The sequence below is a fragment of the Limnohabitans sp. WS1 genome (assembly GCF_003063265.1).
GTDB lineage: Bacteria > Pseudomonadota > Gammaproteobacteria > Burkholderiales > Burkholderiaceae_C > Limnohabitans_A.
Genome location: NZ_NERU01000013.1, coordinates 57234 through 114904 on the forward strand (window position 1 = coordinate 57234; position 57671 = coordinate 114904).

At 56.7% G+C, this 57671-nt stretch carries 53 protein-coding genes and 3 pseudogenes (2 of these 56 cut by a window edge); 21 read left to right on the forward strand and 35 right to left on the reverse strand.

Translation table 11 applies throughout. The features are described 5' to 3' along the window. Nucleotides 1-490 carry the beginning of a hypothetical protein gene (locus B9Z48_RS21435; protein WP_146186308.1) on the reverse strand. The gene continues 884 nt to the left of window position 1, outside the view, so the window shows 490 of its 1374 coding nt (coding positions 1-490); the start codon lies at nt 488-490; its stop codon lies off the left edge, out of view. Nucleotides 491-576: 86 nt separating this feature from the next. Between B9Z48_RS21435 and B9Z48_RS15140 the strand changes: the two genes are divergently transcribed. Next, nucleotides 577-876, forward strand: coding sequence for a helix-turn-helix domain-containing protein (locus tag B9Z48_RS15140; RefSeq protein ID WP_233261144.1), 300 nt, complete (start codon nt 577-579; stop codon nt 874-876). Nucleotides 877-1202: 326 nt separating this feature from the next. Here the strand turns inward: B9Z48_RS15140 and B9Z48_RS15145 are convergent, their stop codons facing one another. Further along, nucleotides 1203-2366 (reverse strand): hypothetical protein, encoded by a 1164-nt coding sequence (locus B9Z48_RS15145; RefSeq protein WP_146186309.1) that lies wholly within the window; start codon nt 2364-2366, stop codon nt 1203-1205. A 643-nt stretch (nt 2367-3009) separates the two neighbouring features. On the opposite strand from B9Z48_RS15145, the gene B9Z48_RS15150 reads away from it, so the two are divergent. Beyond that, nucleotides 3010-3657, forward strand: coding sequence for a nuclease-related domain-containing protein (locus tag B9Z48_RS15150; RefSeq protein ID WP_158273287.1), 648 nt, complete (start codon nt 3010-3012; stop codon nt 3655-3657). 114 nt (nt 3658-3771) lie between these two features. Further along, complete coding sequence (locus B9Z48_RS15155) at nt 3772-3993, forward strand: TIGR02450 family Trp-rich protein (RefSeq protein ID WP_368665924.1); 222 nt, start codon at nt 3772-3774, stop codon at nt 3991-3993. Nucleotides 3994-4105: 112 nt separating this feature from the next. On the opposite strand, the gene B9Z48_RS21885 is transcribed toward B9Z48_RS15155, so the two are convergent. From B9Z48_RS21885 to B9Z48_RS15165, 5 genes and pseudogenes are all read right to left on the reverse strand, one after another. Further along, on the reverse strand, nt 4106-4315 hold the full coding sequence (locus tag B9Z48_RS21885; protein WP_255350439.1) for a DUF2135 domain-containing protein: 210 nt from the start codon (nt 4313-4315) through the stop codon (nt 4106-4108). Next, nucleotides 4316-4474 (reverse strand): annotated as a pseudogene (locus tag B9Z48_RS22120) (YfaP family protein); the annotation flags it as partial. It lies immediately after the preceding gene. Nucleotides 4475-6616: 2142 nt separating this feature from the next. After that, nucleotides 6617-7111, reverse strand: a pseudogene (locus B9Z48_RS21890) (VIT domain-containing protein); the annotation flags it as partial. Between the two features lie 452 nt (nt 7112-7563). Further along, nucleotides 7564-7755, reverse strand: a pseudogene (locus B9Z48_RS21895) (hypothetical protein); the annotation flags it as partial. Nucleotides 7756-7789: 34 nt separating this feature from the next. Continuing rightward, complete coding sequence (locus B9Z48_RS15165; protein ID WP_108379475.1) at nt 7790-8068, reverse strand: hypothetical protein; 279 nt, start codon at nt 8066-8068, stop codon at nt 7790-7792. Nucleotides 8069-8273: 205 nt separating this feature from the next. On the opposite strand from B9Z48_RS15165, the gene B9Z48_RS15170 reads away from it, so the two are divergent. Further along, complete coding sequence (locus tag B9Z48_RS15170) at nt 8274-8990, forward strand: response regulator transcription factor (protein WP_089956513.1); 717 nt, start codon at nt 8274-8276, stop codon at nt 8988-8990. Nucleotides 8991-8995: 5 nt separating this feature from the next. Then, on the forward strand, nt 8996-10882 hold the full coding sequence (locus B9Z48_RS15175; protein WP_146186310.1) for a hypothetical protein: 1887 nt from the start codon (nt 8996-8998) through the stop codon (nt 10880-10882). A gap of 392 nt (nt 10883-11274) precedes the next feature. Here the strand turns inward: B9Z48_RS15175 and B9Z48_RS21570 are convergent, their stop codons facing one another. Beyond that, nucleotides 11275-11439, reverse strand: a complete 165-nt coding sequence (locus B9Z48_RS21570) for a hypothetical protein (RefSeq protein ID WP_158273288.1) — start codon at nt 11437-11439, stop codon at nt 11275-11277. A gap of 58 nt (nt 11440-11497) precedes the next feature. On the opposite strand from B9Z48_RS21570, the gene B9Z48_RS15185 reads away from it, so the two are divergent. The 3 genes from B9Z48_RS15185 to B9Z48_RS15195 all read left to right on the forward strand — a co-directional run bounded on the left by B9Z48_RS15185 (nt 11498) and on the right by B9Z48_RS15195 (nt 13175). Continuing rightward, on the forward strand, nt 11498-11689 hold the full coding sequence (locus tag B9Z48_RS15185) for a TIGR02450 family Trp-rich protein (protein ID WP_255419494.1): 192 nt from the start codon (nt 11498-11500) through the stop codon (nt 11687-11689). Between the two features lie 110 nt (nt 11690-11799). Further along, nucleotides 11800-12267, forward strand: coding sequence for a glycine zipper 2TM domain-containing protein (locus tag B9Z48_RS15190; protein WP_108379575.1), 468 nt, complete (start codon nt 11800-11802; stop codon nt 12265-12267). Nucleotides 12268-12632: 365 nt separating this feature from the next. Next, nucleotides 12633-13175, forward strand: a complete 543-nt coding sequence (locus B9Z48_RS15195; protein WP_089956507.1) for a hypothetical protein — start codon at nt 12633-12635, stop codon at nt 13173-13175. A 54-nt stretch (nt 13176-13229) separates the two neighbouring features. Here B9Z48_RS15195 and B9Z48_RS15200 read toward each other — a convergent pair whose 3' ends face one another. After that, nucleotides 13230-13610, reverse strand: coding sequence for a hypothetical protein (locus B9Z48_RS15200; RefSeq protein WP_108379483.1), 381 nt, complete (start codon nt 13608-13610; stop codon nt 13230-13232). A gap of 149 nt (nt 13611-13759) precedes the next feature. Beyond that, nucleotides 13760-14365 carry a TetR/AcrR family transcriptional regulator gene (locus tag B9Z48_RS15205; protein WP_158273289.1) on the reverse strand — a complete coding sequence of 202 codons (606 nt, stop codon included), beginning with the start codon at nt 14363-14365 and terminating at the stop codon, nt 13760-13762. 306 nt (nt 14366-14671) lie between these two features. On the opposite strand from B9Z48_RS15205, the gene B9Z48_RS15210 reads away from it, so the two are divergent. Further along, nucleotides 14672-16993: a hypothetical protein gene (locus B9Z48_RS15210; RefSeq protein WP_146186311.1), complete on the forward strand. Its 2322-nt coding sequence runs from the start codon at nt 14672-14674 to the stop codon at nt 16991-16993. 55 nt (nt 16994-17048) lie between these two features. Further along, nucleotides 17049-17270: a TIGR02450 family Trp-rich protein gene (locus B9Z48_RS15215; protein ID WP_089956499.1), complete on the forward strand. Its 222-nt coding sequence runs from the start codon at nt 17049-17051 to the stop codon at nt 17268-17270. A gap of 126 nt (nt 17271-17396) precedes the next feature. On the opposite strand, the gene B9Z48_RS15220 is transcribed toward B9Z48_RS15215, so the two are convergent. Continuing rightward, nucleotides 17397-18377 carry a tripartite tricarboxylate transporter substrate-binding protein gene (locus tag B9Z48_RS15220; RefSeq protein ID WP_108379489.1) on the reverse strand — a complete coding sequence of 327 codons (981 nt, stop codon included), beginning with the start codon at nt 18375-18377 and terminating at the stop codon, nt 17397-17399. A 583-nt stretch (nt 18378-18960) separates the two neighbouring features. Further along, nucleotides 18961-19572, reverse strand: a complete 612-nt coding sequence (locus B9Z48_RS15225; protein WP_108379491.1) for a TetR/AcrR family transcriptional regulator — start codon at nt 19570-19572, stop codon at nt 18961-18963. A 417-nt stretch (nt 19573-19989) separates the two neighbouring features. On the opposite strand from B9Z48_RS15225, the gene B9Z48_RS15230 reads away from it, so the two are divergent. Both B9Z48_RS15230 and B9Z48_RS15235 read left to right on the forward strand, forming a co-directional pair. Continuing rightward, nucleotides 19990-20556 carry a hypothetical protein gene (locus B9Z48_RS15230; protein ID WP_108379493.1) on the forward strand — a complete coding sequence of 189 codons (567 nt, stop codon included), beginning with the start codon at nt 19990-19992 and terminating at the stop codon, nt 20554-20556. Between the two features lie 65 nt (nt 20557-20621). Beyond that, nucleotides 20622-20951: a MarR family transcriptional regulator gene (locus B9Z48_RS15235; RefSeq protein WP_108379495.1), complete on the forward strand. Its 330-nt coding sequence runs from the start codon at nt 20622-20624 to the stop codon at nt 20949-20951. A gap of 5 nt (nt 20952-20956) precedes the next feature. Here B9Z48_RS15235 and B9Z48_RS15240 read toward each other — a convergent pair whose 3' ends face one another. Continuing rightward, a complete protein-coding gene (locus B9Z48_RS15240; protein WP_089956491.1) occupies nt 20957-21319 on the reverse strand; it encodes a hypothetical protein in 363 nt (120 codons plus the stop codon). Between the two features lie 167 nt (nt 21320-21486). Between B9Z48_RS15240 and B9Z48_RS15245 the strand changes: the two genes are divergently transcribed. Beyond that, on the forward strand, nt 21487-22125 hold the full coding sequence (locus B9Z48_RS15245) for a helix-turn-helix domain-containing protein (RefSeq protein WP_108379497.1): 639 nt from the start codon (nt 21487-21489) through the stop codon (nt 22123-22125). A 14-nt stretch (nt 22126-22139) separates the two neighbouring features. Here B9Z48_RS15245 and B9Z48_RS21900 read toward each other — a convergent pair whose 3' ends face one another. After that, nucleotides 22140-22331 (reverse strand): hypothetical protein, encoded by a 192-nt coding sequence (locus B9Z48_RS21900; protein WP_146186312.1) that lies wholly within the window; start codon nt 22329-22331, stop codon nt 22140-22142. Nucleotides 22332-22634: 303 nt separating this feature from the next. After that, complete coding sequence (locus B9Z48_RS15255; RefSeq protein ID WP_108379501.1) at nt 22635-23546, reverse strand: SDR family NAD(P)-dependent oxidoreductase; 912 nt, start codon at nt 23544-23546, stop codon at nt 22635-22637. A 167-nt stretch (nt 23547-23713) separates the two neighbouring features. Here B9Z48_RS15255 and B9Z48_RS15260 point away from each other — a divergent pair, with 167 nt between their 5' ends. Together B9Z48_RS15260 and B9Z48_RS15265 are read left to right on the forward strand one after the other, a co-directional pair. Further along, nucleotides 23714-24592 (forward strand): NUDIX hydrolase, encoded by an 879-nt coding sequence (locus B9Z48_RS15260; RefSeq protein WP_089956485.1) that lies wholly within the window; start codon nt 23714-23716, stop codon nt 24590-24592. A 62-nt stretch (nt 24593-24654) separates the two neighbouring features. After that, nucleotides 24655-25020, forward strand: a complete 366-nt coding sequence (locus B9Z48_RS15265; RefSeq protein WP_228769180.1) for an Hpt domain-containing protein — start codon at nt 24655-24657, stop codon at nt 25018-25020. Here the strand turns inward: B9Z48_RS15265 and B9Z48_RS15270 are convergent. Both B9Z48_RS15270 and B9Z48_RS15275 read right to left on the reverse strand, forming a co-directional pair. After that, on the reverse strand, nt 25005-26021 hold the full coding sequence (locus tag B9Z48_RS15270; RefSeq protein ID WP_108379503.1) for a tRNA-dihydrouridine synthase: 1017 nt from the start codon (nt 26019-26021) through the stop codon (nt 25005-25007). The two genes, B9Z48_RS15265 and B9Z48_RS15270, sit on opposite strands and share 16 nt — an antisense overlap. 10 nt (nt 26022-26031) lie before the next feature. Then, nucleotides 26032-26550, reverse strand: coding sequence for a GNAT family N-acetyltransferase (locus tag B9Z48_RS15275; RefSeq protein WP_089956483.1), 519 nt, complete (start codon nt 26548-26550; stop codon nt 26032-26034). A gap of 283 nt (nt 26551-26833) precedes the next feature. Between B9Z48_RS15275 and B9Z48_RS15280 the strand changes: the two genes are divergently transcribed. Together B9Z48_RS15280 and B9Z48_RS15285 are read left to right on the forward strand one after the other, a co-directional pair. Then, nucleotides 26834-27535 (forward strand): c-type cytochrome, encoded by a 702-nt coding sequence (locus B9Z48_RS15280; RefSeq protein WP_108379577.1) that lies wholly within the window; start codon nt 26834-26836, stop codon nt 27533-27535. Continuing rightward, entirely contained in the window at nt 27532-28875 is a 1344-nt protein-coding gene (locus B9Z48_RS15285; protein WP_233261146.1) for a cytochrome c, read from the forward strand. The genes B9Z48_RS15280 and B9Z48_RS15285 overlap by 4 nt, the downstream gene beginning before the upstream one ends. A 7-nt stretch (nt 28876-28882) precedes the next feature. Here B9Z48_RS15285 and B9Z48_RS15290 read toward each other — a convergent pair whose 3' ends face one another. Beyond that, on the reverse strand, nt 28883-30148 hold the full coding sequence (locus tag B9Z48_RS15290) for a tetratricopeptide repeat protein (protein WP_108379505.1): 1266 nt from the start codon (nt 30146-30148) through the stop codon (nt 28883-28885). A 273-nt stretch (nt 30149-30421) separates the two neighbouring features. On the opposite strand from B9Z48_RS15290, the gene B9Z48_RS15295 reads away from it, so the two are divergent. Further along, nucleotides 30422-31177, forward strand: coding sequence for an SDR family NAD(P)-dependent oxidoreductase (locus B9Z48_RS15295; RefSeq protein WP_199233532.1), 756 nt, complete (start codon nt 30422-30424; stop codon nt 31175-31177). An 842-nt stretch (nt 31178-32019) separates the two neighbouring features. Continuing rightward, the gene (gene bktB / locus B9Z48_RS15300; RefSeq protein WP_089956478.1) at nt 32020-33204 is read left to right on the forward strand and encodes a beta-ketothiolase BktB; all 1185 of its coding nucleotides are present in this window, start codon (nt 32020-32022) and stop codon (nt 33202-33204) included. Between the two features lie 501 nt (nt 33205-33705). Here bktB and B9Z48_RS15305 read toward each other — a convergent pair. After that, on the reverse strand, nt 33706-35886 hold the full coding sequence (locus B9Z48_RS15305) for a TRAP transporter permease (protein ID WP_108379509.1): 2181 nt from the start codon (nt 35884-35886) through the stop codon (nt 33706-33708). 219 nt (nt 35887-36105) lie between these two features. Continuing rightward, nucleotides 36106-37059 carry a TAXI family TRAP transporter solute-binding subunit gene (locus B9Z48_RS15310; protein WP_108379511.1) on the reverse strand — a complete coding sequence of 318 codons (954 nt, stop codon included), beginning with the start codon at nt 37057-37059 and terminating at the stop codon, nt 36106-36108. 170 nt (nt 37060-37229) lie between these two features. Here B9Z48_RS15310 and B9Z48_RS15315 point away from each other — a divergent pair, with 170 nt between their 5' ends. Further along, on the forward strand, nt 37230-38447 hold the full coding sequence (locus B9Z48_RS15315; protein WP_108379513.1) for a D-amino acid dehydrogenase: 1218 nt from the start codon (nt 37230-37232) through the stop codon (nt 38445-38447). Between the two features lie 246 nt (nt 38448-38693). Continuing rightward, a complete protein-coding gene (locus tag B9Z48_RS15320; protein ID WP_108379515.1) occupies nt 38694-39206 on the forward strand; it encodes a cupin domain-containing protein in 513 nt (170 codons plus the stop codon). Between the two features lie 14 nt (nt 39207-39220). On the opposite strand, the gene B9Z48_RS15325 is transcribed toward B9Z48_RS15320, so the two are convergent. From B9Z48_RS15325 to B9Z48_RS15395, 15 genes are all read right to left on the reverse strand, one after another. After that, nucleotides 39221-40435 (reverse strand): hypothetical protein, encoded by a 1215-nt coding sequence (locus tag B9Z48_RS15325; protein WP_108379517.1) that lies wholly within the window; start codon nt 40433-40435, stop codon nt 39221-39223. A gap of 10 nt (nt 40436-40445) precedes the next feature. Continuing rightward, nucleotides 40446-40790, reverse strand: coding sequence for a hypothetical protein (locus B9Z48_RS15330; protein WP_108379519.1), 345 nt, complete (start codon nt 40788-40790; stop codon nt 40446-40448). Then, nucleotides 40787-42184, reverse strand: a complete 1398-nt coding sequence (locus tag B9Z48_RS15335) for a cytochrome P450 (protein WP_108379521.1) — start codon at nt 42182-42184, stop codon at nt 40787-40789. The genes B9Z48_RS15330 and B9Z48_RS15335 overlap by 4 nt, the downstream gene beginning before the upstream one ends. Further along, nucleotides 42181-43344 carry a hypothetical protein gene (locus B9Z48_RS15340; protein ID WP_108379523.1) on the reverse strand — a complete coding sequence of 388 codons (1164 nt, stop codon included), beginning with the start codon at nt 43342-43344 and terminating at the stop codon, nt 42181-42183. The genes B9Z48_RS15335 and B9Z48_RS15340 overlap by 4 nt, the downstream gene beginning before the upstream one ends. Continuing rightward, nucleotides 43341-44591: a glycosyltransferase gene (locus tag B9Z48_RS15345; protein ID WP_108379525.1), complete on the reverse strand. Its 1251-nt coding sequence runs from the start codon at nt 44589-44591 to the stop codon at nt 43341-43343. Before B9Z48_RS15345 ends, B9Z48_RS15340 begins: the two co-directional genes overlap by 4 nt. A gap of 22 nt (nt 44592-44613) precedes the next feature. Continuing rightward, the gene (locus tag B9Z48_RS15350; protein ID WP_233261147.1) at nt 44614-45660 is read right to left on the reverse strand and encodes a beta-3-deoxy-D-manno-oct-2-ulosonic acid transferase; all 1047 of its coding nucleotides are present in this window, start codon (nt 45658-45660) and stop codon (nt 44614-44616) included. A 281-nt stretch (nt 45661-45941) separates the two neighbouring features. Next, nucleotides 45942-46826 carry a nucleotidyltransferase domain-containing protein gene (locus B9Z48_RS15355; protein WP_108379529.1) on the reverse strand — a complete coding sequence of 295 codons (885 nt, stop codon included), beginning with the start codon at nt 46824-46826 and terminating at the stop codon, nt 45942-45944. Between the two features lie 853 nt (nt 46827-47679). After that, nucleotides 47680-48843: a glycosyltransferase family 1 protein gene (locus B9Z48_RS15360; RefSeq protein ID WP_108379531.1), complete on the reverse strand. Its 1164-nt coding sequence runs from the start codon at nt 48841-48843 to the stop codon at nt 47680-47682. A 29-nt stretch (nt 48844-48872) separates the two neighbouring features. Further along, nucleotides 48873-49163, reverse strand: a complete 291-nt coding sequence (locus B9Z48_RS15365; protein WP_108379533.1) for a type II toxin-antitoxin system RelE/ParE family toxin — start codon at nt 49161-49163, stop codon at nt 48873-48875. Further along, nucleotides 49151-49441: a CopG family ribbon-helix-helix protein gene (locus tag B9Z48_RS15370; protein WP_108379581.1), complete on the reverse strand. Its 291-nt coding sequence runs from the start codon at nt 49439-49441 to the stop codon at nt 49151-49153. Before B9Z48_RS15370 ends, B9Z48_RS15365 begins: the two co-directional genes overlap by 13 nt. Before the next feature lie 436 nt (nt 49442-49877). After that, a complete protein-coding gene (locus B9Z48_RS15375; RefSeq protein ID WP_233261152.1) occupies nt 49878-51032 on the reverse strand; it encodes a polysaccharide biosynthesis/export family protein in 1155 nt (384 codons plus the stop codon). A gap of 79 nt (nt 51033-51111) precedes the next feature. Beyond that, nucleotides 51112-52686 carry a class I SAM-dependent methyltransferase gene (locus B9Z48_RS15380; protein WP_158273290.1) on the reverse strand — a complete coding sequence of 525 codons (1575 nt, stop codon included), beginning with the start codon at nt 52684-52686 and terminating at the stop codon, nt 51112-51114. A 3-nt stretch (nt 52687-52689) separates the two neighbouring features. Next, nucleotides 52690-54255, reverse strand: coding sequence for a glycosyltransferase family 1 protein (locus B9Z48_RS15385; RefSeq protein WP_108379539.1), 1566 nt, complete (start codon nt 54253-54255; stop codon nt 52690-52692). Then, nucleotides 54252-56135, reverse strand: coding sequence for a glycosyltransferase (locus B9Z48_RS15390; RefSeq protein WP_108379541.1), 1884 nt, complete (start codon nt 56133-56135; stop codon nt 54252-54254). The genes B9Z48_RS15385 and B9Z48_RS15390 overlap by 4 nt, the downstream gene beginning before the upstream one ends. A gap of 478 nt (nt 56136-56613) precedes the next feature. After that, nucleotides 56614-57671, reverse strand: the 3' end of a protein-coding gene (locus tag B9Z48_RS15395; RefSeq protein WP_108379543.1) for a glycoside hydrolase family 99-like domain-containing protein. 2653 nt of this gene lie beyond the right edge of the window; the window shows 1058 of its 3711 coding nt (coding positions 2654-3711); the start codon falls outside the window, past its right edge — the gene reads right to left on this strand; it ends in the stop codon at nt 56614-56616.

Consider the following 57671-nt stretch of genomic DNA (forward strand, 5'->3'; position numbering starts at 1 on the left):
TAGCTACTCTGGCCGAATCCAAAATAGATAATTCATACTTATTAAAATCAAGAAATTCAGCTAATGCTTGTTTAGTAGCATCTGGAACCAGCCTTATCGCTGAAACATCCATATAAGCTGCAGAATTTTCCGCACCATCCAATGACAAAAGAATCTGAACAATTGATCCATAATTTGGCAATGTTGGCACAAATACTTGGCTACCAGTAACTGGTTTAAAAGTCGCTAAACTTAATCCACTTGAACCACCAAGATAAAGGCTAACACTATCGCCTTCTTTGTAGCTTATCGTGCCAGCTGTATCAGTAGTTCCTGTTAAACCACTTGGAGTTGATATGTAAGTTAATCCTTTGACTGGGGCATCAATAAATGCTGTCGAGAGTGTATTTCCTCCGCCATTACTTCCAGTTGTTGTGCCACCACCACCGCCGCAAGCAACCAGCAAAGTTGTGCTGAGCGCCAAAGCACTAAATTTAAGCAAATTCTTCATAAGTGTCTTTTCCGTGTTTTTGATATCTTTTTGATAATAATCTCAAAAATACAATTTTTCAAGGGCTCAATTGTTGCTTTTAAGCCGTGGCCTGTCAAGCCGTGGCTCTTAAAGCATCTTTTGGCAACACTCGTCAGCTTTTACGGCTGGCTATGAAAAACAAGACGATTGATCAAGTCAGGGCTGATTTAGCCCGTAACCTCAAGAGCATCCGCTTGAGTAAAGGCTTGGCACAAGAGCGTCTGGCACTGGAAGCTGATGTTGATCGCACCGTAGTCAGCAAAATAGAACGGGCTGTGACGAACCCCTCACTTGATGTGCTGCTGCGTCTTGCCAACATGCTGGATGTGCAGTTGATCGATCTACTGGCTTCCAACGCCGACTGAAAAATTGCCTGTAGCTTGTAGGGCTTACTTTCCTTAAGAAAGGATCAGCGGAGCTCAAAGCGTCAATAAAATTTACGCTTGAGGTCACGCTGTTCAGGGCACAGGACTGTGGCACTCAAATCAGCCCTACAGCGCGAGATCGCACCACTCAGCTGGCACAGGGTGCTGGCGGACCTGAAGGCAGCTTGTAGGGCTTGCTGCAAACTCTCATTTTGAGATTTGCTACCCCTCCCGTCCTTTCTTAAAGCAAGGACCTCAAGCGTCAAGAAAATCGACACATGACTTGACGTTTTAAACGTCAATCACAAGCTGCACTCCCCAATCCTTCAAGAGCGCTTGCCCTGCAGCAAGTCAATGTTCATCTCTGCCGTCAAGTTGCTGGCGTAGAACCGTTCAATCATCTCCACTGAAGTGCGTGCATTGCGTGCCAGTGTCAGCAGATCAATCTTCCCACCATACAAGAGCCTGAATGTCATGGCCGTGTGCCGCAGGCTGTAGATGGTTCGCGTTTGTCCGTTGGCCGCATTGGCCTCAATGCCAGCCAGACTCTGCAGATACATGAACTGCCAGCCGTAAGCCACCAACAACCATTTCCTGTCCTGCAAGTCGGGCAAGAACACATAGTCATCGGGCCTGCCATAGCCATCTGCCTTTTGTTTGGCCAGCAGCCGCTCATAAACAAACACAGCGGGTTGCAGGGTCACGATGGGTTTATCGTGCTTCTTGGTTTCGGGCAGGTTCAGTCTCAAGTAGATGTGCTTGCCCCTAACGATGGTGACATGCTTGTGTTTGAGGAACTTGATGTCACCGGGACGCATGAAGCCATTGACCATGAAACGGATGAGCCAATGTAAGTCCGCGTTGATCACGCCATGCCGTTCAAGAATCTCACTGCTGCTGCGATATTTTTTGGAGAACGCTTGGGGCACGGGTTGGCCAATGCGCTGCCGAGCCAAACGCACAAGGTCACGGTATTCGGTCACTGTAAAACTGCCACGCGGTTTGTCTGCGACTTTGATGACCGGGAACTTGGGAAGGTTCTGGATGATGTTGTTGCCATGTGCGTGCGCAAACACCTTGCGAATGGCCACCATGTGTTGATGAACGGTTGTGGCAGTCAAGTCCCTGTTGCTCATCATCTCCATAAAGGCTGACAACTCCTTGTAGCCAATTTGGTCCATGCTCATGTCGCCAAAAAAAGGCAGGATGCTGTTGTGCATGCGTTGCAAAAAGATGGGGATGTTGGCTGCTGCAAACTCACCTCGCTTGACCCTTGCTTGCAAGCCTTGGACAACGGCTGGCAGGAGGTCGGCAAACTTGGGGCTCCGATCACTGCGTGCCTCGATCTTGTCGGCATACAGCTCAGCAGTCTTGATGTGGAAGAACTGCTTGGCCTGACTAATGGCCGCTTGCTTGTTGGTGGTCTTGAGGCTTTGTGTGTAGGTCTTGCCTTTGAGGTAACAACGCACTTGCCAATACCTGCTGGCCATGGTCAGGAAAATGCGCAACTTTGTGGGGTAGTTGGCAATGGGCGTGACTGAGGCAAGGATGGGCAGTGTGCGGTGCCGTGGCGGGAGATAGTTTGTGTCGTTTGCTGCCTGTTGTTTTTCCAAATCCTGCATAGCCACAAGCGTAGTTTCTGACCAGCGGTCAGGGCAACCAGAATTTGAAATTTGTAGCTAACCTGGCGGTGTAGCTTGGGGCACGCTCGCAATCAGGCTCTAAAACGGTCCAGCACACTGCCGTGAATCAGCCACTGCGCAGCGTCAAAAGTCTTTACGCTTGTGCCACCGCCCATGCCATTCGCCGACCACGAAAAGTAGCACACCGAAAGGTTAGCTACAAATGCGCAAAAACAATGGCAGTCGAATGGCACAGGGACTGGAACACCTGAACTGCGTGCAGTGGAACGCCCAGCACAGCACAATGGACAAGCCGAAACAGGCTTAAACTACTCTGAACGAAGTTACTAAGGACGGTGTCTGGCACCCTTCGGCACGTTAGAGACTCCGTAATTTTTAATACTTTGATACGCTTAAAACTGGAGCAGCTACTACGCCATGGCGGTGATCGAACTGGCCGATGCGGTGGCGCGGGAAGTGGGCAACACAAAATGAGAAAGTTGGTGAGCTTGTGTTGATTGCTTATCCATACCTTCTGATTGCATTCGCATTTTGCGTTCTGCTCGGCTTTGGACTTGGTCGTTACCGTGACGCCTCATTTCAAAATCGAGGTGAAGCCTTGATATCCAAGACAATCCAAGCCAACTTTGCCCCACCTAATTTTCACCTTCTCAATCACATCACACTTCAACTCCAAGATGGGACAACCCAAGTCGATCACATTCTTGTATCCAAATTTGGCGTTTTCGTCATAGAGACAAAAGACTATAAAGGTTGGATATTCGCCAATTCAAAACAAGCAACTTGGACACAGGTGGTGTTTGGTCGAAAGTTCAGATTTCAAAATCCAATTTTCCAAAACATGCGGCATGTGCAAGCGGTCGAAAAACTGCTCGACTTCTTGCCATCAAGCGCCATCAAATCATTGGTTGTGTTTGTGGGCAAAGCCGAATTCAAGACAGAAAAGCCTCCAGGTGTCTACGCTATTTCTGAACTCATCAATTACCAGCAAGGCCACACTGAAGAAGTCCTGTCTCTCAACCGCGTTCAGTTCTGTGTGGGTCGACTTGAAACCACTCGACTTGCCATTACACGTCAAACAGATCTGGCGCATTTACAGAGTTTGGAGCGCAGGCTTGGTCGCAAAAAATTAAATTGATTCATAAAAAAGTCGAATTTAATGAACAAGCATCATCGAATACTGCATATTCCGAAAGCAACTGCAAATTTTTCAAGCTAAGGCGGTGACAAATCAAACCCCAAAGCTCGAAGCATGACCCCCCCTGAACCCCAAAAAACTGCTGTTGACCAAATGGACAGCAGTCACCCCTTGGCTAGGCAAATGCACTTCTTGATCAGTCGGGTCATCAAACCCGCGCTGCCAACGTACCCAATTGAGTTGGTGGAACTCGAAGCGGTGTTTTCAAAGGCCACACAGACCATCCCTTGGCGTGAATTGCAAGACGACAGCGTTTGGCGGCAAGGCTGGGTTTGAGTGGGTTGGAATGATCGGCAGTTGCCGCTTTCCAACACGGGCGTCAAAAAAATTTACGCTTGAAGTCGCGTCCGCATTGCAGCAAGGGCTGATCTCGATGGCTCCTGAGCCTCTACAACATCCCGCGCACGTCGAAGGTGCCTATCGTGACCCGGCGCGCTCCGCCGGACAAGCGGATGACCGTGTCGACATCCTTTTGCTGCGGTGTTCCGAACCCTGTGCTCAGGCGCAGCATCAGTGCAGTGGTGGGCGAGACCACCTGCTGGCGGTGACCAAAGAACTCCGCGCGAACGGTATAGGTACCCGGCTTGGCCTTGCGCAGCGAAAACTCTTCGGGGCCGTAGCCACCTGTAAAGTCGCGTGACATGAGCCCACCTTGCCGGGTGAGTTGGCGGCCGTAGTAGGCTTCTTGGCCGTCCGGGTCAATAACGTATAAGTCGATGTCGGTGTTGTCCGAGTCCCAACTGAGCACCACGCGCAAGTCTAGCGGCAGGTTCCTAAGTAGTCGTGGGTCAATGGCGCCTGTGTCAACCTGGCTCTGGCCGACTGTCTGTGCAGCTGCCACAATGGCATTGAGCTCCGCCAGAGCCACCAACTCAATATCGGAGAAGCGGTTATTCCATGGCCGTGACACAACGTCCCACAACCGGTCTACGGCGGCCTGCGCGTGGCCCTGGCGAGCCAATGCGAGTCCGAGATCTCGCGAGGACTGGGGCTCGTCAGGACTGAGGGCCAACACCTGGCGCAACAAAGGAATCGCGAGCTCCAGTTGTTGCGCCTGCAACAGTCGATAGGCGATCAGCCGCAACACATGCCGGTTCTCCAGCGCCATCTCGGCCAGGTTCGACAAGATGCGCAAAGCCAAGTCTTGCTGGCCACGCTCGAAGAACAGCTCGGCTGCATCCAGGAAGAAGGCCGTGCTGTTGGTGTACCCGGGGCGTTCGTCCAGATACACCGCGTACATCTGTTCGGCTGTCGTCTCTCGCAGGCGGCGCGCATAAGGTGCGTCCGGGGTCCAGCGCTGCAGGGCAATCGACATGGCAGGGGTCTGCTGCGGTGGTGAACTCGTTGCACGCTCAGGGCGCGCGGTTGGTGCACCAAGCGCCGGCAGCGGTGCGGGCATGGCAACAGGTGCTGGCGGGAGGGGTCGCATCACCCCATTCGGCCTGGGGCGCAGCGATTCAGCTGAGCGTTCTCGTTCGAGCGGCCGCTGGCGGACACTCTCTGCAACTGAATCGTCGGGCTCCTTGGTCTGCGGCGGGTCATCCTTGGGGAACTCGCGCTCCCACCAGGCCTGTTTTGCGGCAAAGCGCTCCGCCACACGGTTGAGATGGGATTGGCGGTCTGCCTGTTCGCGTTGCTTGCGTCGAGACAGCAGCCGTTGGTAAGCGTCAAGCAAGGAGGAAGGCGGTTCGATGCCGTGTTGGACATAGTCTTCCACCCGATCGAGGACAATCAGCGAGGTGCCGCGGGTGACAAGGCCGAACCGCATGCCCAGCCTCCGCACGGCCTGGCTTTGCGTTTCGCCTTGTGCCTCCAAGTCAGCCAGTCGCAGCATGGCCCAGCGGTGGGCCGCTATCGGCAGGCCGGTACTGTGTGTGGCCACGGGGGTGGGTAGATCGATGCTGCGCTGGCTCACTGTACCGTTGGGGGCCTGCACACGCAGTACGAGTCGCGCGCCCGGTTCGCGCAACCGGCCAGCCACCACCAGCCGATCCTGTTGAGGCAGACGGCGCTCCACCACAACATCCTCAATGCCCACGCCATCGGCTGACAGCAGTCGCGTGTGCTGGCGACGCAACAGTGCCACCGCCTCCAGTACAGCGGTGCGCATCAGGTCCACCAAGACACCGCCCGTGTGCTCGGCTGCCCGCCGCAATGCGTTAGCGTCGGCGCCAGGACCCGTGATAAAGGTGTACAGCGGTATCTTGGCGGCCGGCAGCCCACCGTCACCCCAGGTGCCCTGGCCGTCGCTGAACAACAACGCAAGATCGGCGCCCGAGGGCACGGTCATGCGGTCCAGCCGCGTGGCGCCGTCCTGCGGTAAGGAGCGCAGGCGATCTCGCAGATCCTGCCAGCGACCCTTAACGACGTTAAAGCGCCGCAGAGGTTCGGGCGCATCGCGCACCACCAGCAGATCGACCACGACATTGCCCAAAGCAGCAAAGAACGCATCAAGCAGCGCCAGCTCACGACCCTGGTCGCGCTGGGCTGCTGAAGCAGATGCATCCCAAAGCAAGGCGACGCGCCCTGGGACAGACCGCTGGCGTGTTTGCAGGGCAAGCGGGACCTCGGCATAGAAGTATGTGTTGTCTTGCAGTGACTGCGTGATCACCTCGGGCGCTTCGGTGCCCAGCGGCACCGCAACGCGCAGGCCTGCAGTGCCGGTGTAATTGCTGCGCACCAGGCGCACCAGCCAGGTGCCCCGCTCATTTACCAAGGGCAGTACCTGGCCGGCGAATAGGGCCTGAGGAACGGTACCGGATGCACTCCGAGGCATGCGTACCGTCACCTCGAGTTCCTGCACGCTCATGCCGAGCTGCAATGGGAGCTGCAGCAGTGCGCTCTGTTGGACCCCGGTGTGCTGTCTCACAAGGGTTTCGGTGATCTCCAGCACGACCCGCCGCAGTCCGCGGGCAGGCAGCGGATAGATCCGCAGACGGTAACTGTTGGTTCCGGTGGATTCTAGGAGCGCCGGATCGATGCGTGTGCGGGTCACGTCTTCGAACACCTGTCGTCCCTTGGCCTTCTCCACCGGAACAGCAGGTCGCAGTTCGCCATCGACTTCAAGCGCAAAGCCAGTGACCACCTGGCCATCCTGCAAAGGGAACTGCAATGCACCTTCCAGGTCCTGCCTGTTCGGATTGAAGACCTGCAACTCGATACGCGTGCGGGCCGCCAGCCCGACGACCTCAGTGTGGATCTGCACCTGAGCCAGCTCCAGCGGGATTTGCGCGTAGGGAGCAAGCAGCAATGGCAGGACCTGTCTTCCCCTCTGAGGTGAGCCAGATTCCGCAAATACGGCAAGAGGACCGACCGTCAAAAGGGCCGCGCCAGCTTGCAACAGGTGGCGGCGCTGGCGCTGTTGCGCCGACAAAAAGAGGTGAAAGTGGGACATGCGCAAATTGATCGAGTAGTAAGTGCTATTGAGATGTGTTCGAAAAAACTTAACCACTCCAGGGGTCAGCTGACGCCCAAGCAGCTTAGTGGGACACGGCGCATTTCCCCATGAGATGCGATGGTCATGGTGAACTTCGATCACCCACTAATAGCCGGGTCTCCAGCACCCGGTGTCCCTGTCCCTGTCCCTGTCCCTGTCCCTGTCCCTGTCCCTGTCCCTGTCCCTGTCCATGTCCATGTCCGTGGACAGCAGCACATGCAAGCCGCTCTTGAAGTTTTCTTCTTCGCGCCCACAACTCTTCACGTTTCAACAGTTCCATCGAGCTCGCCTCATATAAGGAACGTCTACACAAGGACTGCGACGGCGAGAGCTGATGCGCGATGATGCAAATGGCGGCAACCGCAGCGCGATTTTGGCCATTGGAAAGCCCTTTTGCGGCCATGTGCAGACTACTTGGGCCACTGCCAGCGCACGCCTTCCCGCGCCTCACTCAAAAGTGATTGGCTGAGCATCCACAGAAAAGAGAGCGCTAAGAGCGCATGCAGCTGCATCGTGATGTTGGCCAAGCCGCGGTAGCGTATCTTCAATTGCCCGAACTCGCGCATCCTGAAACAGAACAAGTGCTCTACCTTGGCTCGGACACATCTTTTAGCTTTTTTGATCAGTCAGCCGTATTTACTGCTTAGATACAGTGCTTCGATGGTCGTTGTTCTGTGCACGATTGGGAGTTGCCTTTTCGCCAACTCGAGCAGCGTCTTTAGCCTGCTCTCTCTGCTGCGAGTTATGGTTGATACGGTAACTAGGGCTATTTTTCATCAAATAATCGTGATTATTCTTGTTGGCTTGCGCAGAACCGCAGGCCGGCTGGTTAGCACCCCCACATGAGGTCTGGGCCTGAGCTCCAAAGCTAATTACTCCCAATGCAAACGTGCCGATAACTATGACGTGCTTCATAGGTTTTCCTCATTTTAAAAAATTAAAAATCCAGTCCTTTTTGCCCAATATCCTTTGGTAAAGACCGGAGCCACAACCCCTCAGCTGCGTAATAAGTATGGCGAGCCGCGTCGCTGGCCGCCTCCCATGTCTATGTGAGTCAGCATCGCGCAGACTCTAGAAATCTGTGAAAATTGTTAAGAACTTCGCAAAATGAATTTGGTCTATGCCGTTGTCTGAAACGCAAGCCCCGATCACCGTTGTGCTCGTCGAAGACGATCGGCGGACACTGACGCATCTGCTGGCAGCGATCGATGCCGAGCCGCGCCTGCGCATTGCGGCTGCGTTCGAGCGCGGCAACCCGGCGCGCGCCTGGATCGAGACGAACGTCTTCGACGTGCTGCTCACCGACATCGGCTTGCCCGACGGGTCAGGCATCGACGTCATCCGCGCTTGCGTCGTGGCGCAACCGCACGCTGACATCATGGTCGTGAGCATGTTTGGCGACGAACAAATCGTGCTCAATTCGATCGAGGCCGGCGCGACCGGCTACATCCTGAAGGACGCCGACGGCTTTGACATCGCCCGCTCGATCCTTGATCTGCGCGCGGGCGGCGCGCCGATGAGTCCGCTCATCGCCCGGCGGCTCATCTCGCGAGTTAGAGACGGGGCGGCCGCGCCGCAGCGTGAGCCTGGTTCACTGGGGTCACTGTGTTCACGATCCATGCGGATGCCCGAACTCACCCGACGTGAGTCCGAGACGTTGAACCTGATCTCGCGCGGTTACACCTATAAGGAGATTGCGGCGCTGATGGGCGTGTCGGTCTCGACGGTACAGACATACATCAAGAGCATTTACAGCAAGTTGAGCGTGAACTCGCGTGGCGAAGCCGTCTTCGAGTCCCGAGCTCTCGGGCTGTTGGACCGGGCGCGGCGCGATTGAATTGCTTGCGCGTCAGCCCGAGCGCGATAGCGCACTTCGCTCGATGCCTGAGCCTGCTGATCGGGTTGGGGTTGGGGCTGGCCACCGGCTCCGTACAGGCCCTCACGACGCTTGATCGGGCGGCTGCGGTTCTTAGTGTCGACGGCGCACCGCCAAGGCATACCGAGATTGATTTGCCCTTTCACTGGGATGCCGTTCACGGCGGGTCGACCGGCAGCGCCCGTTTCACTTTCGAGGTCCGGGCTACAACGATCGGCGTCGACCATGCGCTGCTGCTTCCGCGGGTGGGGAACAGCTTTCGCATCCGTTTCAACGGCCAGTTGATCGCGCAGCGCGGCAGCGCCAGCAATGCCTATGACGACTACTCCAAGCGCCCACACCTTGCGCAAATCCCGGCTGCGTTGGTCGCGCCAGGCAATCGCCTCGAAATCGAGATCGAGGCACAAAGCGTACGCAAGGCCGGACTGAGCCGTTTGCTGTTCGGCACAGCGACTGAAGTCATGCCCATCTACGCTTCCCAGCACGACTGGCGCGTGACGGGTTCACTGGTCGTGGTGGTGATCAGCTTGATCCTGGGTTCAATCGCTTTGCTGCTGTGGATCCGTCAGCGCGACGTTCTTTATCTGATTTATGCGAGCGCCGAATTGCTCTGGGGGCTGGCGATGGGCGATATGCTGATCGAGAGACCGTTTCTGCCATGGCCGTGGTGGGGCGTCATCACCTACTCGGCGCAGGCGGCGGCAGGCATGCTGATCTGCAAGTTTGCACTGATTGTGGTTCAGCGCAACCGAGGGGCCCTTCGCTCCGCAATCAATCTGGTGCTGCTCCTGTGCGCCCCGATGCTGGCGCTGGCGTTGATTGGCGGCTGGCCAGTTTTTGAGTTGCTCGTGCTGCTGCCGTCACAACTGATCGGGCTCGGCGTGGCCGTCTTAGTGGTTCGGGTTGGCCTTGCCAGCGCCGAACTCGAGGAGCGCGTGCTGGCATTCGGCATGCTGGCCCTTGGGGTGGTGCTTGTGCGTGACATATTCGTCCTCGTCATCCGACCCTACATGAACCTGTTCGGCCCGTGGGCGAACCACTATGGCGAAATTGCCTGGACACGCTACGCTTGGGTGATTTTCGGTATCACGCTGGCCTGGCTGATTGCCGAGCGAATGCGCCGCTTGACCCGCAAGGCCCAAGCCATGAACCGCACACTCGCCCAAAGTCTTGCTGAGCAACGGGCACAATTGGAGTTGGTTTTCGAGCGTGGTGTAGATGCGAAGCGCCATCAGGCCCGGATCGAGGAGCGGCAACGCCTGACGCGCGACCTTCATGATGGCGTAGGCAACCAGTTGCTCGGTGCCTTGGCGCTGGCCGGGGACCAAGGCCTCTCGCGCGACACGCTGACCAAGCATTTGCGTGATGTGCTGGATCACCTCAAACTCACAGTCGACGCGATGCATGACACCGAGGGCGACATAGCCTCGCTGCTTGGCGCGCTGCGCTATCGCCTCGACCCGCGTCTGAGGGCGGCCGGCATCGACCTGACTTGGGCGGTCAAGCATTTGGAGGCCATTGAGGGTTGGACAATTGACGGTTCACGCGACCTGCAGATGATCCTGTTCGAGGCATTCTCCAATCTCATGGCCCACGCCGGCGCGACGCAGGCTTCGCTAAGGGCCTGGCACGCAACCGATACACACAGCGTGTGCATCGTGCTTGCCGACAACGGATCGGGATTCAAGCACGATCTTGACGTTACATCGGGCGGGCACGGCTTGGCCAACATGCGTGCCCGCGCAGCAAGGCTCGGCGCGGCACTCGTTATCAAGAGCACGCCCGCCGGCACCGTCATCAAGCTGAATGTGCCGATCAGCAGGCCGCCCACCATCCCGACGACGCAACTTTGACTTCCCGGGCCGCCGCGATGTCCTTTCACCGGTTTCCGTGATTCGCGCAGGGTGCGCGTCCAGCGAATCCGTCTTGACCAGCCGCACTCGGCTCATTTGGACAGCAGCCGTGCACCGTTGCAGGACACGCTTTCTTGAGAGAAGCTTCGTGCTTGCACTGTCGTGCTTCACTACACTGCGACAGCAACACGTCCAACAAGCCCCACGACAGCGGATCTACCTGACGGGGCTGGCTTGGATTGCTGATCGACCGGATCAGCGCACGCAGTGCTTGCGTTCACAGTGCACGCAGCACCTGCCAGCACATACCTTTCTTAAAGAAAGCAGCGTCATGAAACTTGACGCTTGCGTTATCGGGTTTCACGACAAGACCAGACAGCGTGCATACGACTTCAAGTCCGCTTGCCCTGCAGCAATTCAATGTTCATCTCGGCCATCAAGTTGCCGTCGTAGAAACGCTCAATCATCTCCACACTTGTCCGGGGGTTTCGGACCCATGTCAGCAGGTCAATCTTGCCGCCGTACAAGTGAGTTGGCTGGGGCGGTGGCTCGGGCATTGCAAAGCAATCCTTTTCAGCGTCGTCGCCTGAACCTCTCGACCCCAAAAAACTGCTGCTGAGCAAATGTACCGCCGCAAAACCTGTGGCCAAGCAAAAGCACTTTCTGGTCAACCGGGTGATTCAGCCCGAATTGCCCACCGCCCCTGTTGAGTTGGTGCCAATAGAGGCGGTGTTTTCCAAGGCGGTGCAGGTCATTGCCTGGCGTGAACCACAAGACGACAGCGTGTGGCGGAAGGAGTCGGTTTGATGGGCGCTGGTTTCAAGTGAAGGTGCCGCTTAAACGGACATCTGCCCCTGACCCCACAACGACACACTGCCCAGTTGTATCATCCGGCTTTAATGTCCAAAATCACAAAAATGAAAAAATCAATAGTCGCGTTGGCACTCCTGAGCATCGGCACACTGACTTGGGCGCAAGAAGTGGGGCGTGTGATTTCCTCCGTGCAGGTCATCCAGCAAGTCTCTGTCCCACGCCAAGTTTGCACCCAAGAACAAGTGGCTGTGCAGCAGAACAAAAGTGGTGCTGGTGCGGCCATGGGTGCCATTGCTGGCGGCGTGCTGGGCAATCAAATCGGCGGTGGAAGTGGCAAGGCCGCAGCGACAGCACTGGGCATTTTTGGTGGTGCCATTTTGGGCAACAACATAGAAGGCGCACCCACTCCGCAGACACAAACGGTGCAAAACTGCACCTATCAAAACGTCTTTGAAAATCGTGTGACGGGCTACAACGTCACCTACGAATTCAACGGCAAGCAATACAACGTGCAGCTGCCGCGTGACCCTGGCCCGACGATCAAGCTCAACGTCACGCCTGCCCCTTATTGATTCAAAGTTCAAAATTTTGTGAATTCACATCAAGCCCAAGGTGTGCAGCCCTGGCCTTGAGTCAATCACTCATTTTGAGAGTTGATCACAGCCGCAGCGAAGCTGTGATTCCCAGGTGGAGCAGGCGATCAGTTTGACGCAGGGGCGAAAAACGGCTCACCATGCGCCCCCCACATGCTTGCAGAAAGAATGCTGTAACCCGCTTAAACTATCTTGAACGAGGCGACAAAAGACGTGGTGTTGGTCACTCTGTGACGATTGAGAAACACCGTTTTTTTGAACCCTTTGATACGCATGATGCGCGAGCTGCCACTCAGCCATGGGGACGGTCAAAGATGAGCCCAGTGCCAGAAAGATTTGACCGAATGAATGCCCTGCTCATCATCGTTTTTTCTCTCATTTACCCCATCACGCACATTGCCAACGGATGGATTTTTGAGTTTGCCGAGGTGTCTCCCCACATCAGCCTCATTTATTTGCCGGCTTTTGTGAGATTGGCCAATGTGTTGGTCTTGGGGCCACTCAAGGGCACGTTGGCCACCTTCATGGGCGGCTTGCTTTTGGCACAGACATACGATGCGGCTTTTTTGGTCAGCTCACTCAATATTTGCTGCTCAGCCAGTGGGCCTTTGATTTCTCTGTGTATTTTTAAAATGTACTCACGAAGAAATGTTCACTTAACGTCCATCAAAGACTTGGGCGTATTAACTCTGATGTATGCCTTGAGCAATGCGGTCTTGCATCACTTGGTTTGGTCGGTGGTTGACCCTTCCAAATTGAGCGAACCCATCCAAGTGGTGTGGATGGTTTTGGGTGATATTTTTGGGGCCTTGCTGGGTGCCTACCTCATGAAATGGTGCATCTTGAAATATCGGCAAGTCCAAGTCTCCAGGAACTTGCAAGACTGAGCCTTGAGTTCAAAAACACCTGTCCTTTACACGCTGATGCCATCCCCCTTCAATTCAAGATGACTTGTGACTGAGCAAGGGGCCCGCTTGTGCAGTCGACATATTGCTGTCGAGCCATTCAACGTAGGCCAAACCTTTTTCTGAGGGCTCTAAATATTTGGTCCGTTTATCACCGCCTTGGTAGCGGGTGAGGATCAAATCTTTGGCAATCAAGCGCTTGAGCCGTTTGTGCAAAGTGGCGGGTGAGCCCAGCAGCTCCTGCCCAATGGCCATTCGAACCGTCAAGGGATGGCCTTTGGACCAGTGCACCAAAACCGAATCAAAAAGCGCCTTTTCATTGGCAGCCAATTCATTCAATCCAGGCAAAGCCTCGATGGTGTTGATCAGTTGTAAAAACCTGAGATAGGCACTGGTCAATGGTGAGGGGTGATTCATAGTGTTGACATTGTAGGCACAGCTATTCAAGGCACCTGTCACAAAAGACGAGGGCTTATGCGTTTATTCTTTGTTTTTGCGCATGCAAGATAGACACGGTATCGGCAGATGCATGAGAAAAAAATCAACAACAGGCAGTGCCTCTTCGTTTAAAAAACCTGCTGTATGAGCCGATGAATCAGGGCACTCCAATTTTCTTGGGTCATCTGCTCTTGCACAATGTCATCGACGATCATGCCCAGCGTATAGGCCTGAATCAACACCGCTGCGCTGCGGGCATCAACCCCTGTGAACATCCAGCCACGCTCCTGAGCCATACCAATGAGGTCGGCAATCGTATCGGTCAGTCTTTGTTGTTCTACAGCCAATGCCTTCGCCAACCTAGGGTTGTCTTCACTGAAAACAATCAGGCGTGCACGCTGAAACCGAATGGCCCGCAGAGATTTTTGCTGAGTCGCGTCGGTAACTTTGGTCAATTCAAGCAGCATCTCTTCACGATTTTTTGCTTTTTTAATTATATTTTCAAATTTTATTAAGCTTTTATCAACTGTTTTTGCAAAAGACTCCACCAACGCCACCTCCAACAGTGCTGAGATGTCCTCGAAATGGTGATAGAGAGAGCCACGCGAAATACCACTTTTTTCCAACACCATTTGCGCTGTGATGTTCTGTGGCAAATGCGTGAGCAGCAAATCCAAAGTGGCAGCCAATAATTTGTCGCGCGTTTGATGTGATCCGCTCTTGGGTGTGGCCATCGGGGGCCTGAGGGAGCTGATTTTTTTGACCAAAGCCATATATTGAAAACTAAAGTATATTTAATTGACTTAATTATCAATTTGATTGTTTATCAGAAAAGCCTTTAAGCAAGATGCGCAATCCTCACCATCAATTTGATTGACCGCCTCACTCGTTATCTTACCAATAAAAATATTTAATTGTAATGAATTAAATTAAAATAAATATAGTTTTTAATTTTTTAAAATATCTAAATTTAATTAAATTTAAGTATTCAATATCTTCATTTTCATTGACTTTGCCTGATCTGTACATCGTGTATATACTTGAAATCTAGTCACGATGACTATTTTAAAAAGAGGCCAAAAATGTCAACTAAACCCATTCGCAAAACCACTTCAGGCAACGATGTTTACACTTCCAGTGATTCTTGGATCGATGGACTGGCTGGCAATGACGGGCTGACGGGGGCTGCGACTTCTCAAACCCTGATCGGCGGCTCAGGCTTGGACAGGATTCGTGGCATGGGCGGCGATGACACTCTTTGGGGTAACACCACAAACCGTGCAGCTTCTGCCAGCAGCAAAAGCAACGATGTGTTTGTTTTTGAAGCGACACGCCAGGCCAACGGCTTTGACACGCTGATGGATTACAGATGGTCGGACAGCAAAAAATCAGAACGGGATGTGCTCGACCTCAGTCTGGCACTGAAAAACTTCAGCTCAAAAAACGATATTCAACAATACGCTTGGTTGGTCTCCAGCGACCAAGGTGCCGTGTTGTGGATTGATCAGGACGGCGCTGGTTCCGGTACAGCGCAATCATGGGCAAGACTTGAAGGTGTGGTGGCAGGAGATAAGGTCCGAATCCAGCTCAATGGCAACAACACCGAAGGTGACTACACCCTCAAAGTGTTGCAAGGCGGCCCCATCGCTCCACCAAGCGACACAACGGCCCCCTCTTTTTCACCGGCAACCCCATTGAGCTACCAGGAGAACCAGATAGCCGATGCCGTGGTCGCCACCGTGGCAGCGGCAACAGACAATGTGGGCGTGACCCAATACATGTTCCTGCTGAGCAACAACGCTCGATCGGCCACTTCTGAAGACGGTTTTTTCAGCATCAACGCCAACGGCCAAATCAGCATGACGGCATTGGGCGTGGCCGCTGATGTGAACAATTTTGAAGCGGGTGTCTCCAACACTCACAGCTACAACATCGTCGCTGGCGACCAAGCGGGCAATTGGTCCAGTGCCTTGGCGGTCACTCTGAATGAAACCAACGACACCAGCGATGACATCATTCCCGACACCACTGCACCCACCTTCTCATCTGCTACTGAATCGCTCAATTACCAGGAAAACCAGATAGCCGATGCGGTGGTCGCCACCGTCACTCCAGCTACAGACAGCGTGGGCGTGACCGAATACATGTTCCTGCTGGGCGACAACTCTCGTTCAGCCACTTCAGAAGACGGTTTCTTCAGCATCAATACCAATGGCCAAATCAGCATGACGGCATTGGGCGTAGCCTCTGACGTGAACAATTTTGAAGCGGGCACTTCCAACGGGCACAACTACAACATCGTCGCAGGCGACCAAGCGGGTAACTGGTCCAGTGCTGTGACGGTCACTCTCAATGAAACCAACGACGCCAGCGATGACTCCGGCGCACTAAAAATCGGGGTGGCTCAATCGGGGGATGACATCTGGAATGCTGCGGTAACGGCCATCTTTTATGATACTGACTACATCATCATGGACAAATTTCCGGTAGGAACTAGCTACCGTTTTTTTGTCAACGATGTTGAACTGGGTGCACCTACCGAATTGCAATTGGGGCAGACCAGTACCGCCGCCGTATGGGATGACGACACACAGTTTCGCGTCGGCGATGTGGTCAAAGTCATGGCCACTTTTGACGGAATCGAATACTCAAGCCAAGTGCTGGCTAAGGGCGACAACGTCGGACCGCAATTGCCCGACACCACAGTCCCGAGCTTCACATTAGCTACTGAATCGTTGAGCTACCAGGAAAACCAGAGCGCCAATGCGGTGGTTGCCACCATAACTCCAGCAGCAGACAACGTGGGCGTGACCCAATACATGTTCCTGCTGAGCAACAACGCTCGCTCGGCCACTTCTGAAGACGGGTTTTTCAGCATCAACGCCAGTGGCCAGATCAAGATCACGGCTACAGGCGTTGGAGCTGAGGTCAATAACTTTGAAGCGGGTGCCTCCAACGCCCACAGCTACAACATCGTGGCCGGCGATCAGGCAAACAACTGGTCAAGTGCTGTGGCGGTCACACTCAATGAAACCAACGACACTGGGGACGACACGCTAAGTGTTTACGTTGCACAATCGGGCGATAACGCCAATAGCTACATTGACACTGACTACATCACCTTTGCACCAATATCAGAGAACGCCACCTTCAAGTTTTATGTCAACAGTATTGAACTGACGACTTCCCCAACACAGCTCAATCACGGTCCTTACACCACATTTGCACTCTGGGACGATGACACGCAATTCGGTGCAGGGGACACCGTCAAAGTTGTGGCCTCGCTCTACGGCATGGATTACATTGGACAGATCGTCGCGACGGGGGACGCCATCGGTTCGCACCCCGTCATTCCCGCCTGATGGCCCATCGGTCACATGTACAGCAGGCCAAAACAGTAACTGTGAGCCTTCAGTCATGAACCCCCTGAACCCCAAAAAACTCCTACTGACCAAATGGACCGCCGTGAAACCCGTGTCCAAACAAAAACATTTTTTGGTCAGCCGGGTGATTCAGCCAGAGCTACCGACGGACCCGATTGAGTTGGTGGAAATCGAAGCGGTGTTTTCAAAGGCCGTTCAGGTTCTGGCTTGGCGGGATTTGCAAGACGACAGTGTGTGGCGGCAGGGCTGGGTCTGAACACCCAAGCAAAAGGATTCGATTCGGCGACCCTGTGATGTTTGCAGCGCCGCCCATGACGGGTCCTGGGTTTGAAACAGGGCCAAGGCACAAAGGGCAGTCAAGGCTGCCCTTTGTGCCGGGTCATCAAGAGTCAGCTTTGAAACCCAAGGCCGACACCAAACGCCGCGCCATGTCCGAGTCTTCGGCAAGCCGCCGCGTGTGCTCCGCCGTGGTGCTGGCCTCCAGGTTGGCGGCCAGGGGCGTGACAAAGTCTCGAATGTCTTGCTGGTTCATGGCTTGGCGCAGTGCCGCATTGAGGTTTTGCTTGGCCGCCTCGCTCACCCCAGCAGGGGCAAAAAAGCCAAACCACTCACGCACCAACAACTCGCCAAAGCCTTGCTCACGGTAGGTGGGCACTTCGGGGGTGAACACGGCCCGATCGGGACCCGAGGTGGCCAAAATCCGGATCTTGCCACCTTTGTGGTGCTGCACCCAGTCGCCCAATGGCGACGACATGCCCGCGAGCTGCCCGCCCATGACCTGGGGAATGGCGGGGCCAGAGCCTGCAAAAGGCACGTTGGTGATTTGAAAGCCGCCCAACATGGCCAAGCGACCCGCCAGCAAATGGGGCATGGAGCCTGCTGCGGGGTTGCCGATGCTGGCTTTGCCAGGATTGGCCTTGGCCCATTCGACAAAATCCTTGATGTTCTTTACCGATTCGGGCACCGCAGGTCCCACCACAAAAGCATGGTCGGTGGAATGGCCAATGCCGATGGGCGTCACATCCGATTGGGCATAGCTCAGACGGGTGTACGAGTGCGGGTAAATCGTCAGCATGGAAGCGGGCGAATACAGAATGTGGGCCCCATCGGCCGCCGCAGACTTGAGGGTGGTCACGCCAATCTGCCCACCCGCGCCGGGCTTGTTGTCCACGATGACGTTGTTGGCGTAAGTGCCACGCATTTTTTCTGCAATTCGGCGGGCAAATGCATCGGTGGTGCCACCGGGTGGAAAACCCACAATGATGCGCAGATTTTCCAGGCGTGTTTGCGCAAAATTAGGCAAATGGGTCAGGCCCAGCATGCTGGCAGCGGCACCTTGCAACAATTGGCGGCGGGTGGTCATGGTGTGGTGTTCCTCAAATCTCGTGGATGAATAAAGCCATGCGATTGAAACACTTCGAAGGGGGTATTTACAGAGGGTATTCACTGATCCACCCCATGGGGAATACCAGCATTTTGGGAGCCCCGCCCAATAGTGATGACCAACATTTTGTGGGAACCCCGCCTAGTGGGGAAGCCCTGCAGTTTGTAGAAGCCCCGCCCTCGGGGCGATTGCTCGTGGTCTGCGAGGGTGATCGCGACGAGGGCGTCGCTCCTACAAGGGGGAGGCCCTGCATTTTGTAGGAGCCCCGCCCTGGGGGCGATTGCTCGTGGTCTGCGAGGGTGATCGCGACGAGGGCGTCGCTCCTACAAGAGGGAAGCCCTGCATTTTGTAGGAGCCCCGCCCTCGGGGCGATTGCTCGTGGTCTGCGAGGGTGATCGCGACGAGGGCGTCGCTCCTACAAGGGGGAGGCCCTGCATTTTGTAGGAGCCCCGCCCCGTGGGGAATACCTGCATTTTGTAGGAGCCCCGCCCTCGGGGCGATTGTTCGTGGTCTGCGAGGGTCATCGCGACGAGGGCGTCGCTCCTACAAAAAAGGCTTGCAACTAAATTTCCAGGGTGTGGGCAACCAAGCGGCCAATCAGGCGGTGGCGTACCTCAGGATCTCGGGGAAAACCGGGCATGGCCTTCAAGACAAAGTTGTAATCCAGGGTGAACAACAGTTGCGCTGCGGCAAACGCTCCCGTGTCCGATGCCCCCGTTTGGGGCAAAAACAGGGCTTGGATTTTCCGCATCAACGCCACACAAGCCATGAAGATTTCCTTGGTCCGAGGGTCAATGGTCAGCTGTTCCTGAAAAATTTCATGCATCGCCCGATTGGCCGGAAAGTCCAGCAATTGCAAAGCTTCGGCTTGTTTGGACATGCTGTAACACACGTCTGCAGCTTGTGTGTGTTGCGGCAAATTGAGCGTGATCTCGGCCATGCCTGCAAAAACTTTGTCGCAATAACGCTCATACAGAATCAGCAAAGCCTGTTTTTTGCTCCCAAAACGCTTGAGAAAGGCGCCACGCGTGAGCTGTGCTTTGTCCGCAATCTCTTCAATCGTGACTTGTCCCAAAGACTTCTCTTGCAACAGTTCGTGCAAAGCATCCAAAAAACGCTGCTCGGTCACGATGGATCTGGACTGCAAAGGTTTTTTGTAAGTGTCAATCGTCATCAAAATAGGGCTCAAAAATACCGAACACGCAAGTTTTCAAAAAACAAGGAACAGATCGTTCCATGATCGTCAGATTATAAAAAAATCCATCAAATTCAAACGCAAAACTCATGGACCATCAACACGGCTTGACAGCGTCAAAAAATGCATTCTTTTGGTGATGCGATCAAAAAGCACAGAAGCCCAATGCCTGTTGATTCGACCAACAACTTGGCTGGACTGATCAATTTTAAAAATTCTACAATGAATTGTAATTTTATATTTAAAATAATGGAGTTGAAATTTACATTTGACAATGACCGCTTGATTATCAAATCTGGAATGGCTTGACTTTTCACTCAGACTTTGAATGACTCAGCGGTATTCACCGTTTATTTTGAGATCTACAATCCATCCTCAGGCCCTACCCTTGACACAATGTTGCCATCCATTTCCATCAATTCTCAAGGTCTTTTTCTTTCTTTCGTTGCAGGGTCTTTTTTTTATCTCTCTTACAGAATCAATGAGCAAATAGGTTCTTGGGCGGTGTACACACAGGGCATCAGTCTGATTTTTTTACCGGCTGGCATCAAACACCTTTCCATTTTATTGGCCGGCGGTTGGGGTGCTTTGGGTTGCTTTGCAGCGCTGTTTTTGCTGGCCAATGAATTTTGGCACGGGATTCACCCATTCATAATCTTGCTTTATTGTTTTTTCAGCACAAGTGCCACTTGGCTGGGTGTCTGGATGAGTCTTAAAATTTTGGGCATCAGCAATGATTTGGCCAATTTGAAATTCATTCATTTGCCTCAAATGGATTTCATCACAGCGACCGTTCATGCAGTCGTTATCAATGTATTTTTTATTGTCACGTCCATGAAATCAACCCATGCATTTTCAAATTATTTTGCAATGCTGCTAGGCGACTATATAGGCAGCTTTATTGTTTTGACACTGTTTTGGGTGATGCTGCTTGTTTTTAGCAAATCACCTATTAAAAATTAAAATCAAATAAAAAATCAAGGAATCGGATGCAACCACTCATCAATTCTTATTTATGATTTGCCAAATTGGCCAATGTTTTTTTTCGTGATTCGCATTTGATTTTGAACCCCAATCAGCGTGCATTGTTAGACGCGATTGCCTTGGCTTGGCATCAGGGTCAACCCATGTCGGTGCGTGAAGCCATTTCACTCAAGAAACTCGGTTCAGCGGCAACGCTTCACAAACGGCTTACTATTTTAAGGTCTGAAGGCTACCTTGAAGAATTCAACACACAAGGCGATAAAAGGACCAAACTGCTGGGTCTGACACCTAAAACTTTGCTGTATTTCGAAACCTTGGGTGCTCTTTTGGTGTTGCAGCAATCAAGTGCTTTCAATCTCCCATCTGGCATTTGATATTTTCAGGGCTTTGGCCCATACGCTTCCAACAGGATCGCGACATAATTGCTTAAAGATTCAAGCATTTTGGGTTGAGCCACCACATGACGCAAACGCCGATCATGCTCCGTACCTTCCAATTTGCACCAATCTTCAGTGAGCAGCCGTTTCAAATGCTTTCGAATACCCGCTTCACTGAAGTCAATGCTGTGAAACAATTGTTTCAGTGTCAGTGGTTTTCCTTTGAGGGTGTTGTAGGCAATCACCATGAACAGGTCTAAGGCCAGCGAACTTTGTTCGATGGGCAGGTTTTCTTTTTCCCAATTGCGTACTTTTATTATATTTTCAGCCAGTGGAACGATGACTTCTGGATTGTTTTGATTCATTGTATTTCTAGATTTAAGAAATATAGTAAATCCTAGCTTATGGAATAGCAACCCAATAAACATTCACTTTGTATGGAAAGATATTGTTGATTTTTTCCTGATGCCAACATATTATAAAAAATAGAAATTGTTTAAAGTACTCAATCGAACTGAAAGATAATTATAAAATGTTAATAGGAAAAAATCCTGACACGAAGAGCAAGGGGACCAAAAGACTCGAAGCTTACGCGATTGGTACCGCCAAAGCTGCACAAATGCTGGGTTTATCCATCACCTTGGTCAAAAACCTGGTGGATCAACAAGAGTTATTGGCTTGGAAAACCCCGGGCGGGCATCGCCGAATTGACATGGAATCCATTCGAAAGTACCAAAATAAACTCAAAAAACCGATTTATTCCGCTTCAGAAACCAGATCCCTGCCCTCGATCAGTTTCATGGTGGATGATGCATTGGTGCTGAAATCACTGAAAAATAGCACCACTCAATGGCAGGAGTTGATTGATTTTAATATTGGACAAACAATTTCTGAAGCTTATTTGTCTTTTTCACACAAGATTCCTGACATATTGATCATGAAAACCCATATGACAGTGGATCAACAAATCGCCACTGTTGTTGAATTGCAAAATTTCATCGAAGGATTACCCAAATCCTTGTCAGTCATTTTCATGACCGATACTCAGGATTTGCATTTGAAAGTTCAGCATAAATTGAATCCAGCGATTCAAATTTCCAGCGACACCTTGAATCCTGCTTGGTTAAAGGCTTTTTTGATGGGTGTCATGACCAACCCGGAATGGCACTGACAAAAAACCGAAATTCAGAACAACAAAGTGTTGTTGTATTTTGACAACCAGGTCCAAATCAACCAGGGCAGCAGCAGCAAACTGCCCACAGTGAACAAAGCCAGCATGGCCTGTTTGGGGTTGCTGCCATAAGGCATTTTGTTGATTTGACGGCAATGTGGACATTTGACCCAGCCTTCTTTGCGCAGAGTCCAAGGTTGAAACACATTGGCTGTACCACAGTTTTTGCAAATATAGTGATGTGGTTGGTATCGCAGGGGTTGTCGCGTCAATAAAGCGACAGAACTCTGAGCAATTCCTTTGCCCATTCGGTAAGGAATTTTCAATACATAAACGAACATGTCGATCAAAATCACAAAAATCCTTAATTTCAAGGATTTTATTTTACATATTTTGGATAATTAACGTTTCTAGAAATGATTTAAAAAGTCCATGCACTTTTCAGTCCCACTTTCAGTCCCAAGTGGCAGCGCAGCCACTTGGGACACCTCAACCCGAGCCGAGCCCCCTTAAGTGGCATGGGCCTGAAGCGCCTTATTCACCTCCAGCGTGCCTTGCTCTGAGCCTGCGCGGGGCACCGTTTCGCCTTGTCGATCGGTCAGGGCGTGCATGGCGGCAGCCAATCGTTCGGCCGTGTCGGGACCCGTGCCCAAATGCACACCTTGGGTCAAGGTGATGTGGGCCACCTCAAAACTGCCAGCACCAGCGCAGATGATGGTGCGGTTGGGGGCATCGTCACTGGCCATGACCAACATGGCGGGCACCACCGCACTGGGGTCGAGCGCCTTGAGCACCGCCTCGGGCATCAGGCCTTCGGTCATGCGGGTGGCGGCCGTCGGGGCCAGGCAGTTGACCCGGATGTTGTGCTTTTCACCCTCTATGGACAGCGTTTGCATCAAGCCCGCCAAAGCCATTTTGGCGGCCCCGTAGTTGGCTTGTCCAAAGTTGCCGTACAAACCGCTGGAAGAAGTGGTCATGACCACGCGCCCGTGGTTTTGTGCCTGCATCAGGGGCCAGACGGCCTTGGTGCAGTGCACGGCCCCCATGACGTGCACGTCCATGACCAGCTTGAAGTCGTCCAGCGACATCTTGGCAAAACTTTTGTCCCGCAAAATGCCAGCGTTGTTGACCAAAATGTCCACCCGGCCCCAGGCATCAACGGCCTGCTGCACCATGGCTTGGACGGCCTCGAAATCGGTGACCGATGCGCCGTTGGCCAACGCTTCACCACCGGCCGCGCGTATTTCATCGACCACGGCCTGTGCGGCCGAGACGCTGGTGCCTTCACCATGCACATTGCCACCCAGGTCGTTGACCAGCACCTTGGCGCCGCGTGCGGCCAATGCCAAAGCGTGTTGTTTGCCCAAGCCACCGCCTGCGCCCGTGACAATGGCGACGCGTCCTGTGAAATTCATGCCCATGGCCTGTCCTTGTGTGTGGGGTTGAGAAAAAAGAAACAACTTCGGTGAACAGGCGACAGGCCTGTCCGGATTCATCTGCTAACCTGAGTCTTCAGCTTGGCAGACATCTTGTGCTGCTGACTTTAAACCAGCGCTGTGACGCTGGCTGTTACACGATTGACATCTCCATGGAACTGAACACCGAATTTTTGACCGCCCCCCCACTGGACGCTGCCACCGTGGTCATGCTGCGTGACGGCCAGGACGGCCTGCAAGTGCTGTTGATGCGCAGGCACCAGGCATCGAACGTGCTGGGCGGTGTGTATGTTTTTCCAGGCGGCAAACTCGATGCACAAGACCAGAGCCCCACCTGGTTGCAGCGCTTGAGTCAGGACCACGAGACTTTGCATGCCCGCCTTCATGAGCCCGATTTGGCCGCAGAGCGTGCGGCCGGTTTGTTTGTGGCCGCCATGCGCGAGGCCTATGAAGAGTGCCGTGTGCTGCTCGGCTGTGGCCAAGTCGCCCAAGCCGGCACTCAGGCATTGCAACAGGCTTTGGCCAGTGGGCAAAGCTGGCACGAGGCTTTTGCCAGTCAAGCGGTGCCGCTCAACACCGAACACCTGTTGCCTTGGTGCCGCTGGATCACGCCCCAGCAAGCCTCGGTCACCAACAAACGGTTTGACACCCGGTTTTTTGTGACCCGCGTGCCGGACGACCAAGTGGCCGAACACGACAACCACGAGACCACCGAAACCCTGTGGATCAGGCCCGGCGATGCGCTGCTGCGCTATTGGAACCGTGAAATCGAATTGGCCCCACCCCAGATCATGAGTTTGGTGCACCTGCACCGACATCCCCATGTCCAAAGTGTTCTGGACGAGGCGCGGCAAAGAAAACCGCCTGTGGTGCAACCCGAACCTTTTGACAATGAGGGGATCCGCACCATTTGCTACCCGGGTGATCCCCGGCATTCGGTCCAGACGCCCGCCTTTCCCGGCCCCAGCCGCTTGCTATTTAAAAACAAACGTTTCGAACCTGAGCGCGGACTGAGCGCTTTGCTTGACTAGAATAGAGGCTGGTGCGTTGCATTTAGTAACGTGATTTTTGTATTCACTTGTAAGCTTGCCGCATGAGCAACTCTGAACCGCCCATTTATTTGTCCGTTGACCGGGCCATGGAGTTCATTGGCGACGCCAATGGTGTGTTGTCCCTGCTCAAAACACTGCACCAAACGCTCAGCGATGACCTGCCTCTTTTGCAAGAGTCACTGGACAAGGACGATGTGTACGGTGCCAACCGCATCCTGCACCAACTCAAGGGCTTCACCCCCGTGTTTTGTGTAGACGGTCTGGTCGAGCATGTGGTCAAGGTCGAGGCCATGAGCAAACACGCCGAGGCCAGTGAACTGCGGGCAGCCTACAGCCTGTTGGCGCCTCAACTCGAAACCCTGCGCACCGAAGTGGCCAACCACCTGAGGCTTCACCCCATCGACTGAACCGGTGCCCGCTCGAGTGGTTCCCGGTCCAGTGCTGCCGGCAGCGTTTGCTGCTGCAGCCATCGCTCAATTTCGCTGGCGTCGTGCACCAAACGCAGGGTGTCAAAAGCCAGCTGGGCTTGTGGGTAGACGCGCCGCATGTAGTTCAACCACTGCTTGAGCCGTCCCGCCCGGTGGCGCGTGGCCACCCGCAGGCCAATGCCCACCCAAAACACCTGCATCAACTCCAGCATCCGGCTCCAGGCCACCCCTTGTCCAGGGCCCAGGCTCTGACCTGTTTGCACTTGGGCCGCGATGGCCAAGGCCAGCCCCGGGTCGGTCACCATGCCCCGCCCAATCATGATGCGGTCACAGCCCGTGACTTCGCTGCAACGCAAGGCGTCGGCCACCGTCCAGATTTCGCCATTGGCCACCAGGGGCAAGCGCACATGCTGGCGCAAGTCGGCAATGCGGTCCCAGTAAGCGGGCGGGCGGTAACCATGGGCCTTGGTGCGGGCGTGCACCACCAGTTCGCTGGCCCCTGCCGCCTCGATGGCTTGGGCACAGTCTTCGGCACGGCGGTCATCGTTGTAGCCCAGTCGCATCTTGGCCGACACCGGAATGTGTGCAGGCACCGCGCGGCGCACGGCCGCCACAATTTGCCCCACCAACTCGGGCTCATCGAGCAACACCGCCCCACCCCGGTGCTGGTTCACGGTTTTGGCGGGGCAGCCAAAGTTCAGGTCAATTCCGGCAGGGCCCAGCTCGGCCAACGCGGCCGCATTGTCGGCCAGGCAAATCGGGTCTGAACCGAGCAATTGCACTTTCACCAGCACCCCGGCTGGCGTGCGGCTTTGGTTGAGCAACTCAGGGGCCACCCGAACAAAGGCGCGGCGGGGCAAGACGGTGTTGGTGACCCGAATGAACTCGGACACGCAGGCATCGACCCCGCCCACGCGGGTCAGCACATCACGCAAGGTGTGGTCGAGCAAGCCCTCCATCGGGGCCAACATGATGTGCATGGCGTGCCGTTCAGTTCAATTTGCGCTTGAGACGCACTTCTTCGACTTTGACACCGCCCAGGGGCACGGTGCGGGCGGTGTTCATCTCGCGCTTGAAACCGGCCAGATCATGAAAGCGCAGGGTTTTTTCATGCAACAGGGGTAGCCAGACCGTGACATCGGTGCAGTCTTCGTCTTGCAGGCCTTCGCGGGCCGCGTCCCACAAGGCCAGGCCAATGCCCTGGCCGATGCGGTCGGGTGCGGCGTAAATGGCCCAAATTTCCCCCGTGGTGTTTTTGGACTTGGGGTCACGCGAGCGGTCAAAGCCCACAAAACCCACCACCTCGCGGCCCACCGTGGCCACCACGACTTGGGGCTCGCCGTATTCAATGGCTTCTTTCCAAAACGACACGCGCTTGGGCATGGGGGTGGCGTCCCAATGGGCATCGGGCACTTGCCCAGCGTAGGCGGCGCGGCAGGCGCTCACATGCAGTGCGGCAACGGCGGGCGCATCCTGGAGGGTGGCAAATCGGACTTGGATATCGGACATGGCTAAAACTTCAAATGAAAAACAAAGCAACAAAGCCAGAAGACTTTGGCGCAAAACCCGACATTGTCGCCGCTTCGGTTATCTTCCAAGGATGCCGACCTTTCCCAGCCCACAGAATTCCCCTCTTTTAGCAAGATTCAAGCGTCCAGCCAACGGCACATCCCCCACAACACCCCAGCGCTTGCGCCCATGGCCTGTTGTCTGGGCGGCTCTTGTGGTGACCGCAAGCAGCTTGGCCAGCCCTTGGGCCACGGCACAGACCCCCGTGCGTGTGATCGACAGCATGGCCGAGCGCACCCGTGCTTGCACCGCTTGCCACGGTGACCAAGGCCGCGCCGGGCCCGATGGGTATTACCCCCGCCTGGCGGGCAAACCGGCCGGTTACCTGCACAACCAACTGCGCAATTTCGCACAAGGCCGTCGCCATTACGAGCTCATGGCCCGCTTGGTGGACCCGCTGAGCGATGCCTATCTGGGCGAAATGGCGCAGTACTTTGCCGACCTGAAACTGCCCTACCCGAGCCCAACAGCCAACAACACCATTGCCCCCGAACGCCTGGCCAAGGGCCAGCAACTGGTCACCCAGGGCGATGCCGCACGCGGCCTGCCCGCCTGCACCCAGTGCCACGGTGTGCGCCTGACGGGCGTGCAACCCAACGTGCCCGGCTTGCTGGGCCTGCCGCTGGACTACCTGAATGCGCAGCTGGGGGCCTGGCAAACCGGGCAGCGCCGCGCGCACGCCCCCGATTGCATGGCCGAGGTGGTCAAACGCATTCCGGCCCCGGACTTGATTGCGGTGTCGAGTTGGCTGGCCCGCCAGCCACTGCCGGCTGACACCCACCCCGCCGAGCGTGTACCGCCAGGACCCGCTTTGCCCGAGGACCTGCGCTGCGGCAGCGCACCAGAGTTGTCGACACCCCTTGCGGCCCCATCGGCGCTTCCCCCCCAACACGCGGCCAAGCCTGCCCAGAAAGGCCAGCCATGAAACGATTCCTGATGGACATGCACCCTGTCAAACGCCTGGCTGGGGTCACACTGCTCAGTCTGCTGGTGCTGGCCCTCGCGGTGGTCTGGGACAACTGGGGCGATATGTTGTGGGACCCAAAAGCACCCACAGCCCCCACACCTGCCAGCACGCGCAGCAACGAAGCCCAAATCGAACAAGGCCGTTACCTGGCTTTGGCCGGCAATTGCATGGCTTGCCACACCGCCAGAGGCTCGGTGCCGCTGGCCGGCGGACGCCGCATCGAGACACCGTTTGGTGGCGTCTACAGCAGCAACCTCACGCCCGACCCCGAAACCGGCTTGGGCCGTTGGACGGCGGATGAGTTTTGGCAAGCCATGCACCACGGCCGATCCAAAGGTGGGCGCTTGCTGGCCCCGGCTTTCCCCTACAACCACACCAGTGTCGTGAGCCGCGAAGACAGTGACGCGGTGTTTGCCTGGCTGCAAACGCAAGCCCCGGTGGTGCAAGCCCAGCCGGCCCACACCTTGGTCTGGCCCTTGGGCACGCAGCCCGCACTGGCCGTGTGGCGCAGCCTGTTTTTTGAGCCCAGCCCGTTTCAGGCCGATAAGACCCAGAGCGCCGAATGGAACCGGGGCGCGTATTTGGTGCAAGGCCTGGGCCACTGCGCCGCCTGCCACAGCCCGCGCAACGCCTTGGGTGCCAGCGGTGCGGTCCATGACTTGTCTGGCGGGCTGATGCCGGTGGTCAACTGGTACGCCCCCGACCTGACACGCGACACCGAAACCGGCCTGGCCAGCACACCCCTGCCCGAAATCGTGCGCTTGCTGCGCACGGGTGCCTCCAACACCGCACAAACCAGCGGACCCATGGGCGAAGTGGTGCAACACAGCCTACAGCACCTGAGCGAGTCCGATTTGCACGCCATGGCGCTGTATTTGCAATCGGGTGCGCAATCAGCACCCCAGCGCCCAACGCAGCCCCCCGCCCCCGCCCGAGTGAGTTTGCAAATGGCCCAGCTGGGCCAAAAAACCTACGAACGGCATTGCCTGGCCTGCCACGGCGAAAAAGGCGAGGGCCTGAACACCCCCAATGGCGAGGTGGCCTATCCGGCCTTGGCGGGCAACCGTGCTGTGCGCATGAACGATCCGACCAACCTGGTGCAATTGGTGCTTTACGGCGGCTACGGCCCGGCCACGGCCTTGCACCCTCGGCCATTTGGCATGCCCCCGGCCGTGCTCGAACTCGAAGACCGCGAGATCGCCGCCGTGTTGACCCACCTGCGCACCCAATGGGGCAACCAGGCCCCCGAGGTCACCCCTTTGCAAGTCAACCGCATCCGCGCGGCACAAGGCTCATGAAAGCCGATCAGCGCACCACCTCCACGCGCCACACCCCTTGGGTCAGCATTTGGGCGTAAGGGCCGGGAATATCGGCACGCCACTGGCCTTGGTGGACCGGGCTGGCATATTGGCAAATGGTGGTTTGCTGGGCATCCACAATTTTCCAAGTCACCGACTGGCCTTGCGGCAGGTCGGTGCTCGCGCCGATGCTGGTGCTCGACAAATTGCTGCCCACATGAAAGGCGTCGCCCAGATCTTGGGCTTCGTGGGGCGGAAAATCCTGCCCGTCCATGAAGCCAAAAACCGGATCGTGCGAGAGCAGACTTTGACGCACGGTGGGCCAGATGCACTGGCGCAAAAAGTGCTGGTCCACCACCCGCAGGCCCAGGTACTGGCCTTGGGCCACGAAATCCACCATGGACTGGCGCAACTGCCGAAACACCCCGCCGCAGCCGCCCCACATGCCGGCCAGCAACAGTTCGGTGTGAGAAAAATAATCGCGCATCAAATGAAAATGCCGGTCGCTGCGCAGCCAGGCTTCAATGGCAGCCACCTCGCGCTTGGAAATCAAGGAATCGGCGTCGCGGATCAAAAAGCGGTCAACACCTTCGTCCTCCATCACCAAAAATCGCCACATGAGGCCACTGAGTTCTTGGCGATCGCGCTCTGACACCTCGACCAGCTGCGCCCCCATGGACCGCAGCGATTGGCGCACGACCAAGGGGACGGTGTCGTCCACATAAAAACGGCAAGTCCAGTGGGGCAAGAGTTGCTGGGCCACCATGACGTTCAATTTGGCGGTTTCACAGTAACGTGGCTGATCGCCAAACAAACTGAAGGCGATCACCTGGCGGCGGGCATCCTGGCCTGGTGCAGGCACTTGGGCGGGCAGCGCCCGAACAGGCTGGCCATGGGTTTTTTGATCCTTGAGCGACAGGCTGCGCAAGCCGTACTGGCGCACATCGTCCATCAGGCCCAGGTGGCCGCAGGTTTCAGTCAAGCCGTCCCACAGGTTCACGTCTTCGGGGGCCAGTGGGCAGGCTTGCAGGTAAATGCTGCGGGCTTGCTCGCGGTCGCCCAAGCGCAAATGGCAAAACGCCGCATCGCCCAAAATTTGAGGGTGCAAGGGCATGAGCTGGCGGGCTTGTGTGTTGACCGCCAAAGCTGCTGCAAAGTCACCCTGGGCCGACAACTGCACAAAGCGCTGCCCCAAATCGGACAGTTGGCGGTTGAGCGTGGCCGTGGCCCTGCTTTTGGCGGGTGCAGCCTTAGCTCTTTGAATTTTTTTCATACCTTAGGACTCAAAAATATTAAAAATGAATCAAGGCTTGAGCATACCCAATCATGGAACGCCTTTTATGGAGCGCCGCTGGAGCAGACCTGCCATTGGCTTGTTGTGGGAGCCCCGCCCCTTGGCGATGGGGGGGTGGTCTGCGAGGCTTTATCGCGGCGAGTGCGTCGTTCCTGCGGCCAAGGCAGCGATGCCGATGCAGCTGTCTTCCACATGACTCACAGGTGCTGCGCGGCTTTGCGCAAGTGGCGGCTTGGCCCTAACATGCCCGGCATGAAACACCACCTTTACATCCTCACTGGCGCATCCCGGGGCATGGGATTGGCCATGGCCGAGCAATTGCTGCAAGCTGGCCATGCTTTGTTGTGCATCTCGCGCAACGCCAACCCCGCCTTGGAGAGTGCCGCCCAAAAAGCTGCGGTACCCCTGACGCAGTGGACCCACGATTTGGCTGACGGCACTGGGGCAGCAGCCCGCCTGAGTGACTGGCTTGCAGGCCAAAACCCCGATGACTTGGCCAGTGTCAGCCTGATCAACAATGCCGGGGTGATTCCCCCCATCTTGCCCGTGAGCCAGTCCCAGCCTGCCGATCTGGCCTGGGCCTTGCGGGTGGGGCTGGAAGCGCCCATGGCCTTGTGCGCCGCATTTTTGAGGGCCACACAGTCTTGGACTTTGCCTCGCAAAGTGCTCAATATTTCATCTGGTTTGGGGCGTTACCCCATGGCCTCACAGGCCGGCTACTGTGCGGCCAAGGCCGGCATGGACCATTTCACGCGCTGCATGGCCTTGGACGAAGCCTTGCAAGATCACGGGGCCCGTGTCTGCTCGCTGGCCCCCGGGGTCATTGACACCGACATGCAAGTGCAGATGCGCGGTGCGGCAGGCGAGGCCTTTCCTGACCAAGCCAAGTTTTTGCAACTCAAGGCCAATGGGCAACTCAGCAGCGCCCCACAAGCGGCCGCGCAGGTGCTGGCTTTCTTGGCCCGCCCCGACTTTGGCGAGCAAGCCGTGGCCGATGTGCGTGGCTGATGCACAGCGCTGTGCATCTGGCCCCGTCAAGTTTCAAGTCAAAGGCATGTCATGGCCTGTGCGTCAGTGTGGAAGCCGCCCAATGGCGAATGCCGCATTTTGCAGGAGCCCCGCCCTCGGGGCGATGGGTCGTGGTCTGCAAGGGTGATCGCGACGAGGGCGTCGCTCCTACAAGGGGATGGCCCCCGCGTTTTGTAGGAGCCCCGCCCTCGAGGCGATGGGTCGTGGTCTGCGAGGGTGATCGCGACGGGGGCGTCGCTCCTACAAGGGGAAGGCCCCCGCATTTTGTAGGAGCCCCGCCCTCGGGGCGATGGGTCGTGGTCTGCAAGGGTGATCGCGACGAGGGCGTCGCTCCTACAAGGGGATGGCCCCCGCATTTTGCAGGAGCCCCGCCCCCGGGGCGATTCTGGGTGGTCTGCGAGGGTGATCGCGACGGGGGCGTCGCTCCTACAAGGGGATGGCCCCCGCGTTTTGTAGGAGCCCCGCCCCCGGGGCGATTCTGGGTGGTCTGCAAGGGTGATCGCGACGGGGGCGTCGCTCCTACAAGGGAAAGGCCCCCGCATTTTGTAGGAGCCCCGCCCTCGGGGCGATTCTGGGTGGTCTGCAAGGGTGATCGCGACGAGGGCGTCGCTCCTACAAGGGGATGGCCCCCGCATTTTGTAGGAGCCCCGCCCTCGGGGCGATTCTGGGTGGTCTGCAAGGGTGATCGCGGCGAGGGCGTGACAAAAATCATCGACACAGTCCCCGTAGGCCCAGCTTGTCAGTCCCTTGTAGCCATTGACCCTGACACTGTTTGGGTCATCAATCCTTATGTTGATTTTTTTAATTCTGGAGACATTCCCATGAGCCGTGAAGTTGTTGTTGTCAGCGGTGTGCGCACCGCCATTGGTACCTTTGGCGGCAGCCTGAAGGACATCGCACCCACCGAGCTGGCCGCACAAGTTGTGCGCGAAGCCCTGTCCCGCGCAGGCACCGAAGGTCAAGACGTCGGCCATGTGGTGTTTGGCCATGTGGTCAACACCGAACCCAAAGACATGTATTTGTCGCGCGTGGCGGCCATCAACGGCGGCTGCGCCGAGGGCACGCCCGCGTTCAACGTGAACCGCCTGTGCGGCTCGGGCCTGCAAGCCATCGTCAGCGCCAGCCAGTCCATCATGCTGGGCGACTGCGACATCGCCATTGGCGGCGGCGCAGAAAACATGAGCCGCGCCCCTTATGCCAGTCTGGCCACCCGCTTTGGCGCACGCATGGGCGACACCAAGATGATCGACATGATGATCGGCGCACTGCACGACCCCTTCCACAACATCCACATGGGCGTGACGGCAGAAAACGTCGCCGCCAAATACGGCATCACCCGCGAGATGCAGGACGCATTGGCGCTGGAAAGCCACAACCGTGCTGAACGCGCCACAACAGAGGGCCGCTTCAAAGACCAGATCATGCCGGTCATGCTGAAAAGCAAAAAAGGCGAAGTGGCCTACGCCACCGACGAGCATTTCCGCCCTGGCTGCAAGCTCGAAGACATGGCCAAGCTCAAGCCCGTGTTCGTGAAAGAAAACGGCACCGTGACCGCTGGCAACGCCTCGGGCATCAACGATGCGGCCGCCGCCGTGGTGCTGATGGAAGCCGGTGCGGCCAAGGCCCGTGGAGCCAAGCCTATGGCCCGCTTGGTGGGTTACGCCCACACCGGTCTGGACCCCAAAATCATGGGTGTGGGCCCCATCTCGGCCACACAAGCCGTGCTCAAGAAAACCGGCCTCACGGTGAACGACCTGGACGTGATCGAAGCCAACGAAGCCTTTGCCGCGCAAGCCTGCGCTGTGACCCGCGAGCTGGGCCTGGACCCCGCCAAGGTCAACCCCAACGGCTCGGGCATTTCGCTGGGTCACCCCATTGGCGCGACCGGTGCACTGATCACCGTGAAAGCCCTGTACGAGTTGCAGCGGGTAAACGGCCGCTACGCCTTGGTGACCATGTGCATCGGCGGCGGTCAGGGCATCGCGGCCATTTTTGAGCGCATGTAAAGCCAGTGCCCCGCGTTTTGTGGGAGGCCCCGCATTTTGTGGGAGCCCTGCATTTTGTGGGAGCCCCGCCCTCGGGGCGATTGTTGGTGGTCTGCGAGGGTGATCGCGACGGGGGCGTCGTTCCTACAAGCGGATGGCCCCGCATTTTGTGAGGTCCCCGCGTTTTGTTGGAGCCCCGCATTTTGTGGGAGCCCCGCATTTTGTGGGAGCCCCGCCCTCGGGGCGATGGGTCGTGGTCTGCGAGGGTGATCGCGACGAGGGCGTCGCTCCTACAAGGGGACGGACCCGCATTTTGTGAGGGCCCCGCGTTGTGGGGGAGCCCCCGCATTTTTTGTGAGGGCCCCGCATTTTGTGGGAGCCCCGCCCTCGGGGCGATTGTTGGTGGTCTGCGAGGGTGATCGCGACGGGGGCGTCGCTCCTACAAGGTGACAGGCACGCATTTTGTGAGGGCCCCGCGTTTTGTGGGAGCCCCGCATTTTGTGAGGGCCCCGCATTTTTAGGTCAACGATCCCGGTGGGCCCACTGGTACGCCAGCACTGGCAGCATGAAAGCCACACCCAGCAAACTGATTTTCAGGCCCGGCGCAATCAGGCACAGAGCACCCAAGGCGCACAGGGCGCGTTCCCAACCCTTCATCACGGTCATCAGGTAACCACTGAGCGCCGCAGCCAGCGCCACGATGCCCAGCACACAACCGGTGAAGGTGATGGCAAAGTCGGCCCAGGTGAAGCCCTTGGCCACCAGCAGCAAGGAGGGTGAGAACACAAACACAAAGGGCACCAGCACTTTGGCCAGGCCCAGGCGGAACGCCATGTTGCCGGTTTTGAACGGGTCACCGCCAGCCATGCCCGCCGCCGCATAAGCGGCAAGCGCCACCGGCGGCGTGATGTCGGCCAGCACGCCGTAATAAAACACAAAGAAGTGCGCCACCAGTGGCTCCACCCCCAGCTGCACCAAAGTGGGTGCGGCCACCGTGACCATGATGATGTAGTTGGCCGTGGTCGGGATACCGCAGCCCATCAAGATGCAGACGATGCCGGTCATGAACAGCGCTGCCAACAGCGTCAAGGACTTGCTGTCGGCCATGAAGGCGGGCAACCAGTCCATCAAGAAAGCCGAGATCATCTGCGCCCAGCCGGTGATGATGAAGCTGATCTTGAAGCCCACACCTGTGAGCGTGACCACACCAATCACAATGCCCACCGTGGCCGCCGCAGCGCCCACCGCCAGCGCGTATTTGGCCCCGGTTTCAAAGGCCTCCAGCAGCACGGCGTTGTCAATGCGACCCACCAAGCCCAGCCACTTTTGCCCGGCCCAAATCAGGGCCACGCCCAGCGCCAAAAAGCCCAGCTTGATGGTCTCGCCGTCGCTGCCCCAGTCCACAAACGCCACCAGCGCCAGCAGCACATGCAGCACCACCAGCAACAGCCAGTTGGTGCTGCGGTTGCCCCACACCGTGGTGCTCAGGCCCACGATCATGCATGACGTGATGCCGGTGAACGCCGCCAAATAAGGCGTGCGGCCCGACACCAAAATGGCGATCAGCAAAGCCAGTGGAATCAAAGTGGGCCAGCGCTGCTTGAAGGACTCGCGCAGCTTGGGCATTTCTTCTTCGGTCAGGCCCCGCAAGCCATAGCGCTTGGCCTCGAAGTGCACCTGCATGAACACACCAAAGAAATGCATGAAGGCCGGCACGATGGCCGCAGCGATGATGGTCTGGTAGGACACGTTCAAAAACTCGACCATCAAAAATGCCGCCGCACCCAACACAGGCGGCGTGATCTGCCCGCCTGTGGACGATGCGGCCTCGACCGCGCCCGCAAACTCACGGCGGTAGCCCACCCGGATCATGGCCGGGATGGTGAGCGAGCCCACGGTGACCGCATTGGCCACCGAAGAACCGCTGAGCGTGCCGAACATGGCCGAGCCGAACACGCTGACCTTGGCCGGACCACCGGCGTAACGCCCGGCCACGGTGGAGGCGATGTCCAGAAACAGCTGCCCCAAACCAATGCGCGTGGCCAACACACCAAACAGCACAAAGTGAAAAACATAAGTCGCCACCACACCCACCGCCACACCATAAATGCCTTGGCTCGTCAGGTACTGGTGGTTGATCATCTGGCTCCAGCTCGCGCCCGCGTGCTTGAGCAAACCTGGGAAATACGGCCCGGTCAAGGCATAGGCCGTGAAGCCCAGCGCAATCAAAGGCAAGGGCCAGCCCATGGAGCGGCGTGTGGCTTCGAGCAAGGTGACAAACAGGACCGAGCCCATGACCACGTCCATCGTGTCCGGGTTGCCTACCCGAAAGGCCAGGTCGTCAAACACGTAAGGGATGTACATCACGCTGGCCGCGCAGGCCAGGCCCAGCAACCAGTCAATCAGTGGCACACCGCCAATGCTCAGGCGACTTTTGGACACGGTGCTGCTGGCGTCTGACTTGGTCGCCGCAAACACCAGAAAAATCAGCCCCAGCACAAAAGCCAGGTGAACACCCCGGTGGGTGGTCTCGCGCAGCAGGCCAAAACCAGCTGTGTAGAAATGGAAACCCGACAGGATGATGAGCAGCCATTTCACGATCACCGTGGCGGGCGGCAATGTGGGCCGAAAGCGCATTTCGGGGTCGAACTTTTCTTCGAGTTCTTGCAAATTGCGCACATTGCGCTCGAGGGCTTCGGCCATACCTGTCCTTCACAACACAAGGCACTGTAGGGCCTTGTTCACAACACACAGGGCGCCATGGCGCCCTGTTCAAACATCATCGCCCACGGGGTGGGCTCCTACAAAATCAATACACCTGCCACCTTGTGGGAGCCCCGCCCCCGGGGCGATCGGTGGAGATTTGCGAGGGTCGATCACAGCAAGGGCACCGCGCCTGCACCAGGCTCGGTGCACCCCGCATCACTTGAGCAGACCGGCTTCTTTGTAGAAGCGCTCGGCACCGGGGTGGAAAGGAATGCCCACGCCCTTGACCGCGTTCTCTTTGGTGATGAACTTGCCTTTGGCGTGGCCAGCAGCCAGGGTGTCCTGAGCGGCTTTGCCATACAAGGCCTTGGTGATTTGGTACACGGTTTCCGCGTCGGCCTTGGCGCTGGTCACCCACTGGGCGCCCATGGCCATGGTCTGCACGGCGGGCACGTCTTTGTAAGTGCCTGCAGCGATCGTGTCCACAGCCAGATACGGATTGGTCTTGCGCAAAGCATCGGCCTGGGGGCCGGCCAAAGGCACCAACTCAATGCCGGTGCCGCTCGATGCCAATTCGGCAATCGCACCCGCGGGTGCGCCGCCCACAAAGAAGAAGGCATCGAGTGCGCCATCTTTGAGCTTGTCACCGGCCTGGTTGGGCTTGATGTACTCGGGCTTGATGTCGCTTTCCTTCACGCCATAAGCGGCCAGCACAATGCGGGCGTTGACCAAGGTGCCAGAACCTGGCTCGTCCAGCGCCACGCGCTTGCCCTTGAGGTCAGCCACCGACTTGATGCCCGAACCCTTTTTGACCACCAGGTGAATGCTCTCGGGGTAGAGGTTGGCAATCATGCGCAGGTCGGTGACCTTGGGCTTGCCTTCGTACACGCCGGTGCCGGTGTAAGCCCAGGTGGCCACGTCCGACTGAGAGAAACCCGACTCCAAAGCGCCACCGGCCACGCCGTTGACGTTGGCCACCGAGCCGTTGGTGGCCTGGGCTGTGGCCACGATCTTGCCGGGCTGGCTGACCGCGTTGGCGATCATGCCGCCCACCGGGTAATAGGTGCCGGCCGTGCCGCCCGTGCCGATGCGGAAAAATTGTTGTGCTTGCACCGGGGCGACCATGGCCGCTGCCAGACCCAAAACCAGAACCAGTTGACGACGCTTCATGACATTCCTTGGAGTGTGAATTACGAAAGAAGGTTAAAAACCAACAGCCTAGGGTGTAGCACAACTTGTGCCCATTTTGAGTTCAAACAGGCCCACATCAGGGTTGACGCTGATATCGAAGACCCTGATAAGGCAAGCGCTAAACTGGCTGTTTTTGTCAAAGGTGTCTCATGCATGTGTGCGTTCTGGGTGCTGGAATCATCGGCCTGAGCACCGCTTTCGAACTCACGCAACAAGGTCACCGCGTCACCGTGGTGGACCAAGGCGCAGCGGCCTCGGGGGCCAGCGGCGGCAATGGGGCACAGCTGAGCTACGACTACGTGCAACCCATGGCCGACCCCGGCATCTGGGCACAACTGCCCAAGCTCATGCTGTCCCCAGACTCCGCCCTCAAGATCCGCCCACAGTGGGACCCGGCGCAGTGGGCCTGGTTGCTGCGCTTTCTCAGGGCCTGCAACACCGCTCAGTCGCACAGCACCACAGCGCAACTGCTGCGCCTGGCCGCCCAAAGCCGCGCCGCTCTGGACGACTGGCGCGAACAAGAAACACTGAATTTTGATTTCTCCAGCAGCGGCAAACTGGTGATGTTTCGCTCAGCAACTGCCTTTGACGCAGCACGCCAACAACTGGCCCTGCAGCAGCAGCTGGGCGGATCGCCCCAACATGCGGTGTCGGCCAGCGAGGCCTGCGCCATCGAACCCGCCTTGGCGCCCCGGCGCGAACTGTTTGCGGGCGGCATCTACACGCCCAGCGAATGCGCCGCAGACTGCAAAAAACTGTGTGAGGAATGGGTGCACATTTTGTCGACCCGTGATGTGCAATGGTGCATGGGTCAGCGCATTGAACGCTTGTTGGTGCGTGGCCAACAAGTGCAGGCCGTGTCATTGGCCTCGGGGCAAGACATCCAAGCCGATGCCTTTGTGCTGTGCACGGGCCACACCACCCCAGGTCTGGCCGCACAAGTGGGCATTCATTTGCCGATTTACCCGCTCAAGGGTTACAGCATCACGGTGGACACGGATGGCCCCGGCCTGGCCCCCCACGTCAGCATCACCGACAGCGCCCGCAAAGTCGTGTTTGCGCGTTTGGGCGAACGCCTGCGCGTGGCCGGCATGGTCGAGTTGGTCGGACACACCACGCAGATTCCCCCCGAACGCATCAACAGCCTGCTGGCCGACACCCGGGACCTGTTTGGCGACTGCTCGCGCTTTGCCGACCTGCACCCCTGGACCGGCATGCGCCCGGCCACCCCCACCGGTCTGCCCGTGCTCGGCCGACAAAAAAACGGCCCAGCCAACCTCTACCTCAACACCGGGCATGGGGGCCTGGGCTTCACATTGGCCGCAGGGTCGGCGGTGCAAGTGGTCAGCGCCATGCACAGCCATTGAGCGAGGCTTTATCGCGGCGGGGGCGCCGCGCTTACAGGTGACGACCTCCATTTTGTGGGAGCCCCGCCCTCGGGGCGATGGGTAGTGGTCTGCGGGGCTCTATCGCGACGGGGGCGTCGCTCCTACATCGTGGGGGCGCCGCTCCTACATCGTGGGGGCACCGCTCCTACAAAAAAGATCTGGCCATGACCTGTTGACCCATACCCTGCTAAAGTCAATTCCAACTTTTTTGCAAAGGCACTTTCCATGTCACAAACCCACGAACCCCATGATCACGCGTCTGCCCCCGAGACCCACAGCACCAACTGGAAACACGACGGTGTGCGGGTGGTGCCGGGCAACCAGTTGGACGGCAATGTGCCCTCCACACCGGGCATGGACCGCAAAGCGGCCATCAACTTTGCACGCGTGGGCGCTCAAAAACTTTGGGCCGGCACCGTGCACATCCACCCCAATGCCAAAACCGGCGCACACCACCACGGGCCTCTGGAAAGTGTGATCTATGTGGTCAAAGGCCGCGCCCGCATGCGGTGGGGCGACGCCCTGGAATTCACCGCAGAAGCCGGCCCCGGCGACTTCATTTATGTGCCGCCCTACGTGCCCCACCAAGAGATCAACGCCAGCGCCGACGAAACGCTGGAGTGCGTCTTGTGCCGCAGCGACGGCCAAGCCGTGGCCGTCAACATGGACATCGAGCCCGTCGAAAAGCCCGAAACCGTTTTGTGGATCGACCCGACCCATCCGCAGGGTGGGGTGTAAGGGGCGCGGGGCAGTCATGCCCCTGATCGCCACCACCTTCCTCGCAATGCGGCGTAAGCCACCACCGAAGCTTGATGGCGGTATCTTTCAGCCAGGGTCAATGGCCCTGCCACCGTCAAAAAATAGTCATACGCCACCGTCTGATCGGTGGCTTTGATGTATTGAAAATGGAGCTGGAATTTGTCTTTTTTGAGCTTGTGGTAGTCGCCCGGATCAAACATGTCTGCAAATTTGGGGTTCAGCACTTTCAGGGCCACGCCCCCTGGTGTGGGCGACACGCCGCAGGCCAGCAAGGGGTCTTGCAAGGCAAAACAACACCCATCCGGTGGGGCCGAAAAGTCGATCCAGTTCAAGCCCTTGGCCGAGGCGATGAGCTGCAAATCGCTTTGAAAAGCACTCGCCATGGGCAAGCTGCCCAAAGCCGGTAGCCATTGACCCAGGGTCAACAAAGACAGGCTCGTGGCTTGCTGGCTCAATTCAGCATTCAAGCGCAAGGCCTTGGCCAAAACAATGGCCGCCATGGTGGCACCTGAACTGTGTCCGACCAACAAGACCTCGTCATAACGGCCCGAACCGACCCGTTCCACCAGGGTGTGGGCATGCGCCTGCAGCCTGCGATCGAGCTCAGGCGTTTTGTCCTGCGCCTGCAGCGCATTAAAAACATAACTGCGCATCATCCAGTACATGCTGTAACGGCCTTCAAGCCAGCGCCCCGCGATCCAGACGGCACCTGCAGCAGCCACGCCCAGCAGCCCCGCCATGGGCCAATCCGCCCCCATCCCCTTGGCCATCGACATCAGCAGCAGCCCCGCTGCAGGCGTGCCCAGCAACAGCAGCAATACCAAAAAAAACGGCAATGTCAAAGCCAACACCGGCGGCCAAGACAAGCGGTACATGCGGCCCAAGGCCCCACTGCGCCAGTTGAGCCAAGTGGTGCTCAAAATTTGCCACCACAACAAGGGCATGGCGCGTGTCCAATGCGCACGCACAATGTCGTCCCAGCTCAAAAACTCGTAATCGGTGCTGACCGCTGCGCCGTCCACCCGTGCCTCCAGACGCCAGGCGGCATTGCCTTGATCCAAGCGCTTGCGAGGCCCCACATCCAGCTGCCACCCGTGACGTTGGCTATGCGCCCCACCCTCTTTTTTGAACAAGGCGTGGTAGTGCGCCGCCCCTTTGGGGTCAAAGCCACTCACATACAAAACACAACGCCGACGAACTTCAGTCACAGATTTGAATTTAAAAAATGGTGGGCTTTTCCAGCCCCTTGTGCAGCACCAAATCGACCACGGCCTGTTCGCGCTTGTTGGCCCGTCGGCAATGGTCTTTTTGAAAACGGTCCGTGATCCAAATGATGCCCCGTGCCCACAGCCGGTGACGTTCGCGCCAGGCGTGCGAAGACACGCTCTCCCACGCATAGCCGTTGAAAACCGAGGCGTTGACAAAATGGTCCAGCGCCCTCACGCCAGCGCGTGCGCGGCTGTTGGGCCCCGAAAAACCCACCACCACCAAAATCAAATAGCCCAGCACAGCCATCGGCACCACCGCCGACATCAACACAAACCCCATCAAGCGTTCTTTCATGCCACAGCCCTTCTGTGAAGTGTCAATCGCACGCCGTTCGCCGATCGGATGGTCAGGCGTCCCACGGGCTGCGGCACATGGCCAGGCACTGCAGCCAGCCGGTAACGGCCCACCAGGCTCGACAAAATCAGCACGGCTTCTTGCAGCGCAAAGGCGGCACCAATGCACACCCGGGGACCGGCCCCGAATGGCAGATAGGCCTGACGCAAAGAGGCACGCGTGGCCTCGTCGTCGTACCGATCGGGGTTGAAGGCATCGGGCTCTTGCCACCACTGCCGGTGCCTTTGAATCAACCAAGGTGAAATCAAGATCGATGCGCCTTGGGGCACCGTTTTGTCCCGCATGGGGCAAGTTTGGGCCGACTCGCGCACCATGAAACCCACCGGCGGAAACAGCCGCAAGGTTTCCCTGAACACATTCCAAGTCAGGGCCATGGGCTTCAAATCGCTTTGCTCGACCGAGCGGCCTTGCAGCTGGGCCGCGACTTCGGCCTGCACACGCGATTGCACCTCAGGAGCCTCGGCCAACAAATAACAGGCCCAAGTCAATGCACTGGCCGAGGTTTCATGGCCTGCCAAAAACAACATGGCCACCTGGTCCACCAACTCGTCGAAGCTGAAAGGCTGGCCCGATTCAGGGTCACGCGCAGCCATGAAGGCCGCCAAAATGTCGGCCGGGGCCAACACGTCTTGGCCCTCGCCATCGCGCACATGGGCCTCGTAGCGTGGCCGAATCAGCGCCTCCAGCAGCCCCCGGATTTCGCGGGCAGCCCGGCGGCTGCGCCACACGTCCCAAGGCCACACCAGCCAACGCACGCCATACATGGCGGGCAACATCAATTTGGGGGCCAAAGCCTGAAAACGTGCAAACGCATCAAACACACGGTGCGCATCCACACCCTCTAGCGGTTTGGAAAAAATCGTCCTGAAAATGATGTCGGCGGTGACAAAAGTCATCTCCACCTCGATGTCGTGCTCGGCCCCATCTGGCAAGCCATCCAATCGCGCAAGCATGGCATCGGTAGCGTCCTTCATGACCGGAAAAGCCACCTGCAAACGCGCTTGGGCAAAAGCCGGCCCCATCATGTCCCGTTGGCGTTGCCACGTTGCGCCATTGGTGGTGAACACGCTGTCGCCCAGCAAAGGGCGCAAAGCGTCACCGAGCAAGGCGCTCTTGGGAAAATCGGCCGACTCTTCTTGCAACACCCGCTTGACCACCGCCGGGTCATTGACCATGTACAAATCCACGCCCGGCAAATGCACCTCGCCCATCTGCATGCGGTAACTGCGCTCATAAAGGCTGTCCAGCCATGAACGCCGAGCGCTGAAAAAAAACTTCCAAATGCCCGTGCGCGTCTTGCGCGGTGCGGGGTAAGCAGGGCAAAAATGGTTCATGAAACCACCGGCTGCAAACCACGCTGGCGCAAGCTCTGCGCACCGGCTGTCCAGGAAAAAAAATCATAGCTGCCGGGCAACTGCCCGGCCATCAAATACTGCAAATGCATGCGACGCTTGTCTTTCTTCAAAACGGCATAAGTGGCCGCATCAAACAAGGTGTGAAACCGGGGCGATGTCATGGCGCGGGGGTTGACGGCTTGCCCCTTGACACACAAGGCCACCGGATCGACCAAAGCAAAACTGCCCCAGTCAGACGGCGAAGAGCAATCCACCCAAAATAAATGCGGGTTGACCCCAACACACGCCAGCTCGTTGCGAAGCGCATGGGCTTTGGGCATGAGAGCAAACAGTGGAATGCAATGCCCCAGCGTCAGCACCGACAGCTTGGACAAAGCCTTTGGCACATCGGCGCAGCGCTTCGCTGTACGCGCCGCAGCAGACACGGCCCCCATGCTGCCAACACTGAAACCCACCAGCAGCACTTCATCTGTTTCGGGCCTCAGCAGGGCTTGTTCGATGCCCTCGGCCAAACGGTCCCAACGCTGCGACAACTCAGGCACTTGACCTCTGGCGTGCAGATCTGCAAAGCCAAAAATGCGCAACAGCCACGAGGTGTGCAAGCTTTTTTCCCACTGCCAACCTGCAGCCAACACAACGCTCGCCGCCAGCCCGGCAGCCAGCCAGGCACTGCCCCCCAAAGAGGGCATCCAAAGACCCACCAGCCAAGCCCCACATGCGGCTGCAGCCATGGCCACCAGCACCACGCCCAGCCAATAAACAGCCGGATAAAACAGCGACACCAAGGTCCGGCCCGCCACGCCCCCCACCTTGCGCAAGAGCTTGGGCATGGTCAGCAACAAGCCATAAACCCGCACGGATCGCATCAACACCTGCCACGCACCCCGTGGCCAATGCGCCCGGACAATGTCGTCCCAACGCACATACTCGTAAACCGTTTCGGTGTCACCCGAGCGAACCGTCCACACCGCATTGCCGTTGTCGCCCTGCTTGCGATCACTGACCTCGTACACCGTGTGGGTGACGGTGCCTTGCAACGCTGCCTGTGTGCGGTACAGGCGGTGGTAATGCGCAGCGCCCTTGGGGTCAAAACCACTCACAAAAAACACATGCCGACGTTGCACCTGACCCTTGTTCATGCCAACCGCCCCACCGCATCACAGACCTGACGGCGTGCCTCTTGGGCGCTGCCCTGCCCGGCCCAACGCCGACACGCGTTCACCACACCGGGGTCTGCCAGCAAAGACTGCAAATGGGTTTGAAGCCTCCCCTGCCCAGGGCTTGGCAAGACCTGGGCCACACCCAAGCGCTGCAAACGCAATGCATTGTCAAATTGGTCATAGGCACAAGGCACCACCAACTGCGGCACCCCTGCATGCAAGGCCTGCGCACTGGTGCCAATGCCGCCGTGTTGCACCAAAGCGCGTGCATGCGGCAACACATCGGCAAAGGGCACATAAGCGCCCGCCCAAATCTGGGCTGGCTGCGCAGCCACACGCGCCTGCAGTGCCTGGCTCAAGTGGCCCAGAAAAACACCACGTAAGCCCATGGCCGCACAAGCTTGCATGGCCTCTGCAAAAAATTCATCGGTGTGGTGTCGGGCCGTGCCGGGCATGAACACCACAGGCGCATCGCCCTGTGCCAAAAACAATTGCAAACTCTCTGGCAGCGGTGTGTCGCCATCGTTGTACCGCACAAAGTCGGCCTGCACCACCTGCCCCGGCCAATCGGGCGGGGCCGCTGCAAACCACTTAGGAAACAAAGCCACCCCCGCCTGCGGTGAATGCATCCATTGCCCAAACACAGACCCCTTGATGGGTGCCAAGCCCTGCGCTTGACGCAAACGCTCCAAGGCTGGTTTGACCAGGGGCTGCAACTTCAAGCGGTCCAAGGCATGCCAAGCGCCCTGCAAGGCCCAGTGCGGCATCCAGCGCGGCACCGACCACTGCGCCAGCGTCAAAGGCGGATGCACCGAGCGCAGCAAGGTGGGCGCGGTGTAGACACTCATCAAGGGCAAACCCAGCTTTTCTTGCGCCACCCGTGCGCCCATGGCCAGCGGGTTGGCCAGCACCACACAAGGCCCCTGGGCAGACCACGCAGACAGCCGCTCAAAGGTCGGCTCCAGCGCCGGGCGTAACAAATAGCGCCACATCACCCCCAAACCATCCACCGGATGCCAAAGCTTGGGGTGTGCCACGGTGCTGGCGTGCTCTTCGGCGCGGCCGATGGCGTCAAACTCCAAACCCGCACCACGCACCATGCCCTCAAAAACAGGATTCGTCATCACCACGGCGCGGTGGCCGCGCTCGCCAAGGGCTTGACCCAGCGCCAGCATCGGGTGCACATCACCCGCACTGCCCAAGCTCACCAAACACACCGTGCTCATCAGTTCAAACCCATCACCAAGCTCATGCCCGCGCCAACAAAGGCCGCAGCCAACGACGCCACCACACCACGCCACCCGGGCTTTGCGCACGCCAAGCCAGCAACTCTTGCAAAGCCTGCTCGGGCGAACAGCGCTGGCCAGACACCCGGCTCACGTACACCGGGTACAACAACAATGCCGCAGCCACCAACCCATCGAGCGAAAGCCGACGGGTGCGGCGCGGATGCGGATACCGGTCAAGCGTCAGGCCCCAACCCGCATAAAAAGGCTGGCCGTAACACACCACCGGGATGCCACGCAGCAAAGCTTCAAAACCGGTCAAAGACGTCATCACATGCACCTCGTCTTGCGGGTTCAGTGCATCCAGCAGCTGTGACATCGAGGCCTGCAACACCACTTCGTTGCACCACAGCATGGCCTGCGCCTCTTGTGCCCCCGCTTGGCGCAGGCCGGCCACCACATCCGGATGCGGCTTGTACACCACCCAGGCATCGGGCCGGGCCTGGCGCACTGCCTGCAACAAGGCCATATTGGTTTTGATGTCCAGCGTGCCCGTGGCAATCGACGCATCGGTCTCGACCTGCCCCGGCACCAAGACCACTGGTTTGGAGGTGTCCGGTCGTGACCAAGGTGCAGCGGCCAGGTTGTACTTGCTCAGCCCAGCGGCCACCACCAGCTGCCTGAAATGCGCTGCCCGCTCCAGCAAGTCCGGACTGAAAACCGCGTTTTGCAGCATGCGCTCTAAAGCACTGGGCTGGCGTGCATCAAAGTAAATGCCCAAAGGATCGATCACCCACGACATCGGGCGGGTCAAATCGGCCCCCAAACCCACCGAGCGCAAAAAACCGTCTTCCAGGCGCACCACCTTCACACCGGTCCCCAGCCCTGCTGGCCCAACTGCCGCCCCCCACAGCAACAAGGTCGCCCCCTCAGGCACCTGTGCAGCATGGCGCACAAAGACAAGGTCATGGCGCTGCGTGAACTGCCGCAACAAAGCCCGTTTACGCCATGAAAAACCATGGGCAAAAACCGGGCCACGGGCCAAGTCGATATCGCGTGAATCAAGCAATTGGAAGAACTGATTTGCAGGAGCCCCGCCCTCGGGGCGATGGGTGGTGGTCTGCGATGCTTTTCGCGACGAGGGCGTCGCTCCTACAAGGGGACTTCCCTTGTGGGAGCCCCGCCCTCGGGGTGATGGGTGGTGGTCTGCGAGGCCTTTCGCGACGGGGGCGTCGCTCCTACAGGGGGAGGTGTTCTGCATGTTGTGGGAGCCCCGCCCTCGGGGCGATGGGTGGTGGTCTGCGAGGGTTATCGCGACGAGGGCGTCGCTCCTACCGCAAGCCATCCGGCTTACAGATCCAGCAGAGGCAGCATTTTGCGCACATCACCGTGCAAAGATGTCAGGGTTTGTTCAAATGGAAGATGCGGCATTTCATCACGGACCAATTTCGCCACGGCCTGGGCTTGGTCCAGATCGCGTGGCTTTTTCAAAGGCTCGCGATCATCCAAGCCCGACAGCCACATCTTGTGCAAAGCAAACGCCCGTGGGTCTGGCACCCTCATGGGGACAGGCCATCCATCTTCATCAATGGCCACCGGATCAAGTTTGGGTGAATTCAACAACCACTGCAGGCCAGGCACCTCGGTTGCCACAAGATCAGCCTCAGAAAACGTGATGCTGTTTGACTCAGTCATGCCACGAGGAGCCACGACCAAATCCACCATGAACATGCCCGCGTTGGCCGCACGGTAACCATTTTTCCGAACACACTCAAAAGTCTTATCTGCCCTTTTGAGCAAGCCCAAGAGACCCTCACCATCCAACTTTTCAGACACAACTGTCAATTTTTGACGCGCATCGTAGAGCAGGTCGACATCCCCAGATGCCAATAATTCAAGCAAAAAATGCGCACCCGCCGCCGCTTCATAAGCGTACAAGGCTTGAGTCCCAATGACCGTAAAGCTGTCGTGCAAGCCAGCCCTGTCGAGTTCACGTAAAACACGGGCCACCACGCGCGGCACGCGGCTCAAGCGCAAAGCTTTATTGAGCCTGGCCTGCTCTTGTATTTTTTCAGTGATGCCCTGCAAACGCGCCTGCGCTGCGCTGCGGCCTTCCACAAATGAAACGAGCAAAGCCTCGGTTTGAGCTGATCTGCGCCCCAGTGACTTGCCATTGCCTTTTCTGTCTGTATCCCGGAAAAGGTACTCCGTGCCGCGCACCGTCTTCCAGCGCATGCCGTATTGATAAGCACCTGCATGATGAAGCGCAGTCCGATAATTGTCGAAAAGCTGTTCAGAATTGACTTGATGGAGCCGTTGCTGGTTTGAAAGAGGCTTCACACTGTTTCCGGCAAAAAATTAGTTTTTAAATTATGCCGGAAACAAACACCATTTAGACAAACAAATCCCCCACAGACCATTGAACCAGCCAGGCAGGATGCCCTGCATATTGCAGGAGCCCCGTCCTCGGGGCGATGGCATTTTGTGGGAGCCCCGCCCTCGGGGCGATGGGTAGTGGTCTGCGGGGCTTTTCGCGACGAGGGCGTCGCTCCTACAAGGGGACTTCCCTTGTGGGAGCCCCGCCCTCGGGGCGATGGGTGGTGGTCTGCGGGGGTTATCGCGACGAGGGCGTCGCTCCTACAAGGGGTCTTCCCTGGTGGGAGCCCAGCCCTCGGGGCGACGGGTAGTGGTCTGCGAGGCTTTTCGCGACGAGGGCGTCGCTCCTACAAGGGGACTTCCCTTGTGGGAGCCCCGCCCTCGGGGCGATGGGTCGTGGTCTGCGAGGCTTTTCGCGACGAGGGCGTCGCTCCTACAAGGGGACTTCCCTTGTGGGAGCCCCGCCCTCGGGGCGATGGGTCGTGGTCTGCGAGGCTTTTCGCGACGAGGGCGTCGCTCCTACAAGGGGACTTCCCTTGTGGGAGCCCCGCCCTCGGGGCGATGGGTCGTGGTCTGCGAGGCTTATCGCGACGGGGGCGTCGCTCCTACAAGGGGACTTCCCTTGTGGGAGCCCCGCCCTCGGGGCGATGGGTGGTGGTCTGCGAGGCTTTTCGCGACGGGGGCGTCGCTCCTACGGGGGGGATGCCTAACATCATCCATTCGAATCCATGGCCAAGATGTCCAACAAGCGTTGCACCTGCTCAAAGTGCTGGTCCCAGGTGGGCAACTGCAGGTTGGACATGCGCTGCAACTGCGCTTGTCTGCGTGGGCTGTTGGCCAAGGCATAACTTTCGATGACCTGCAGCCAACCCAAGCCATCCAGGGGGCTCAGGTACTCGGGCACATCGCCTGCAATTTCACGAAACACCGGCAAGGCGCTGGCCAGCACCGGCGTGCCAGCTTGCAAAGCTTCGGCCAAAGGCATGCCATAGCCTTCGGTGAAGGATGGAAACAGCAGCGCCTGCGCGTGTCGCAAATAACGCGACAACTCGGTATCCGGGCAATCAGGCACCTCGTGCACAAACCCGCGCAAGGCCTCGCAACGCTCCAGCAGATCAACCACGTTTTCGCACTCCCAACCGCGCTGACCAATCACCACCAAATGGGGGGCATGGGGACCCCACCGGGCCACCAACTCGCGCCAAAGCGTCAACAGCAACACATGATTTTTGCGGGGCTCAATCGTGCCCAGCACCACAAAATAAGGCCGTTCCAAAGGCCGTGTCGTGCACACAGCGTCAGGCAAAGCGGCCGGCGCCAACAGCGCCACCGTGGCAGGCGGCATGGGCAAAGCCTGCTGCCGTGCAAAGGCCATCAAGCTGTCCAGCGTGGCTTGCGAGTTGGCCACCACCCCTGCCCCGCTTTGCAGCGCCAAGCGCATGCGCTGAACATGCGCTGCCGTCTCGCCTGGGCGGCAATACTCGGGGTGCGTGATCGGAATCAAGTCATGCACAAAGAACACCGGCTTCTGATGCGTTTGGCACAGCCACGACGCCAAACCCGGGCGGTCCCAATCTGAATGCCCCAAATAAAAAGCCACCTGGCCTGTTGCATCTTGCGAAGGCCAAGGCGGCACAAAGGCCCGCGCCATCCATCGCCCGAGTTGCCACGAAAAATCAGCGGGTGGATTCTGCACCAAAGCAAACAAAGCCTGCGACTCGGCCTGCGGCACCAAGCGCCGCCAAGTGCCCTTTTGCAGCACCGCCTGCGCTTGGCGGCCCCAGTGCGCGACATAAGCCAGAATCACCCGGTCCACCCCGGTGGGCAAACGCCCTTGCCCGGCACGGCCCAGCAGGCGACTGATGTCAATCAGCACAAACGCGCCTCAGCAAACATGATGGAAGATCAAAAACCCGCTTCTTTCTGATGTCGCACCGCCAGAATGATCACGTACTGCACATCCAAACGGTATCTGGCTACGTAGCCACTGTCGCCGAAATCGATGATCCAGTCACGGAACTCATCGTTCATGTCCTGAGCGGGCCTGCCCATGCCTGGCTGTAAAGAAAGCACTTTCACTTCTTGACGAATGGCCTTAATGGCCCGTTTTGCCGCATCCTGATTCCTAAGGGCCAAAAATCGATAGAGCCTCTGCACATCGAGCAGGGCCTGGGGCGACCAAATCAGCTGCGGCATACTGGCGGATCAACGTCGTTGCCCTGCTCCAACTGAGCCAACCAGGCATCCGCTTGGTCAGCCGGCGCATGCTGATTGTTGGCGCGAAAGGTCTCCCACGCCTGAAGGGCATCCTGACGAAACGCTTCTCGCTTCTCTTCACGGTCCACGTACTGTTGGATCGCCTCACGCATCAACCAGTGAGGCGTACGCTGGCGCGCATCAGCTAACCGCTTGACACGGGCTCTGGTGACTTCGTCTATCTTGATCGCAATGGGTCGAGCGGCTAGAACAGACATGCGCGTCTCCAAAAAAAGTATGTATGGGTAATACCTAACGATACCACCCCCGAACAACGTCAGCAAGCCATGCCACCCCATCATCGAAAAGAACGGTGCCATCCAAGAACTGCCGAGCCAAGTGCGATATAAAAAATATACAAATTTATGGGTATATGAGCCTAATTCTCTTGGTATCTGACCTCAACTTCCCAAGCGTTTTCGCGGCGGGGGCGCCGCTCCTACAGGAAGGTGGCGCGAAATTGGCGAATGCCCTACAGTTTGCTGGAGCCCTCATTTTTGTGGGATCCCCGCAGTTTTTGGGAGCCCCGCAGTTTGTGGGAGCCCCGCCCTCGGGGCGATGGGTGGTGGTCTGCGAGGCATTTCGCGGCGGGGGCGCCGATCCTACAAAAACGTTCTTGCAAACGTCATTGGGCCGGATCAACAGGCTCAGCCATCAATTGGTCACCGCCCGCAGGGTCAAAATCGGCCCGGCCACCGAACCCACAATGTTCAGAAACTTCTGCAGCTCGGCTGCTGGCGCATTGGACACGTACACCACATCTTTGTGGCGCATGGGAAAGTCCTGAGCTACAAAAAACATGGCCGGGTCCTTCAGGTCCACCCGGTATACCACCGGCAGCTTGCCCTGTGCCTGTCCAGCCGCTATAGCGCCCGTGGCCGACAAGGCCGCTGCGTCTTCAAATCGGAACACAAACACCCCCCGTGCATCGGCCCGGGCGTCCTGCAAACCACCCAAGCGGCCAAGGGCCTGGGCCAGTGTGATGCCCTGCGACTCAAAATTCAGTTCTTCATTGCGCCCCGTGGCACCCAGCGCCGTGAGGCTGAAAGGCTGGTGCACCGCAGTGACCACATCGCCCGGGTGCAGGGCAATGTTCTGCAAGGGGTCGGCAATGATGGTGTCCAGCGGCAAGGACAGCACCTGGCTGCCCCGCGTGATCTGCAGCGACATCTTGGCCACCGGCTGACGCACCCCACCCGCTGCCGCCAGCGCATCCAGCAGACGCTCGCCCTTGGCAGTGAGCGGCATGCGCAGGCTCTGCGCCACCTCGCCCACCACTGTCACATTGCTGGTGGCGTTGCGCGTCACGCGCACCATCACCTGCGGCTGGTTGGCCTTGCCCTTGAGTCGCTGGGTGATGTCGGCCTCGATGTCTTGAGGCAAACGCCCCGCCGCTGGCACAGCACCGGCAAAAGGCACATTGATCGTGCCCGCTGCGTTCACCATCTGCTCGGGAAAGGCCGTCAGCCGCGCCGCCGAAGAACCGGCCCTCGGGTCCAACACCGCAGTGCCAAACAGGCTGGCCGGAGGGGCTTCCCACACCGACACCTCCAGCACATCGCCCGCACCCACCACGAGGCCCGGGCTGCGGGTCTGACCCCAGCTTTCAGAAAACAGCGCACGGCGCTGGCTGGCCTTGACCTGACGGGCTACTAACTCAGTGACGTCCACTACCTTAATGGCGTTTGCTCGACCATCGGCCTGAATCTTTGCAACAGAGTTGACCTGCTCGGTACTAGGACCGGCAGATGAGAGCCAACCTGATTGGGTGCCGCAGCCCGTGAGCAGGCCAAAACAGAGGGCAGACACCAACGTGGCAGATTGACGTGGATAGAACTGAAAACGCATTGCAAAAAACAAAACTAACTCCTGATAAACCATATATTGATCATGCGTCCACACCTGCGGTTTTGCGGGAAAACAAGTCCCGCCAGAATGCCTTGAGCGGGTGGGCAGACCGCCACGCGAGGCGAACACGCTCTGCCTCTAGTTCTTCCCTCAGCTCAGCAACGCATGCTTCATAGGTTTGCTTAGCATCCCAATACGCTGCATTAATTTGTATAAAACTTGTTTTAAGAGCAATGAACTCGCCATGCAGACTCTCATACTGACGCTGTGCTTGCTCTGCTTGCTTGGCTTGTTCGTTTTTTAAGAAAGCTATTTGCACTGCGTGCTCTGCTTGCCCACCTACCAACTTGCTTTGGCTTGCCTCAAAAGAGCCTGCCAATTCAAGGCTCTGGGCCATTAACAACTCACTCAGTTTGTCAGTCAGCTCAGCCCTCATGCCAACCAGGTTCAGCTCTAGTTTGTCCAATCGCTGCACCTCACGATCTTCTTGCTCAACGCTCATCTGAGTCAACTGGTCGAATCGTGCGGCATGTTGCAAATGCCAAAACTCCAGCTGCTTTTGGCTAGCCTCGATAGCTTGGGTCAAAGCGTCCCCGTTATCTGCAACGAATTCGGCTATCCCTGCCAAGACAGCGGCCTGCTCCCTCCCCCAGACTTTTGCCTCTTGCAAAGCAGCCAACGCAGCCCTATCAGCAGTAGGGTGTCGCCCCTCTGATTTACCATTACCCAAGTAATGCGCGAACGCGTTAACCCCAGCAGCAGCAACATCCGGATAGTTGCTCAAATAGAAATCTTCATCAAAAAGCAAGGGCTCCGCATTAAGCGGCGCTGCTAAATCAGGCATGCATTGCAGCGGTGCCACCAGATCCTGCCCATCAAGGCCTAGTGGGCCAACATCTACAAAAGCCTCTTGCCCACGTACTATTCGTGGCCCAAGTGTATTGTTCGGTGCAGCAGCCTTGCGGACCACACAAATAGAGTTTAAAAACTCTACTGAATGAATCTGGGCTAGCAGATCTTCTGAAAACTCTGCGATGTCCTGTTTTGAAAACTCCGTCAACAACTCGCGCCGACTCATTGGAAGGCCCCAAGATTGATGGTTCACGATGTCACAAAGGGACTTGAAAAAATGGATAGATGAAAGGGGATTGTGGAGCCCACCCTGATAATTCTGCCAATAGCTGCAATGCAAGTCTTCAACGATGTAAAGGCCACCTTCAGACAGACGTTCAAAATACAAAGCGAACGACTTAACGATATCGCTCGCTGTATGAGAACCGTCATCGATGATGATGTCGAAAGTCGCGGAAATACTCAATATTTGGTCTCTTGTCTCAACCGTACTCGCATCGCCCACCACCACATGCACGCGGCTGTCCGCGTAAGTCAAATTGCGGCAACCCTCGTCGATATCACAGCCCACCAGTACACGGGCTTGCGCAAAATAATCACTCCAGACCTCTAGCGAGCCGCCATTCTGAACGCCGATTTCAAGAAGGCAAATCGGTTGATCGCGATAAGGTTCAAACAGCCGAGCGTACTCGCGCACATACAAACTCCATTTGTCGGTGGTCTTGCCAGTGTGCGTTTCAATAAGTTGCTCAAGAAGGGACATCATCTATCGCCGTTGGGTTACAGTTGCCGCTCTTTGATGGCTAGTGACTCGGTCGAGCAGCGCAGCCCACTGCGGAAGCAAAGCATCCATCGTGTAGCACGGTGTCACTGTTGAGGCGTGTTTGTGCAACTCAACTTGGAGCAAATTTGCATCTGGGCCGTAGAGTAGTTCTTCAAGTCGAGCCGTCAATCCTTCAACCGAATAAGGGTCAAAGTACAACGCAGCATCGGCATAAACCTCGCGGTGCACGGCAATGTCTGACGCGACCACCACTCCCCCGCTGCACATGGCCTCTACACCCGAGAAGTCAAAACCCTCAGCCAGGCTTGGGCACACCGTTGCTGCAGCATGTTTGTACAAGGCACGCAAGTCTGCAGCCGGCACGCCGCTCAACACAAAGACCGAGCCCTGGTCTATGAACGGCCGCATCTCGCGCAAGATGGCGGCATTGCCCCAGCCCGCGCTGCCCACCAGTACCAGCTTGAGTTGCGTGTCATTTTTTAACCGCAATGCATGCCAAGCAGCCAAGAGACAAAGGTGATTTTTGCGAGGCTCCAGGGTTGAGACCATCAACAGGTATTTGAAAGAATGTGGGGCCGATCCCAGCAAATGCTGTCTATAAAAATCTTCCTGCTCCCCCAAACCCTTGAATGCAGGACTGGCACCGGCCAGTTGAGTATTGATACGGACGCGAATAATGTCAGGGACAACTGAGGGCAATGAAGCCTCATCAAAATAATGCTCAGATACCATGTTGTGAATGGTCACAGCTCTGTCTGCGACGTCGGGAAAGACCTTCAACAGGTCTTGCCGCGTCGCCTCAGACACGCAGGCAAAGTAAGCGCCAGATTCCACATTGCACCGAAGGGCATGCAAATGAGCTGCACGGTGCCGCGCCATGTTGGAAAAGGCATGCGGCATCAAAAGGGGAAACGCATCGTGGTATCGCACCACCAGGGCGGTGCCGGGTGTAGGCCTGCCCGGGTATGGTGTTTGCGCTAAGAACACATCTGCTCCCGTTGTATCGATCAGCGGATACATCGCGCGTTTGCGCCACTTCAACACATTCAGCCCGGCAGACTGAAGTGTGTTCCACGGAATTGAGCAGACACGAAAAACACCCTGAGTGACCTGTTTGAAGTCCTTGACCAACAGAGTCTTGGAAAACAAGGATTGCCACAAAAAAGACTCAAAACCCCGAGAAGCAAACCACGAAGTCCGGACAGCCACGCGACGTGGGAACAGCACAGACTTGAGCGCCAGCCAAAAAGCGATTCGGCGGCGTTTTAAAAACAGATCCATCGCCGCCCATCTGTTAGCCGACGGCTTGTCAGCCATGGAGACAACGACCTGACCAACCCGATCGATCCTTGCGTCCTCCGACACGGGTTCTGCACCAGAGCCGGTGGATAAAAACGCCAAGGAAGCCTGCAGCAGACCCTCAACCTGCACCCGGTTAAGCGTGGAAAGGGCCAAAAACAACAAGCGCGTTTCTTGCGGGATACCTGCAAAACCGTCCAGCGCGGGTCGCATTTCCATCAGAACACGAATCTCCTGCTCAGCTTTCATTCGGGAGCAAGCTGAACATCAGCCACAGCAAACGGCGCAACCCTGGGTGGCCAGGCCAAGCCAAAGTCTTCATCCTCAAGAGTCAAGTTGGGGTTGTAAGCTGGGTCATTGAGCAGCAGGTCACCCCAACGCTGCTTCATGTAAGCCACCTCGCGGGCAGACCGTGCCTGTTTCTCGGGTGTGTTGTCAAAACCCCTGCTTACCGACTCGTGGTGGTACAGCTCGGCATAAGGGGTCCAGATGTTGCGGTACCCCGCCTCTAGCAAGCGCAAGCAAAAATCAACATCGTTGCAAGCAACAGCCAACGCTTCATCAAGACCGCCAACTTTGTCATAAACCTCCCTACGAACCACTAGGCAAGCGCCAGTGACCGCAGAGAAATCTTGGATCAAAGCGGCTCGACCGCAATAGCCCACATTGCCCTTCGGCAAATAACGGTGCACATGCCCAGCGATACCGTGAATGCCTAACACCAAACCCGCGTGCTGCAAGGTGTCGTCGATGTACCAAAGTCGTGCACCCACTGCGCCCACCTCGTGCCGCACGGCATGACTCACCATTTCAGACAACCAGTCAGGGGTTATCACCTCAACATCATCATTGACCAGCCCAATCACGTCCCCCCGCGCCAGCTTAACCGCAGCATTGTTAAGCGCCGAATAATTAAAGGGGCGCGGATCACGCAATACGCGTATTTTTGGATTGGCGGAAAGAGAATCTAGGTAACGTAGCGTAGCTCGCTCCTCAGATCCATTGTCAACAATGATAATCTCGTAAGCTGAATAACTTGTCTTGGCCAGTATAGAATCAACGGATTTTTGAAGCAGTTTGCCGCCGTTGCGTGTAGGAATAATCAAACTCACCAAAGGAAGCTGAATTGGTAAGGCATAGCGAACACGGTAACCGTAGCCCACATATTGAGCTTTGGCTTGAATGGCAAGACGCGCAAAATGATCATTTAAAGCACGCTCGCCTGCTAGCATGGCGTAAGGCTTGGCGTCTGTAGAATGCGCGGTACTTCCTGCATGAATACGCCAGTGATACAGCACACGAGGTATATGAACGATCTGAACAGGCCGAATCTTCTCTATGCAGCGCAAAGCAAGGTCATAGTCTTGTGCACCTTCAAGGCCCAATCGAAAACCGCCAACCGATCGAACTAAATCTGAGCGATAAGCACTCAGATGTGAAAAAATATTCTGTGAGAGAAAAAGGTCGGGGTTCCAATCAGGTTTGAAGTAGGGGTCAGAACGAGCCCCGCCTTCATCAATTTTATCGACATCAGAATACACAAGGGCACAATCAGAGGAGACATTAATAGCATCATCTACATGCGAGAGCGCAGTTTTTTCAAGTAAATCATCGTGATCGAGCAATATAATCCATTTACCGCACGCCGCGGCCAAACCCTGGTTCGATGCCGCAGAGATATGTCGGTTCTCAGGATAAGATTGGACCTTAATTCTTGAATCTTTGTGGGCATATGCCAGCAGCAAGCGTTGAATATCAACATCGCCGGAGCCATCATCTACAATGATAAGTTCCCAATTCTTAAATTCTTGATTGAGCACTGACTCAATTGCTTGAGAAATTAAATCAAAAGACGGCTTAAAAGTTGGCATAATTACAGAAAATTGAGGCGAATTTTCAATATTCTTATCTACCTTCGTAGGCAGGTCCGAAGACATTTCATGTGAAAATGCATTCAACCACACAGAATATGAAAAAAGATGTGTTCCCACAGAGAATAACGCATCGTAATCATTCCAAACTTGTTCTTCAGTAGTTTCGGTTTTGAAAAAATTATTTTTTACAACGCTCATTACTTTTGATCGATAAAGAGGATGAAGTACATTTAGCTTTTTCAGCATTCGGCTCATAGCAAACTTTCTCGACACTCTTATCAATTTAAATGCCAGTACAGATACATCCGACTTATTAGAATCCCGAGATAACAGCAAAGAGCCACCTGTTTTCAACCGAACAAGTCGCTTGGATCTGAAATTTTTATGTACATCGATAGCAAAAGATCCCAAATGATGACCTGTTAAATCGACAGCGACCAATACCACCCTGGTCCGCGGACTAGCGCAGATAAGTTCCAACTCCAACATGTACCAGCCTGATCCTACGTAGGGTAAGGAAGCCATTGCGACTCCTTCCACACTACCAACCCGGTTTACTAATTTAGGAATGACAGAGATCAGATCATTAATACCCCATGAATATCTGAAAACACCACGAAGAAACTGAAAAAGGTTAGTAATCATAAGGAACGATAAGCGCAAGGCTACCTAGGTAGCGCCACACCCATAAATAATTAATCACCTATGGATGCTCCGCTCCATTCTATACCAGTCAATCTTTTGCCTCTTTTAAGCATGGAAATACAAGCAATTCTGTAGGGTAATGTCCATACCCCTTCACCAATTCTCTTACCTCCTCTATTAAATGTTCAGAATAAATGGAAATTTTTTTCTTAATGAATGGTGAACCGAGAGCAATCATGCTAACTGGATCACTATACGCAGTATTAAATTCTGAAATGTGTGTATTTCGCCCTTGGATAATTCCCGCCTCATTAATGTAGCACCCGGACTTGAAGCCTGCCCGCTGCAAAATACCGGTCAATTGAGTTTCGTAAAGTGCAATAACATCAAGAATATCCGATACGTCGATCACAGAAGACCAGAATGCCTTGAATTCACTGGAAGCCACGACCTTACGATCAAATACCATGAAATAGCTCTGCAAATGCGCTGGGATATGATGATCTTTCAGCCCGACGGCCTCTGCTCGTGTCGACTCAGGACTTTCGGGGAAGTCTGTGACCGCCCAGAAATTCGCACCTGATTTCTGCATGGTTGTAAACATAGGCTCCATAGGTAATATTGGACCAAAGCAACTATTGTTTGCCAAAATAACTTCGTCATAAGTCGTTACTCTTTCTAAACCCACAAAGTTAATTGCATCGCGCCAAGCACCAAAATCGAAACCCACGTTCTTACGCGACACCACCTCGCACGCTAGTAATGCAACCTTCTGAAGTTGGGTTGCGCTTAAATCACCGTTAGAGATGAATACCACATCTTCAGAGAGTTTCTTAAGCTGATTCAGATAATACATATCTGAATCGCTGATGGTGCAATTCGCATCATGGTGCACGAAGAAACTCAGTCGCTTTTTCTTAGGAGGTGACTCAACGGCGGGTTGTACCGCAAGAAATTCCTTAGTAGAAAACATGCGGCTCACTGCAACGTACTTCCAAACTCGTTCAATCGTATGAGCCATAGTTTTTCCAACTTGACCAACTTCTGGTTCAAAGTGGTCGTATGACCATTTTCGGTCAAACAATGGCTTGATCGCTGAAGTACGGGCCCAGAACATATTCCCCGCAGGAAAATCTGGCCTACCCG

Bases quoted from the DNA above. Each gene is read 5' to 3' on its own strand.
- B9Z48_RS15145 (WP_146186309.1), bottom strand. From the start codon at position 2,366: ATGGCCAGCAGGTATTGGCAAGTGCGTTGTTACCTCAAAGGCAAGACC.
- B9Z48_RS15155 (WP_368665924.1), top strand. From the start codon at position 3,772: ATGACCCCCCCTGAACCCCAAAAAACTGCTGTTGACCAAATGGACAGC.
- B9Z48_RS15165 (WP_108379475.1), bottom strand. From the start codon at position 8,068: ATGAAGCACGTCATAGTTATCGGCACGTTTGCATTGGGAGTAATTAGC.
- B9Z48_RS15170 (WP_089956513.1), top strand. From the start codon at position 8,274: ATGCCGTTGTCTGAAACGCAAGCCCCGATCACCGTTGTGCTCGTCGAA.
- B9Z48_RS21570 (WP_158273288.1), bottom strand. From the start codon at position 11,439: ATGCCCGAGCCACCGCCCCAGCCAACTCACTTGTACGGCGGCAAGATT.
- B9Z48_RS15190 (WP_108379575.1), top strand. From the start codon at position 11,800: ATGAAAAAATCAATAGTCGCGTTGGCACTCCTGAGCATCGGCACACTG.
- B9Z48_RS15195 (WP_089956507.1), top strand. From the start codon at position 12,633: ATGAATGCCCTGCTCATCATCGTTTTTTCTCTCATTTACCCCATCACG.
- B9Z48_RS15200 (WP_108379483.1), bottom strand. From the start codon at position 13,610: ATGAATCACCCCTCACCATTGACCAGTGCCTATCTCAGGTTTTTACAA.
- B9Z48_RS15205 (WP_158273289.1), bottom strand. From the start codon at position 14,365: ATGGCCACACCCAAGAGCGGATCACATCAAACGCGCGACAAATTATTG.
- B9Z48_RS15215 (WP_089956499.1), top strand. From the start codon at position 17,049: ATGAACCCCCTGAACCCCAAAAAACTCCTACTGACCAAATGGACCGCC.
- B9Z48_RS15220 (WP_108379489.1), bottom strand. From the start codon at position 18,377: ATGACCACCCGCCGCCAATTGTTGCAAGGTGCCGCTGCCAGCATGCTG.
- B9Z48_RS15225 (WP_108379491.1), bottom strand. From the start codon at position 19,572: ATGACGATTGACACTTACAAAAAACCTTTGCAGTCCAGATCCATCGTG.
- B9Z48_RS15230 (WP_108379493.1), top strand. From the start codon at position 19,990: ATGTTGCCATCCATTTCCATCAATTCTCAAGGTCTTTTTCTTTCTTTC.
- B9Z48_RS15240 (WP_089956491.1), bottom strand. From the start codon at position 21,319: ATGAATCAAAACAATCCAGAAGTCATCGTTCCACTGGCTGAAAATATA.
- B9Z48_RS15245 (WP_108379497.1), top strand. From the start codon at position 21,487: ATGTTAATAGGAAAAAATCCTGACACGAAGAGCAAGGGGACCAAAAGA.
- B9Z48_RS15255 (WP_108379501.1), bottom strand. From the start codon at position 23,546: ATGGGCATGAATTTCACAGGACGCGTCGCCATTGTCACGGGCGCAGGC.
- B9Z48_RS15260 (WP_089956485.1), top strand. From the start codon at position 23,714: ATGGAACTGAACACCGAATTTTTGACCGCCCCCCCACTGGACGCTGCC.
- B9Z48_RS15265 (WP_228769180.1), top strand. From the start codon at position 24,655: ATGAGCAACTCTGAACCGCCCATTTATTTGTCCGTTGACCGGGCCATG.
- B9Z48_RS15270 (WP_108379503.1), bottom strand. From the start codon at position 26,021: ATGCACATCATGTTGGCCCCGATGGAGGGCTTGCTCGACCACACCTTG.
- B9Z48_RS15275 (WP_089956483.1), bottom strand. From the start codon at position 26,550: ATGTCCGATATCCAAGTCCGATTTGCCACCCTCCAGGATGCGCCCGCC.
- B9Z48_RS15280 (WP_108379577.1), top strand. From the start codon at position 26,834: ATGGCCGAGCGCACCCGTGCTTGCACCGCTTGCCACGGTGACCAAGGC.
- B9Z48_RS15285 (WP_233261146.1), top strand. From the start codon at position 27,532: ATGAAACGATTCCTGATGGACATGCACCCTGTCAAACGCCTGGCTGGG.
- B9Z48_RS15290 (WP_108379505.1), bottom strand. From the start codon at position 30,148: ATGAAAAAAATTCAAAGAGCTAAGGCTGCACCCGCCAAAAGCAGGGCC.
- B9Z48_RS15295 (WP_199233532.1), top strand. From the start codon at position 30,422: ATGAAACACCACCTTTACATCCTCACTGGCGCATCCCGGGGCATGGGA.
- bktB (WP_089956478.1), top strand. From the start codon at position 32,020: ATGAGCCGTGAAGTTGTTGTTGTCAGCGGTGTGCGCACCGCCATTGGT.
- B9Z48_RS15305 (WP_108379509.1), bottom strand. From the start codon at position 35,886: ATGGCCGAAGCCCTCGAGCGCAATGTGCGCAATTTGCAAGAACTCGAA.
- B9Z48_RS15310 (WP_108379511.1), bottom strand. From the start codon at position 37,059: ATGAAGCGTCGTCAACTGGTTCTGGTTTTGGGTCTGGCAGCGGCCATG.
- B9Z48_RS15315 (WP_108379513.1), top strand. From the start codon at position 37,230: ATGCATGTGTGCGTTCTGGGTGCTGGAATCATCGGCCTGAGCACCGCT.
- B9Z48_RS15320 (WP_108379515.1), top strand. From the start codon at position 38,694: ATGTCACAAACCCACGAACCCCATGATCACGCGTCTGCCCCCGAGACC.
- B9Z48_RS15330 (WP_108379519.1), bottom strand. From the start codon at position 40,790: ATGAAAGAACGCTTGATGGGGTTTGTGTTGATGTCGGCGGTGGTGCCG.
- B9Z48_RS15335 (WP_108379521.1), bottom strand. From the start codon at position 42,184: ATGAACCATTTTTGCCCTGCTTACCCCGCACCGCGCAAGACGCGCACG.
- B9Z48_RS15340 (WP_108379523.1), bottom strand. From the start codon at position 43,344: ATGAACAAGGGTCAGGTGCAACGTCGGCATGTGTTTTTTGTGAGTGGT.
- B9Z48_RS15345 (WP_108379525.1), bottom strand. From the start codon at position 44,591: ATGAGCACGGTGTGTTTGGTGAGCTTGGGCAGTGCGGGTGATGTGCAC.
- B9Z48_RS15355 (WP_108379529.1), bottom strand. From the start codon at position 46,826: ATGCGCTGGAAGACGGTGCGCGGCACGGAGTACCTTTTCCGGGATACA.
- B9Z48_RS15365 (WP_108379533.1), bottom strand. From the start codon at position 49,163: ATGCCGCAGCTGATTTGGTCGCCCCAGGCCCTGCTCGATGTGCAGAGG.
- B9Z48_RS15370 (WP_108379581.1), bottom strand. From the start codon at position 49,441: ATGTCTGTTCTAGCCGCTCGACCCATTGCGATCAAGATAGACGAAGTC.
- B9Z48_RS15380 (WP_158273290.1), bottom strand. From the start codon at position 52,686: ATGTCCCTTCTTGAGCAACTTATTGAAACGCACACTGGCAAGACCACC.
- B9Z48_RS15385 (WP_108379539.1), bottom strand. From the start codon at position 54,255: ATGAAAGCTGAGCAGGAGATTCGTGTTCTGATGGAAATGCGACCCGCG.
- B9Z48_RS15390 (WP_108379541.1), bottom strand. From the start codon at position 56,135: ATGAGCCGAATGCTGAAAAAGCTAAATGTACTTCATCCTCTTTATCGA.